The organism is Bradyrhizobium sp. Gha, from assembly GCF_900113735.1.
Taxonomy (GTDB): Bacteria; Pseudomonadota; Alphaproteobacteria; order Rhizobiales; family Xanthobacteraceae; genus Bradyrhizobium.
The window spans coordinates 112345-170015 of record NZ_FOQM01000009.1; the positions used below are offsets into that span (position 1 = coordinate 112345).

The 57671-nt window shown below is 60.3% G+C and carries 47 protein-coding genes and 3 pseudogenes (2 of these 50 only partly in view); 29 read left to right on the top strand and 21 right to left on the bottom strand.

The window, feature by feature from the left end; all coding sequences use genetic code 11:
• Both BM222_RS14550 and BM222_RS14555 read right to left on the bottom strand, forming a co-directional pair.
• A protein-coding gene (locus BM222_RS14550) for a CHAD domain-containing protein (protein WP_092228914.1) crosses the window boundary here: on the bottom strand, window positions 1–844 show its 5' portion. Its footprint begins 131 nt before the window's first position; 844 of the gene's 975 nt are visible here — the first part of the coding sequence; it begins with the start codon at window positions 842–844; the stop codon falls past the left edge of the window.
• Between the two features lie 25 nt (window positions 845–869).
• Window positions 870–2393 carry a bifunctional aminoglycoside phosphotransferase/ATP-binding protein gene (locus BM222_RS14555; protein ID WP_092228978.1) on the bottom strand — a complete coding sequence of 508 codons (1524 nt, stop codon included), beginning with the start codon at window positions 2391–2393 and terminating at the stop codon, window positions 870–872.
• A 189-nt stretch (window positions 2394–2582) separates the two neighbouring features.
• Here BM222_RS14555 and BM222_RS14560 point away from each other — a divergent pair, with 189 nt between their 5' ends.
• From BM222_RS14560 to BM222_RS14570, 3 genes are all read left to right on the top strand, one after another.
• Window positions 2583–3422, top strand: coding sequence for a universal stress protein (locus BM222_RS14560; RefSeq protein ID WP_092228915.1), 840 nt, complete (start codon window positions 2583–2585; stop codon window positions 3420–3422).
• A gap of 66 nt (window positions 3423–3488) precedes the next feature.
• Window positions 3489–6179 carry a bifunctional acetate--CoA ligase family protein/GNAT family N-acetyltransferase gene (locus tag BM222_RS14565; RefSeq protein WP_092228916.1) on the top strand — a complete coding sequence of 897 codons (2691 nt, stop codon included), beginning with the start codon at window positions 3489–3491 and terminating at the stop codon, window positions 6177–6179.
• A gap of 331 nt (window positions 6180–6510) precedes the next feature.
• Entirely contained in the window at window positions 6511–7239 is a 729-nt protein-coding gene (locus BM222_RS14570; RefSeq protein ID WP_092228917.1) for a Crp/Fnr family transcriptional regulator, read from the top strand.
• 99 nt (window positions 7240–7338) lie between these two features.
• Here BM222_RS14570 and BM222_RS14575 read toward each other — a convergent pair whose 3' ends face one another.
• The 4 genes from BM222_RS14575 to BM222_RS14590 form a co-directional block, all read right to left on the bottom strand.
• Window positions 7339–8628: a TRAP transporter large permease gene (locus BM222_RS14575; RefSeq protein WP_092228918.1), complete on the bottom strand. Its 1290-nt coding sequence runs from the start codon at window positions 8626–8628 to the stop codon at window positions 7339–7341.
• Between the two features lie 16 nt (window positions 8629–8644).
• Entirely contained in the window at window positions 8645–9160 is a 516-nt protein-coding gene (locus BM222_RS14580) for a TRAP transporter small permease (protein WP_092228919.1), read from the bottom strand.
• Between the two features lie 88 nt (window positions 9161–9248).
• Complete coding sequence (locus BM222_RS14585; protein ID WP_092228979.1) at window positions 9249–10241, bottom strand: TRAP transporter substrate-binding protein; 993 nt, start codon at window positions 10239–10241, stop codon at window positions 9249–9251.
• Between the two features lie 62 nt (window positions 10242–10303).
• Window positions 10304–11044: a GntR family transcriptional regulator gene (locus BM222_RS14590; RefSeq protein WP_502690891.1), complete on the bottom strand. Its 741-nt coding sequence runs from the start codon at window positions 11042–11044 to the stop codon at window positions 10304–10306.
• A gap of 369 nt (window positions 11045–11413) precedes the next feature.
• Between BM222_RS14590 and BM222_RS14595 the strand changes: the two genes are divergently transcribed.
• Window positions 11414–12220 carry an SDR family NAD(P)-dependent oxidoreductase gene (locus BM222_RS14595; protein ID WP_092228920.1) on the top strand — a complete coding sequence of 269 codons (807 nt, stop codon included), beginning with the start codon at window positions 11414–11416 and terminating at the stop codon, window positions 12218–12220.
• A gap of 80 nt (window positions 12221–12300) precedes the next feature.
• Here BM222_RS14595 and BM222_RS14600 read toward each other — a convergent pair.
• A pseudogene (locus BM222_RS14600) lies at window positions 12301–12806 on the bottom strand (xanthine dehydrogenase family protein molybdopterin-binding subunit); the annotation flags it as partial.
• Window positions 12785–13173, bottom strand: a pseudogene (locus BM222_RS14605) (tripartite tricarboxylate transporter substrate-binding protein); the annotation flags it as partial. The pseudogenes BM222_RS14605 and BM222_RS14600, both read right to left, overlap by 22 nt.
• Before the next feature lie 138 nt (window positions 13174–13311).
• Here BM222_RS14605 and BM222_RS14610 point away from each other — a divergent pair.
• Window positions 13312–15402 (top strand): molybdopterin oxidoreductase family protein, encoded by a 2091-nt coding sequence (locus BM222_RS14610; protein ID WP_092228921.1) that lies wholly within the window; start codon window positions 13312–13314, stop codon window positions 15400–15402.
• 111 nt (window positions 15403–15513) lie between these two features.
• Window positions 15514–16296, top strand: coding sequence for an enoyl-CoA hydratase/isomerase family protein (locus tag BM222_RS14615; RefSeq protein ID WP_092228981.1), 783 nt, complete (start codon window positions 15514–15516; stop codon window positions 16294–16296).
• 192 nt (window positions 16297–16488) lie between these two features.
• On the opposite strand, the gene BM222_RS14620 is transcribed toward BM222_RS14615, so the two are convergent.
• Together BM222_RS14620 and BM222_RS14625 are read right to left on the bottom strand one after the other, a co-directional pair.
• A complete protein-coding gene (locus BM222_RS14620; protein WP_092228922.1) occupies window positions 16489–16917 on the bottom strand; it encodes a GlcG/HbpS family heme-binding protein in 429 nt (142 codons plus the stop codon).
• Entirely contained in the window at window positions 16910–19918 is a 3009-nt protein-coding gene (locus tag BM222_RS14625) for an FAD-binding and (Fe-S)-binding domain-containing protein (protein WP_177243222.1), read from the bottom strand. The genes BM222_RS14620 and BM222_RS14625 overlap by 8 nt, the downstream gene beginning before the upstream one ends.
• Before the next feature lie 204 nt (window positions 19919–20122).
• Here BM222_RS14625 and BM222_RS14630 point away from each other — a divergent pair, with 204 nt between their 5' ends.
• The 5 genes from BM222_RS14630 to BM222_RS14650 all read left to right on the top strand — a co-directional run bounded on the left by BM222_RS14630 (window position 20123) and on the right by BM222_RS14650 (window position 25492).
• Window positions 20123–21316, top strand: a complete 1194-nt coding sequence (locus BM222_RS14630; protein ID WP_092228923.1) for a pyridoxal-phosphate-dependent aminotransferase family protein — start codon at window positions 20123–20125, stop codon at window positions 21314–21316.
• A 31-nt stretch (window positions 21317–21347) separates the two neighbouring features.
• The gene (locus tag BM222_RS14635) at window positions 21348–22142 is read left to right on the top strand and encodes an enoyl-CoA hydratase/isomerase family protein (protein WP_092228924.1); all 795 of its coding nucleotides are present in this window, start codon (window positions 21348–21350) and stop codon (window positions 22140–22142) included.
• Window positions 22143–22355: 213 nt separating this feature from the next.
• The gene (locus BM222_RS14640) at window positions 22356–23330 is read left to right on the top strand and encodes a Bug family tripartite tricarboxylate transporter substrate binding protein (protein ID WP_177243223.1); all 975 of its coding nucleotides are present in this window, start codon (window positions 22356–22358) and stop codon (window positions 23328–23330) included.
• Window positions 23331–23408: 78 nt separating this feature from the next.
• Window positions 23409–23951, top strand: coding sequence for a tripartite tricarboxylate transporter TctB family protein (locus BM222_RS14645; RefSeq protein ID WP_092228926.1), 543 nt, complete (start codon window positions 23409–23411; stop codon window positions 23949–23951).
• Between the two features lie 11 nt (window positions 23952–23962).
• Entirely contained in the window at window positions 23963–25492 is a 1530-nt protein-coding gene (locus tag BM222_RS14650) for a tripartite tricarboxylate transporter permease (RefSeq protein ID WP_092228927.1), read from the top strand.
• A 64-nt stretch (window positions 25493–25556) separates the two neighbouring features.
• Here BM222_RS14650 and BM222_RS14655 read toward each other — a convergent pair whose 3' ends face one another.
• Together BM222_RS14655 and BM222_RS40010 are read right to left on the bottom strand one after the other, a co-directional pair.
• Window positions 25557–25802 (bottom strand): Rossmann-fold NAD(P)-binding domain-containing protein, encoded by a 246-nt coding sequence (locus tag BM222_RS14655; protein ID WP_244547131.1) that lies wholly within the window; start codon window positions 25800–25802, stop codon window positions 25557–25559.
• An 872-nt stretch (window positions 25803–26674) separates the two neighbouring features.
• Window positions 26675–26887: a hypothetical protein gene (locus tag BM222_RS40010; RefSeq protein WP_143105960.1), complete on the bottom strand. Its 213-nt coding sequence runs from the start codon at window positions 26885–26887 to the stop codon at window positions 26675–26677.
• A gap of 228 nt (window positions 26888–27115) precedes the next feature.
• On the opposite strand from BM222_RS40010, the gene BM222_RS14665 reads away from it, so the two are divergent.
• Entirely contained in the window at window positions 27116–27319 is a 204-nt protein-coding gene (locus BM222_RS14665; protein ID WP_092228929.1) for a cold-shock protein, read from the top strand.
• A gap of 269 nt (window positions 27320–27588) precedes the next feature.
• On the opposite strand, the pseudogene BM222_RS42080 reads toward BM222_RS14665, so the two are convergent.
• Both BM222_RS42080 and BM222_RS41060 read right to left on the bottom strand, forming a co-directional pair.
• Window positions 27589–27770: pseudogene (locus tag BM222_RS42080) on the bottom strand (hypothetical protein); the annotation flags it as partial.
• Between the two features lie 140 nt (window positions 27771–27910).
• Window positions 27911–28054, bottom strand: coding sequence for a hypothetical protein (locus BM222_RS41060; RefSeq protein ID WP_177243208.1), 144 nt, complete (start codon window positions 28052–28054; stop codon window positions 27911–27913).
• Window positions 28055–29375: 1321 nt separating this feature from the next.
• Between BM222_RS41060 and BM222_RS14680 the strand changes: the two genes are divergently transcribed.
• Window positions 29376–29573, top strand: a complete 198-nt coding sequence (locus BM222_RS14680; protein WP_092228930.1) for a hypothetical protein — start codon at window positions 29376–29378, stop codon at window positions 29571–29573.
• Window positions 29574–30210: 637 nt separating this feature from the next.
• On the opposite strand, the gene BM222_RS14690 is transcribed toward BM222_RS14680, so the two are convergent.
• A complete protein-coding gene (locus BM222_RS14690) occupies window positions 30211–31212 on the bottom strand; it encodes an acyltransferase family protein (protein WP_092228932.1) in 1002 nt (333 codons plus the stop codon).
• A gap of 165 nt (window positions 31213–31377) precedes the next feature.
• Here BM222_RS14690 and BM222_RS14695 point away from each other — a divergent pair, with 165 nt between their 5' ends.
• Window positions 31378–31662 carry a hypothetical protein gene (locus BM222_RS14695; RefSeq protein WP_143105961.1) on the top strand — a complete coding sequence of 95 codons (285 nt, stop codon included), beginning with the start codon at window positions 31378–31380 and terminating at the stop codon, window positions 31660–31662.
• A gap of 298 nt (window positions 31663–31960) precedes the next feature.
• On the opposite strand, the gene BM222_RS14700 is transcribed toward BM222_RS14695, so the two are convergent.
• The 3 genes from BM222_RS14700 to BM222_RS14710 form a co-directional block, all read right to left on the bottom strand.
• Complete coding sequence (locus BM222_RS14700) at window positions 31961–32644, bottom strand: class I SAM-dependent methyltransferase (protein WP_092228934.1); 684 nt, start codon at window positions 32642–32644, stop codon at window positions 31961–31963.
• Between the two features lie 6 nt (window positions 32645–32650).
• Complete coding sequence (locus tag BM222_RS14705; RefSeq protein WP_092228935.1) at window positions 32651–33652, bottom strand: glycosyltransferase family 2 protein; 1002 nt, start codon at window positions 33650–33652, stop codon at window positions 32651–32653.
• A gap of 220 nt (window positions 33653–33872) precedes the next feature.
• Window positions 33873–35066, bottom strand: coding sequence for a CaiB/BaiF CoA transferase family protein (locus BM222_RS14710; protein WP_092228936.1), 1194 nt, complete (start codon window positions 35064–35066; stop codon window positions 33873–33875).
• Between the two features lie 381 nt (window positions 35067–35447).
• Here BM222_RS14710 and BM222_RS14715 point away from each other — a divergent pair, with 381 nt between their 5' ends.
• A complete protein-coding gene (locus tag BM222_RS14715; protein WP_092228937.1) occupies window positions 35448–37661 on the top strand; it encodes an NF038122 family metalloprotease in 2214 nt (737 codons plus the stop codon).
• Between the two features lies 1 nt (window position 37662).
• Here BM222_RS14715 and BM222_RS14720 read toward each other — a convergent pair whose 3' ends face one another.
• Window positions 37663–38814 carry an acyltransferase family protein gene (locus BM222_RS14720; RefSeq protein WP_177243224.1) on the bottom strand — a complete coding sequence of 384 codons (1152 nt, stop codon included), beginning with the start codon at window positions 38812–38814 and terminating at the stop codon, window positions 37663–37665.
• Window positions 38815–40951: 2137 nt separating this feature from the next.
• On the opposite strand from BM222_RS14720, the gene BM222_RS14725 reads away from it, so the two are divergent.
• From BM222_RS14725 to BM222_RS14785, 13 genes are all read left to right on the top strand, one after another.
• Window positions 40952–42409, top strand: a complete 1458-nt coding sequence (locus tag BM222_RS14725; protein ID WP_143105962.1) for an oligosaccharide flippase family protein — start codon at window positions 40952–40954, stop codon at window positions 42407–42409.
• Window positions 42406–43023 carry an imidazole glycerol phosphate synthase subunit HisH gene (gene hisH, locus BM222_RS14730; RefSeq protein WP_092228940.1) on the top strand — a complete coding sequence of 206 codons (618 nt, stop codon included), beginning with the start codon at window positions 42406–42408 and terminating at the stop codon, window positions 43021–43023. Before BM222_RS14725 ends, hisH begins: the two co-directional genes overlap by 4 nt.
• Window positions 43020–43790: a HisA/HisF-related TIM barrel protein gene (locus tag BM222_RS14735; RefSeq protein WP_092228941.1), complete on the top strand. Its 771-nt coding sequence runs from the start codon at window positions 43020–43022 to the stop codon at window positions 43788–43790. The genes hisH and BM222_RS14735 overlap by 4 nt, the downstream gene beginning before the upstream one ends.
• Window positions 43790–44920: an N-acetyl sugar amidotransferase gene (locus BM222_RS14740; RefSeq protein WP_092228942.1), complete on the top strand. Its 1131-nt coding sequence runs from the start codon at window positions 43790–43792 to the stop codon at window positions 44918–44920. Before BM222_RS14735 ends, BM222_RS14740 begins: the two co-directional genes overlap by 1 nt.
• Entirely contained in the window at window positions 44917–46290 is a 1374-nt protein-coding gene (locus BM222_RS14745; RefSeq protein ID WP_092228943.1) for a hypothetical protein, read from the top strand. The genes BM222_RS14740 and BM222_RS14745 overlap by 4 nt, the downstream gene beginning before the upstream one ends.
• A 38-nt stretch (window positions 46291–46328) precedes the next feature.
• A complete protein-coding gene (locus tag BM222_RS14750; RefSeq protein ID WP_092228983.1) occupies window positions 46329–46877 on the top strand; it encodes an acyltransferase in 549 nt (182 codons plus the stop codon).
• Window positions 46874–47944 (top strand): glycosyltransferase family protein, encoded by a 1071-nt coding sequence (locus tag BM222_RS14755; protein WP_092228944.1) that lies wholly within the window; start codon window positions 46874–46876, stop codon window positions 47942–47944. Before BM222_RS14750 ends, BM222_RS14755 begins: the two co-directional genes overlap by 4 nt.
• Before the next feature lie 22 nt (window positions 47945–47966).
• On the top strand, window positions 47967–48809 hold the full coding sequence (locus tag BM222_RS14760; RefSeq protein ID WP_092228945.1) for a class I SAM-dependent methyltransferase: 843 nt from the start codon (window positions 47967–47969) through the stop codon (window positions 48807–48809).
• Between the two features lie 396 nt (window positions 48810–49205).
• Window positions 49206–50267 carry a Gfo/Idh/MocA family protein gene (locus BM222_RS14765; RefSeq protein WP_092228946.1) on the top strand — a complete coding sequence of 354 codons (1062 nt, stop codon included), beginning with the start codon at window positions 49206–49208 and terminating at the stop codon, window positions 50265–50267.
• 14 nt (window positions 50268–50281) lie between these two features.
• Complete coding sequence (locus BM222_RS14770) at window positions 50282–50734, top strand: acyltransferase (RefSeq protein WP_092228984.1); 453 nt, start codon at window positions 50282–50284, stop codon at window positions 50732–50734.
• 12 nt (window positions 50735–50746) lie between these two features.
• The gene (locus BM222_RS14775) at window positions 50747–51844 is read left to right on the top strand and encodes a DegT/DnrJ/EryC1/StrS family aminotransferase (protein ID WP_092228947.1); all 1098 of its coding nucleotides are present in this window, start codon (window positions 50747–50749) and stop codon (window positions 51842–51844) included.
• A 50-nt stretch (window positions 51845–51894) separates the two neighbouring features.
• Complete coding sequence (locus BM222_RS14780) at window positions 51895–52824, top strand: NAD-dependent epimerase/dehydratase family protein (protein ID WP_092228948.1); 930 nt, start codon at window positions 51895–51897, stop codon at window positions 52822–52824.
• Entirely contained in the window at window positions 52821–54005 is a 1185-nt protein-coding gene (locus BM222_RS14785; RefSeq protein WP_244547133.1) for a glycosyltransferase family 4 protein, read from the top strand. The genes BM222_RS14780 and BM222_RS14785 overlap by 4 nt, the downstream gene beginning before the upstream one ends.
• Before the next feature lie 735 nt (window positions 54006–54740).
• Here BM222_RS14785 and BM222_RS14790 read toward each other — a convergent pair.
• Both BM222_RS14790 and BM222_RS14795 read right to left on the bottom strand, forming a co-directional pair.
• Complete coding sequence (locus tag BM222_RS14790) at window positions 54741–55844, bottom strand: glycosyltransferase family 4 protein (RefSeq protein WP_177243225.1); 1104 nt, start codon at window positions 55842–55844, stop codon at window positions 54741–54743.
• A gap of 109 nt (window positions 55845–55953) precedes the next feature.
• Window positions 55954–56496 (bottom strand): D-glycero-alpha-D-manno-heptose-1,7-bisphosphate 7-phosphatase, encoded by a 543-nt coding sequence (locus BM222_RS14795; protein ID WP_092228951.1) that lies wholly within the window; start codon window positions 56494–56496, stop codon window positions 55954–55956.
• Window positions 56497–56724: 228 nt separating this feature from the next.
• Here BM222_RS14795 and gmd point away from each other — a divergent pair, with 228 nt between their 5' ends.
• On the top strand, window positions 56725–57671 hold the 5' portion of the coding sequence (gene gmd / locus BM222_RS14800; RefSeq protein WP_092228952.1) for a GDP-mannose 4,6-dehydratase. The gene runs 124 nt beyond the window's last position; only the first 947 of its 1071 coding nucleotides appear in the window; the start codon lies at window positions 56725–56727; its stop codon lies off the right edge, out of view.

Sequence of the window (57671 nt, forward strand, 5' to 3'; positions counted from 1 at the left end):
CAGCCTCCGGAACGGCCGTGTTCAGCGAGGCGGCCAGCGTCTGACCGCGCGCATCGTCGTTCAGCCGTCCAAGGGACTTTTGTGCCCTGCGCAATTGCTTGAGGATCGATTTTTGTTTCGTCCGCGACTTGTCGGCGAACAAATCCTCCAGCGACTCGATGGAATAGGTCAGCCGCTTGTTGAGAATCCGCAACTTGTGCCGTTTCTCGACGTCGAGCTTGTGCAGCTTCCGGGCCCTTCTGAGCAGCGTCCTTTCCCATTCCCTCAATTGCTCCGTCGCGTGCTCGGCGAGTGGACAGCGGCGCAGTCTGGTGGCCTCCTTGCTACGCCTTGTCGACCAGGGGCCGCTCTCGATCCAGCTCGAGGTCTGTTCGACCAGGTGGCGATAGCGCGCCGATTGCAGTGCGCGGGCCAGCAGGCGATGGCTTTCGGCGCGTTTCTCGTCCCAGTGCTGCAGTTCGGCAATCACGGCGAGTTCGTCACCGGGTTCGGCCACCACGCGTTCAATCGCGACATCGAGATCCCGCACCATGCCGAGCTGGCCGTTTAGCCATTTCAGCTCGGCCCAGAGTTTGGGGCGCAGCGCATCTTCGACCATTGGGGAAAAGAAGCGGATCGCCGTCCGCAGATGGGTCAGCGCGATGCGGATCTGATGCAGCGCTTCAGGATCGCCTCGGCAGGTGCCCGCATGCTGGGCGAGTACGGCGGCGAGGTGGCGGCGGGCGATGATTCGGAAGGCGGTGTCGCAGGCCATGCCGGGGCTGAGGCGGCCGGGCAGCGTATTGCGGCTCGCCGCCGAACTGGCACGGGCGGTCGCCGTCGAACTTGTCGTAGGTCGCCCCATCCTTTCCCGCGCCAATCAGATTGCCTTACCTGCCCTTGGCGACCGCGTCACGGCAGCGCTGAAGCGTCTGCGCTTGTGAACCGGATGCATCGATGGTCGCCCAACCGATATGGCCGATATTATAGCGCTCTTGCAACGCGGCAACCTCTTGCGTGGCATCCGATGCGTCGCCGCTGCGGCTGCCGATTCGGGCCTGCCGGGTTGCCAGATCGGCGACCAGGAACAGGCCGGTGAGAGGCACGTTGCAGTCCCGGGCGAGGGCGGCGAAGGCATCCCGCTCAAAATCACGAGCGAACACACCGTCGGCAACAGCCGAATGGCCCTGGGCCAGCACGCGCCGGGCGCGTTCGGCCAAAGTCGCGTAGACCCTCTCGGCAAGCTCGGGCGTGTATGCAGTCGGCGGCAACCGCTCTGTGTCGGGGACCCCGAACAACTGCTTGCGAATGACGTCGCTGCGCAACACGACGGCGCCTGGCTCTGGTGCTAGGGTCGGCGCGAGCGCCTGTGCCAAGACCGTCTTGCCGCTGCCCGACAGGCCGCCCACCGCGACAAGATGGGGACGCGGAGGTTGGATCAGCGCCCGGGCAAGGTCGAAATAGCGACGCGCCTGGTCAAGAATGCCGACATCTTCGGAATGCGTCGGCTTCAGCCGTGCCAAGGTCACCTGGGCGCGAACGGCCGCGCGAATGGACATGAAAAGTGGCAGCGCGCGGAGCGCATCGAGATTGTCGACTGGCGTCGCGGCGAGGTATCGGTTGAGCATGATGTTTGCGGCCAGCGGCTGATCATGGCGCAACAGATCCATCAGTGTAAAAGCGAGGTCGTACAGCACGTCGACCGTCGCCATCTCTGCGTCGAACTCGATGGCATCGAACAGCACGGGCTGCTGCTCGATCAACACGATATTCGCAAGATGCAAATCGCCATGGCAACGGCGCACGAAACCCCGGCGGGCGCGCTCTTCAAGCCAGGATCGAACGCGCAGAAACCTCGCATTCGAGGCTTGCCCAAGCTGCTCGATCTCCGCAGCCGGGAATTGATTGCCCTTTCTCAGGCCGTTGCTGTTGCCGTCGATCAGGGCGGGGATCGAGGCAACCCATCTCTTGCTGTTGGTGGCTATCGCTGCCGCATGTGAAACCACGATCGCGTCGGCGATGGCCGATGCAAGGTCCGCGTCGAACCGTCCCGCCTTGGCCAGATGATCGAGCGTCCGGGTCTCATCGAAACGCGACATATCGACTGCATATTCGATTGGCCGGCCGCTGCCATCGACCTTCACCGACCCGTCGGGTTCTTCCGTGATGGCGACGACGCGACGATAGATCTGCGGCGCGTGTGGCCGGTTGATCCTGACTTCCTCCTCGCAGGCCGCCTTGCGTTTATCGAGCGTCGAATAGTCAAGAAATGGATACTTGACCGCCCGCTTGATCTTCAGCGCGCGCGTCCCGTCGAGGAAGACCGAAGCCGCGTGCGTGTCGATCCGCTTCACGCCAGCGTGCCCGGTCAGAGCCGCGAAGATCCGTTCCTGGGTCGGAGTGCTGTCCGTCATCCGTGCCGGCATGTTGCAGATGGTAGGGCCAAGCGGTCCGGCCGCAAACCAGGGTAACCTCTAAGTCGGGACTGCGACTTGACTTCCATCAAAAGCTGTCGTGGGCTGGCGAGGCGGAGTTTTCCCGGCTTGAGGAGGATCAAGGGTCCGGACCGAAGATGACCTATTCTGGTCGGCAAGGAGAATCCGATGCCCATCAAGGACGTCTTTCTACCACTCATTGGCGAGCCGCGTGCGCCCACGCTAGCCGCAATCGAGAAGTGCGTCGCAGTTGCCGCCGACCTCGGCGCCCGGATCACGGGGCTCGCGCTCGAGGACGATGCTTTCGTGCTGCCGAACGTCGTATTCCCTGATGAGCCGGAGTCCGCTGAACGCAGCCATATGCGCAAGGTGGGAGGCATGCAGCAGCTCCTGGACGCATTCACCAGTGCGGCCTCACGTGCCGGCATCCGCGCCCAGAGCCGATCAGGCAGCGCGCCGGCGGACCGGATCGCATCGACCTTAGCCGAGCATGCGCGCTTTAGTGACCTTAGTTTGATTCCCGTGAAGCCGCACGACAGCGGAACCGAAAACATCGTTGAAACGTTCCTGTTCCAATCCGGCCGGCCGCTGCTGCTCTGCCCGGAGCAGCATGTGGAGGCGCTGCGACCGGAATTCGAGAATGTCGTGATTGCGTGGGACCATTCGGCGCGCGCCGCGCGCGCGGTGGGCGATGCGTTGCCGATCCTGCAAGCTGCCGCCGTAGTGCACGTGATCACGGTGGCAGAAGATAAAGACGAAGCGATTGTGCAATCCGGCACCAGTGTCGTCCACCATCTCAGGGAACACGGGGTCTATGCATCCTTCGAAACCGTGCAGGACAGCGGGAGTTCGATCGGCCAGGTGCTGGGGAGCTGGGCGCAGTCCCATGCCGTCGACGCCATCGTCATGGGCGCCTATCATCATTCGCGTCTGAACGAGACTGTCTGGGGCGGCGTGACCAAAACCGTCATCGGCCAGCCACCATGCTGGGTAATGATGTCGCACTAGGTGCGCTTCAACTCATATCCCGGTTAGCTTCTGTCGGACCCGTTGCCCGATCGGACTGGTGTGATCATGTCGACTTACCGCCTGAAGAACCTGCTGTCGCCCCGGTCGGTCGCGCTGGTGGGCGCGAGTTCCCGTCCAGTTTCCGTTGGACGCGCGGTCCTTGAGAACATTCGCAAGGCGGAATTCAAGGGGCAGTTCGGCTTGGTGAACCCGCGCCATGCCGAGATCGACGGTATCGCGGCAGTGAGCAGCCTGGACAAACTTCCGTTTGTCCCCGAACTGGTCGTCATTACCGCGCCGGCGCGTCAGATACCTGAAATCATCGACCAGGCCGGCCATCGCGGTTCAGCCGGGGCTCTGATCCTTTCGTCGGGACTTGGCCATGGACCGGGGGCGCTCCAGGAAAGCGCCGTGGCGGCCGCCCGGAAATACGGAATGCGGCTTATTGGCCCGAATTGCCTCGGCATCATGATGCCCGGCGCAAGCCTCAATGCGAGTTTCGCCGCACACATGCCGGGGGCAGGAAATCTAGCTCTGATCTCACAATCGGGTGCGATCGCGGCCGGCATGGTGGATTGGGCCGCGCAGCGTGGCGTGGGTTTCTCCGGCATCGTCACGATCGGTGATCAGATCGACGTCGACATCGCTGATTTGCTCGACCATTTCGCGATGGACCACAAGACGCGTGCCATTCTGCTGTACATCGAGGCCATCAGGGACGCGCGAAAGTTCATGTCGGCAGCGCGCGCCGCGGCGCGCGTGAAACCCGTCGTCGTGGTGAAGTCGGGTCGCATGGTGCAGGGCGCGAAGGCGGCTGCCACGCATACGGGCGCGCTCGCAGGCACCGACGCCGTCTATGATGCAGCTTTCCGTCGCGCTGGTGTCCTTCGGGTATCCGATCTGCGCGAACTGTTTGATTGCGCCGAGACGCTCGGCAGGATCGGGGCACCGGCGGGAAAACGACTCGCGATTCTGACCAATGGCGGTGGCATCGGCGTCCTGGCGGTCGACCGGCTGGTCGACCTCGGCGGAATTCCCGCGCCGATGATGCCAGATACGCGCGAGAAGCTCGCTGCGGTGCTGCCACCGACCTGGTCCGGCACCAATCCCATCGATATCGTCGGCGACGCAGATGCATCGCGCTATGCTGCCGCGCTGGAGGTCCTGCTGGACGATCCTGGCAATGATGCGATCCTCGTGCTCAATGTGCAGACCGCGATCGCATCGGCTGCCGCGATCGCAGCGATCGTGACCGAGCTCGTCGTCAAATATCGCGAGAAGCACCGCAGTTGGGCCAAGCCCGTGCTTGCTGCCTGGGTCGGCGCCGATCAGGACATCATCGCGACGCTATCTGCCGCAGGCATTCCGAACTATCCGACCGAAGATGACGCGGTGCGTGGCTTCATGCATATGGTCCGGCATCGCGAGGTGGTCGACGAGCTGAGCCAGGTTCCGCCGGCGATGCCGGACAGGTTCGTGCCTGATGTGGCGGCTGCAAAGGAGATCGTCGCAATGGCTATCGCCGACGGCCGCAAATGGCTCGAGCCCGTCGAGATCAAGCATCTGCTTGCATGCTATGACATCGCAATGGTGCCGACCTATGCGGCTGATGATGTCGAGCAGGCGGTCGTCTACGCGGACGAGATCTTCGCGCAAGGCGCCACCGTCGTGCTCAAGATCATGTCGCGCGATATCGTGCACAAGTCCGATGTCGGCGGTGTCGTTCTCAATCTGACCTCGCAGGCTGCGGTGCGCGCAGCCGCTGCCGACATACTGGCGCGGGTGAGAAAGTTACGGCCCGAAGCCCTGATTGACGGCATCATCGTGCAAACGATGGTCGTCAAAGCGAAGGCGCGCGAGCTGATCCTGGGCCTCGCCGACGATCCGACCTTCGGCACGGTCGTGGTGTTCGGCCGCGGCGGCACGGCGGTCGAGATCATCAACGACAAGGCCCTGGCGCTGCCGCCGCTCGATTTACAGCTCGCCCGTGACCTGATCGAGCGTACACGTGTGTCCCGGTTGTTGCCCGCGTACCGGGATGTGCCGGCGGTCAAGCAGGACGCGGTCGCACTGGTGCTGGTCAAGCTGGCGCAGATGGCAGCCGACATCCCTGAGATCCGCGAGTTCGACATCAATCCGATGCTGGCCGACGAAACCGGCGTGACCGCCGTCGATGCCCGCGCCGCGGTGGGGCCGCCGCAGCGAAAATTTGCGGGCTCAGGCCCGGCCAATTTCGCTGTCCGCGCCTATCCGTCGCAATGGGAGCGCCGGCTCGCGCTCAAGGACGGCTGGCGCATTTTCGTGCGGCCCCTGCGCCCCGAAGACGAACCGACGATCCACGAATTCCTACGTCATGTCACGCCTGAGGATCTCCGCCTGCGCTTCTTCGCGCCGATGAAGGAGTTTACCCATGAGTTCATCGCGCGCCTGACCCAGCTCGATTATGCGCGCGCCATGGCTTTCATCGCCTTCGATGAACAGGACGAGATGGTCGGCGTGGTGCGACTCCATTCGGATTCGGTCTACGATCGCGGCGAATACGCGATCCTGCTGCGGTCCGACCTCAAGGGCAGAGGGCTCGGCTGGGCCCTGATGCAGCTGATCATCGACTATGCGAAGTCGGAAGGGCTCAAGACGATCTCGGGCGACGTGCTCAAGGAGAACGTCGTGATGCTGGAGATGTGCCGGCAGCTAGGTTTCGAGATCAAGCCGGATCCGAGCGAGCCTGATATCTGCGACGTCCGCCTGAAGCTCTGATCCGCCCAGTTGCGGGGCGTTTCGGACGCGTTTGCCGCGGAGCGGGGCGGGTATGTCGGCAAATATTGATCTGGCTCAACAGGCGTTACCCAGCGCCGACCGGGCTGATTCTTGCCGCTCCGGCGTGCCCATGCGCCTTTTTTGAGTTGCCATCCCTGCAACTCTGCATCGGCTGAAACGCATCGGCGCACCCTGCAGGTGCGGCTCCGGGGCGCAATCGCGGCATTTTGGCAGCTTTCGTCTCAAGCTCTGTCCGTGCTTTCCGGTTGAAAAGCCCGCTGACGTTGACTACGCAGGAACTCCAGTGCCTCGCAGTCTTAGGAGTCCCGGCGTGCCTCAGGACAAGACCGGCGACCCCCGGCAGTTGTCGGGTAACAAACTGTCGGTCCTGCGCAAGCATCCGATCTTCGCAGATCTGGATCCGGAAGCGCTCGATCAGCTGTGCCGCTACGCCAAGCACACCACCGTCAAGCGTGGTGCGACCATCGCCGCCAAGGGCGATCCCGGCAACAATCTGTTCGCGGTGATCACGGGAACGGTGAAGATCTCCACTTCATCGCCTGACGGGCGGAACGCTATTCTCAATCTGATCGGTCCGGGCGAAATCTTCGGCGAGATCGCCGTACTCGACGGTGCGCCGCGGTCGGCGGATGCAACCGCCAACACCAACTGCGAGCTCTACATCATCGACCGCCGCGACTTCCTGCCGTTCGTGAAGAGCCAGCCGGCGCTCGCGATGAAATTCATCGAACTGCTCTGCGCGCGGCTGCGCTGGACCAGCCAGCAGGTCGAACAGGTGATCTTGCAGAATCTGCCGGGCCGGCTCGCAAGCGCGCTGCTTGGTCTCACCGAGGAACGCAAGCTCGATTCCGGCAGCGGCACGCTCGCGATCACCCAGCAGGAGATCAGCGAGATGGTTGGGATGACGCGCGAGAGCATCAACAAGCAATTGCGCGCCTGGGCCGGACGAGGCTGGGTACGCCTCGAGCATGGCGCCATCGTCGTGCTCGACATGGATGCGCTGCGTGAGCTTGCCGAAAGCGGCCTCGACGGCGAGTGAGAGCCTAGCCGTCGAGATTGTGCAGCTTCTCGAGATGGCAAGAGCCGACGTGCCGCCCCGGCCTTGTGCCCCTCGAACCGCTGGCCGACGCGGCCTCATTCAGTGCAGGATGTGACGCGGCAGCCAGAGCGAAATCTCCGGCAGAAAGGTGACGAGCATCAGCACGAACAGCATGACGCCGTAGAACGGCCAGATCTTGCGCATGACCTCTTCGAGCGAGACCTTGCCGACGGCGCAGCCGACGAACAGGATCGCACCGACCGGCGGATGGCACAGGCCGATGCCGAGGTTGAGCAGCATGATCATGCCGAAGTGCACCGGATCGACGCCGAAATTCTGCATCACCGGAAGGAGGATCGGCGTGGCGATCAGGATCGACGGCGCCATGTCGAGCAGCGTGCCGAGCAGCAGCAGCAAGACGTTGAGCAGCAACAGGATGACGTATTTGTTGCTGGAGATCGACAGGAAGAACGCCGTCATTTTCGCCGGCATCTGCGTCAGCGCCATGATGTAGCCGACGGCGGAGGCGCAGGCGATCAGCGTCATCACCATCGCAACGGTGCGCAAGGTCCGGTGCAGCAGCACCGGCAGATCCCGCCATTTGTAGTCGCGATAGACGAACATGGTGACGAAGAAGGCCCAGATGCAGGCGACCGCGCCGGCTTCGATCGCGGTGAAAATGCCGCCCAGAATGCCGCCGAGGATGATGACAAGCGTGATCAGGCCCCAGGCCGCGTCGATCGTGATCTTGACGGCTTCCTTGGCCGGCACGGTACGGCCTTGCGGGTGACCTTCGCGATAGGCGATCACCAGGCACAGCATGATCAGTGAGAATCCGATCAACAGCCCGGGGAAGACGCCCGCCATGAACAGCGCGCTGATCGAGATGGTGCCGCCGGTGGCGAGCGAATAGAGCACGGCGTTGTGGCTCGGCGGGACCAGCAGTGCCTGAACCGAGGAGGAGATGGTGAGGTTGGTCGCAAACACCCGCGGATAGCCGTTCTTCTCCATCTGAGGGATCATCACCGAGCCGATCGCCGAGGTGTCGGCAACGGCAGAGCCGGAGATGCCGCTGAGGAAGGTCGTCGCCAGCACGTTGACGATCGAGAGGCCGCCGCGCAGTCGCGTCAAGCCAACCAGAACGTCGGCAAAGGCGACAAGCCGCCGCGCCATGCCGCCTTCGGCCATGATGGCGCCGGCGAGCACGAAGAACGGAATCGTCAGCATCGCTACCTTGCTGACGCCGTCCGAGATCTTCAGCATCAAGGCTTCAAGTGGAATGCCGACCGACAATGCGCCGGCGATCGCCGCCATTGCCAGCGAATAGGCGATTGGCATGCCGATCAGGAAGCAGACGATCATCGTGCCGAGGAGGATGAAGATGTCCATTGCGATAACTCCCGGCTCACTCGAAGGGGGCGGTTTCGGAGTGCTTGCCGATCGGATCGGGCGGCACGCCGAGGAAAATTCGCTCGATCACGAAGAGCAGAAGGCAGAGGCCGCCGATCGGAATCGGCAGATAGGTGACGCCGACCGACAGCGAGGGGAAATCAGGGATCGTGTTGTACCAGGTGACTTGGACCAGACGCTCGCCCCAGATCACCATGAACAGGGCGATCAGCGCCATCAGCAGCTGCACCAGGATGTCGGTTGCCTTTTGCAGCGGCGGAGGCAGCTTCTTGGCAAAATAGCCGACGCTCATATGCAGGTTGAGCCGGTAGCCGGCGGCTGCGCCGATAAAGGTCAGCACGATCGTCAGCAGAACCGCCGTCGGCTCCGGCCATGAAGCCGCACTGTTGAGCACGTAGCGCGTGAACACCGCCCACGGGATCACCGCGGAGATTGCGACCAGCGCGGTGCAGCCGACGATCACGCATAACAGGTAGAGATAGTCCATCGCTCGGCGAAACAGTGCGGCCATCCGCGTTTCCTGCTCTGTCAGTGGTTCGGATTGTCGAGGCCGAAGCGCGATGGGTGATTGTCGCGCTTTGGCTTTGGTTCGAGAACGTTCAGAGCGTCTGGATGCGCTGGATCATGGCCTGGTATTTCGGGCCATACTTGTCCCACACCGGCTTGACCGCATCCTGGAATGGCTTCTTGTCGGCGATTTCCACGATCTCGCAGCCGGCGGCCTTGGCCTTCTCCATCGCCGTCGTTTCGTACTTCTTCCAGAGCTCGCGCTCCTCGAGCTGCGCCTCGCGGGCGAACTTCTTGATCAGCGCCTGGTCGTCGGCGGACAGCGCGGTCCAGGACCGCTTGGAGAAGCAGAGGATCTCGGGGATGATCAGGTGCTCCGTCAGCGAGTAGTATTTCGCCACGGTGTAGTGGTTGCTGAACACGTAGCTCGGCGGGTTGTTCTCAGCGCCGTCGATCACGCCGGTCTGCAGCGAGGAGAATACCTGGTCGTATCCCATCGCGATGCCGTTGCCGCCAAGCGCATTGACCATGTCGATGAAGATCGGGTTGCCGATCACGCGAAGCTTCAGGCCGTGAACGTCGGCGACCGATTTGATGGGGTGCTTGGTGTTGTAGAAGCTGCGTGCACCGGAATCCATCCAGCACAGGCCGACCAGATTGGCGTTGGGGCTTGCGGTAATCTTGTCGAGCAACTCCTGGCCGACCTCGCCGTCCATCATCTTCCAGGATTGCGCCACGTTCTTGAACAGGAACGGCATGTTGACGACGTTGATGTCGTCGACGATCGGACCGACGGCGCCGGCGCTGACGCGCAGCATCTGGATCGCGCCGATCTGGGTCTGCTCGATCGTCTCCTTCTCGGCGCCAAGTTGCGCGGAGGGATAGGTCTGGATCGAGAGGCGGCCCTGGGTTGCCTCGGCGAGCTTCTTGCCCATGTTCTCGACGGCGGCGACCGTTGGGTAGCCAACCGGCTGCACGTCGGCGGCCTTGAAGACGGCCTTGGTCTGGGCGTGGCCCGACGAGATCGGAGCCAGCGTGGCAGCTCCCAGTCCGGCGCTCAATTTGATGAAATCACGGCGTAGCATGGTCGTCTCCCTCATTAGTTCTTGGTTCTTTCGATGTGTGTCGTTATTGACCGGAAAGCCGGTCACTCCGTGCTGGCGAAAAACTCCGGATTGGTATGTTGCGTCTCCGAGATGTCGCGAAGCAGCCGGTCGAGATGGCGCTCCATCGCAATCCCGGCACGTTGCGGATCGTGCGCCTCGATCGCCGCGAGGATCGGTTCATGCTCTGCGATGACCTGCGTCATGCGTCCGGCGACCGGCAGCGTCAGTTGGCGATAACGATCGACATGCATCTTTACATGCAGGATCAGCGTCCAGATTCCGGGATGTCTGGCGACATCGGCGATGGTGGCGTGGAACAGCTCATCGGCCTGATGAAACGCGGTGCGGTCTCCAGCTTCATCGGCCTCACGCTGGCGTTCCACGATCGACCGCAATTGCAGGATCTGACTCGTCGTGGCGCGTTCGGCCGCGAGGCGCGCGGTGGTCTCTTCCAGCGCCTTGCGGATGATGATGGCCTCGGGCAGGGCGGCGAGCGGGATGCGGGACACGAAGATGCCGGACTGCGGAAAAACGTCCAGCAGGCCCTCGTCGGAAAGCTTGAGAATCGCTTCGCGCACCGGCGTGCGGCTGACGCCGAAGCTGAGCGCGATCTCGGATTCCGAGATCACCTCGCCGGGCCTGCGACGCATCGAGACCAACTCGCCGCGCAGTTCGTTATAGATACGCGACGAAGCCGTCGCTCGCTGCGGTGGCTTACCGCGGCGAGGACCGGTCATGGCTGAAGCCGCGGCTTCGGTTTTCTTCGTCGAGCGGGCGGGCATGCGTGCTCCGCAATTGATATATTAGTATATGAACTGATTTGCGAGAAGATCAACTAGGAGATTAGAAGGGGGTGTCTCTGTTGCTCTGCAGCAAGCGGCAGCGGTTCTCCCACCGAAAGCCGAGCGCGAGATTGCTCTGGCATGATGACGGATATTTCCGCGCTCAAGAGCCCCTCCCTGGATCCATCTCCCCATTGGCCTTCCTAAGGGCGCGCCGAGCAAGGAGTCCAAGTTGAAGCGAGTATCGATCGATGCCGTTTTTGGATTGATGGGGGGCGACTACCGGGGATGCGAACGTTGTATTTGAACCTCTCGTGTCCGGGCCGCTTGGTTCGCACGACCTGACCGCAACAGGAAAAGGATGTAGTCGTGACTGATTATCGCAAGCTCTTCGATCTCACCGGCAAGACGGCCGTGGTGCTCGGCGCCGCATCGGGCATCGGCAAATCGTCCGCCGAGGCGCTGGCCGGACTTGGTGCGCAGGTCGTTTGCGCCGACCGCGCGCTTGACGCCGCGGAGGCGACGGCTGCGGGGATTCGCGAGAAGGGCGGCTGGGCCGAGGCCGCCGGGTGCGACGCTGCTAGCGCCGCCGACGTCAACGCGCTCGCCAAAACGGTGATGCAGAAATTTCCGCGGCTCGACATCGCCGTGACGACGCCCGGGCTCAACATCCGCAAGACCATTCTCGACTACACCGAGGAGGACCTCGATCGCGTCCTGAACCTCAACGTCAAGGGCACCGTCTGGTTCTTCCAGGCCTTCGGCCGCATCATGGTCGAGCAAAAGGGCGGCAGCATCATCGCGTGCTCCTCGGTGCGCGCGGTGACCATCGAGCCGGGCCTCGGTGTCTACGGCTCGACCAAGGCCGCGATCGGTCTTCTGGTGAAGGGCTTTGCCTCCGAGGTCGGGCATGCCGGCGTGCGCGTCAACGCGGTCGCGCCGAGCATCGTGGAGACCGCGCTGACCAGCCCGTTCAAGCAGCGGCCCGACATCTACAATCTCTATGCGGGGCACACCGTGTTCAATCGTTGGAGCAGTGCCGACGAGGTCGCGACAGCCGTCGCCTATCTCGCTTCGGACGGAGCGAGCTATGTCAGCGGCAGCACGCTGTTCGTCGATGGCGGCTGGACCGGGGTCGACGGCCCGCCGACCGGTCTCACGCAGCTGCACAAATGAGGTTTGCATCTAGCTTGCAAAGCCGACGCGCTGGCGCAGCTCCCTCCGATCTGCGCCGGTCAGCAGTGCGATCAGCGCCAGGCCGGGAGAGCGTAGGCGTGCGCGATATAGGGGCGGGTGTATTGCCGGCGGAGCGTGCGGGTCGCCATTCCCGCAGCCGCCGTCTTGGTGTCTATGACAGTGGTCTCGACGGGCTGGCTCTTCAGGAAGCCCGCAAGATCGTTTTCATCAGGCAGCGGCTCGCCGGCGGACCATGTCGCTCCCTTGCGCAAGGTCTTCAGCGCGGCTTCCGCCGCGGCTTCGCCGTCGGCGATGACGCCGGCAAAGCCACCGTCGCGCACGATCGTGACCAGCCCGGAAACGGCGCGTACGGCCGCTTCGTCGAGCGCGATCAGCCTGGCGGCTGAAATCCCGGGCCTCAGGACGCGTCCATGCAACAGCTTCGGCAACGCGCAATCATGGATGAACCGCTCCCGCGCGAACACCTTGTCGGGAATGTCGACGCGCTGGACCGAATGTCCGGCGACGGCGCGTTTGGCATGGCCTTGGCCACGGTGCCCGCAACGGCATCGTGGTCGAGCGATACTGCCGTCCGGTGGTCGCGAGCGCACGGACCTGGTCTCGCCGATATTGGGCGCCATCGCCGGCAGCGCGTCGATCATCATCTGCACCTGGCCTCCGATCACGCCGCTGCGCGCCTCGCCGCTGTTGCGGTAGGGCACATGAACGACATCGATGCCGGCCATGGCTTTGAACAGCTCGCCGGCCATGTGGTACGGAGTGCCCTGACCTGAGGACGCGTAGTTCAATTTGCCCGGCTGCGCCTTGGCGAGCGCGATGAATTCCTGGAGCGTCTTCGCCGGGACTTGCGGATTCACCACGATGACGAGGTCGGAGTAGTTCGCCGGCGCGATCGGCGCGAGGTCGCGCATCAAGTCGTATTGGCGCTGCTCGACCGATTTCGGTGTGGCTGCGGGGCATTTCGCGGGCGCGGCAAGGAACATGACGCGCGTGCGGTTTGAGCATTTTGCATGGGCGTTGCCGGATAAATGCCCTCGGCTCCCAGGTATTTTGATGTTACGAAATCGGACATGAACCAGCACGCCAAGATCGAGATTCGCCACTCCACCTGTCCGCACGATTGCCCATCGGCCTGCGCGCTCGATGTCGAGGTGATCGAAGGCCGCAGCATCGGCCGCGTCCGTGGTTCGAAAAAGCAGACCTATACGGCCGGCGTGGTCTGCGCCAAGGTCGCGCGCTATGCCGAGCGCATCCATCATCCTGAACGGGTGATGTATCCGATGCGCCGCACCGGGCCGAAGGGCTCGGGCCAATTTGCGCGCATCAGCTGGGACGACGCGCTCGACGAGATCGCCGATCGCTTCAACCAGGCCGAGCGCGAGTTCGGCGCGGAATCGATCTGGCCTTACTATTACGCCGGCACGATGGGGCTGGTGATGCGTGACGGTCTCAACCGTCTCACGCATGTGAAAAAATACTCGCGCTTCTACCAGACCATCTGCGCCAATGTCGGCCGCATCGGCTTTGCCGTCGGCACCGGCAAGATCGCCGGCGTCGATCCGCGCGAGATGGCGCTGTCCGATCTCGTCGTGATCTGGGGCACCAATCCCGTCAACACCCAGGTCAACGTGATGACGCATGCCGCGCGGGCCCGCAAGGAGCGCGGCGCGAAAATCGCGGCGGTCGACATCTACGACAACGAAACCATGAAGCAGGCCGACATCAAGATCCTGCTGCGGCCCGGCACCGACGGAGCGTTCGCCTGCGGCGTCATGCATGTTCTCTTCCGCGACGGCTATGCCGATCGTGCCTACATGGACAAGTACACCGACTGCCCCGCCGAACTCGAGGCGCATCTGACGACACGCAATCCCGAATGGGCGTCGGGAATCTGCGGCGTACCGGTGGCGGAGATCGAGGCCTTTGCCAAGGCGGTCGGCGAGACCAAGCGGACCTTTTTCCGCCTCGGCTATGGCTTCACGCGTTCGCGCAATGGCGCGATGCAGATGCACGCCGCGAACTGCATTCCCGCCGTGACCGGCGCCTGGCAATACGAAGGCGGCGGCGCGTTCTTCAACAATTACGCGCTTTGGCACTTCAACGAATCCGTCATCGAAGGCCACGACGCGCTCGACAGGTCGGTTCGCGCTCTCGACCAATCGCAGGTCGGCCGCATCCTCACCGGTGATGCCGAGGCCCTGCTCGGCAAGGGCCCGGTCAAGGCGATGCTGATCCAGAACACCAACCCGATGACGGTGGCGCCGGAGCAGGCGCTGGTGCGCCAGGGCTTTGCGCGCGAGGATCTGTTCGTCGCCGTGCACGAGCAGTTCATGACCGAGACGGCTGAGATGGCCGACATCGTGCTGCCGGCGACCATGTTCATGGAACATGACGATCTCTATTACGGCGGCGGCCACCAGCATATCTCGGTCGGTCCCAAGCTGATCGATCCGCCCGGCGAATGCCGCTCCAATCATCAGCTGTTGCAGGCGCTGGCGCCGCGGCTTGGCGCCAAGCATCCCGGCTTCGCGCTGACGGCGCGCGAGTTGATCGACACGACGTTGAAGCTGAGCGATCACGGCGACATCGCCGGTCTCGAAGCCGACATCTGGCGCGACCTGCAGCCGGACTTCCGCACTTCGCATTATCTCGATGGCTTTGGTCATCCCGACAAGAAATTCCACTTCAGGGCAGATTGGGCGCATCCGCCGTTCGGCCAGACCATGGGCGATTTCGACAAGATGCCTGGCCTGCCGGATCATTGGGACGTGATCGAGCACACCGATCCGGCTCATCCATTCCGGCTTGCGACCAGCCCGTCGCGCAGCTTCCTCAACACCACCTTCAACGAGACCCCGTCCTCGCAGGCGCGCGAGGGCAGAGCGAGCGTGATGATCCATCCGCTCGATGCCGCCGCACTCGACATCGCCGATGGCGACGCCGTGACGCTCGGCAATAGCAGAGGGGAGGCCACGCTGCTTGCCGTGCTGTTCGACGGCGTGCGGCGCGGCGTGCTGATCGCGGAATCCGTGCATCCCAACAAGAATCACATCGGCGGCCGCGGCATCAACATGCTGACCGGTGCGGACACCATTGCGCCGATCGGTGGCGCTGCGTTCCACGACAACAAGGTCTGGGTCAGGAAAGCGGCTGCGGCCTGATCCGCAGATTTGCGTCGAGGCGCTAAAGCGCCGCTGCGCTTCAGATTGCCCTTGCACCTCGCTCCGGAGCTGCCGCAAATGGCTGCAGACCCGGAGCAAGGATCAAGCGTCATGACCGACACCACAGCCGTCATCACCGAAAAGCGCGGGCAGGCGTTCTGGATCACCATCAACCGGCCGGAGAAGCGCAACGCGCTCAACGGCGACGTCATCGCCGGCATCGCACGCGGCTATCGCGACGCCCATGAGGACGAGGACGTCCGTGTCATCGTGCTGACCGGCGCGGGCGACAAGGCGTTTTGCGCCGGCGCCGACTTGCAGAATTCCGGTGCGGCTTTCGCGATGGATCATTCCAGGCCAAATGTCGACTATGCCGATCTGTTGCGCCTGTCGCAGAACGCGACCAAGCCCGCGATTGCGCGCGTGGGCGGCGTCTGCATGGCCGGCGGCATGGGGCTTCTTTGCATGACCGACATGGCGGTTGCAGCCGATCATGTGATCTTCGGCCTGCCGGAGGTGAAAGTCGGCGTGTTTCCGATGCAGGTGTTGAGCCTGTTGCAGGAGATCGCACCGCGACGCCTGATCAATGAATGGGCGCTGACCGGCGAGCCGTTCGACGCGAGGGCCGCAAAGGATGCGGGCCTTTTGAATTACGTCGTGCCCACGGCCGAGCTCGACGCCAAGGTCGACTGGCTGATCGCGCGTATCGTCGACAAATCGCCGACCGCGATCCGCCGCGGCAAATACGCCATGCGCGCCATCGCCGCGATGTCGTTCGACGAGAGCATCGCCTACACCGAAAGCCAGATCGCACTGCTCGCGATGACCGAGGATGCCAGGGAGGGCCTGAAGGCGTTCAGCGAGAAGCGCAAGCCGGTGTGGACGGGGAGGTGAGGGGCGGCGCTGTCGTTAAAACCCAAAACAACCCCATGCACAGTAGAGATGGGGGTGAAACGCTTGAAGAGATTTCGGTGTTACCGAAAATTGCTTGCTCCGTCGGGCAAAACAGCTGTATAAGGGCAGAATCGGGTTTCTCGCCTGACGCCATTCGCCGGCGCGGGCAAGCGGTGCGTCCCGGACGCCGAGCTACCCCGCGTTGGCTTTCAGGCCTGCCGCCTGGATGCCGGCGAGCGCGCACGCCTCGTCATTGTCGGACGTATCACCCGACACGCCCACCGCGCCGAGCAGTGTCGTGTCGTCCATGATCAGCACCCCGCCGGGGACCGGCACCAGCGCGCCCTTGGCGATGGTGTTCACGGCGTCGATGAAATAGGCCTGCTCCTGCGCCCGCTGGTACAGCGCCCGCGAGCCCATGCCCATGGCGAGGGCGCCATAGGCCTTGCCGTGCGCGATCTCGGCCCGCAACAGGCTGGTGCCGTCCTGCGCGGCGGCGATCTTGAGCACGCCCCGCGCGTCCAGGATCGAGACGACCAGCGGCTTCAGCTTCAGCTCGGTCGACTTTGCGAAAGCGGCGTCGAGGATTTTTCGGGCGGTGTCGAGGGTGAGGTCAGCCATGGCTGGGGTCCTTTGCAGCTGGAGACGTTGAATTGGTTTTGGCGCGATCGAGGCTCATCGCCAGCACGCGCGCGACGTGCAGCGCCTCGCGTTGAGCGCCATCCCGGATCTGGTGCCGGCAGGACGTGCCATCGGCAACGACCAACGTGGTCTGGTCGGCGCGGCGCACGGCAGGCAGCAGCGACAGCTCGGCCATCGCGATCGAGGCGTCATATGTGTCGGCGCCATAACCGAACGCGCCGGCCATGCCGCAGCAGCTCGATTCGATGGTCTCGACCGCAAGGCCGGGGACGAGCCGCAGCACCTGCTCGACCGGCCTGAAGGCGCCGAAGGATTTTTGATGACAGTGGCCGTGCACGACGGCGTTGTCGGCGATCGCGCCAAGCGGCAATTGCAGCTGCCCGGCTTCGGCCTCGCGCACCAGAAACTCCTCGAAAGTGAGTGCATGCGCGCCGACCGCCCTGGCGTCGTTGTCCTTGCGCAGCGACGCCAGCTCGTCGCGCAGCGTCAGCAGGCAGCTCGGCTCAAGGCCGACGATCGGCACGCCGCGTGCGGCGAAGGGCGCGAAGGTGGCGACGAGACGGTCGAGCTCGGAGCTGGCTTCATCGACGAGACCAGCGGAGAGGAACGTGCGGCCGCAGCAGAGCGGGCGGTTTCCACGCGCAGGCTTTGGCATGTGCACGCGATAGCCGCCTGCGACGAGCACCCGCAGAGCGGCGTCGAGGTTTTCCCGCTCATAGATCCGATTGAAGGTGTCGGCGAACAGGACGAGCTCGCGCCCATCCACGGGTCCGACCGCTTCCGCAGGCGGCGCGAACAGATCGCTGCGGAAGGCAGGCAAGGCGCGGCGCGCGCTGATGCCCGCGAAACGCTCGAACAGCTTTCGCAGCAGCGGGCTGTGGTTGCGCAGATTCGCGAGTGGCGCGAAGCGCGCGGCCAGCCCGGCATAGCGCGGAAGGTAGCCGACGAGGCGATCCCGCAGCGTCAGGCCGTGCGACGCGACCCGCGCCGCCAGCACCTCGATCTTCATCTTGGCCATGTCGACGCCAACAGGGCATTCGTGGCGGCAGGCCTTGCAGGAGACGCAGAGCTTCAGCGTCTCCATCATCCCATCGGAGGACAGCGCGTCAGGGCCGAGCTGGCCTGATATCGCGAGCCGCAAGGTGTTGGCGCGCCCTCGGGTGACATCCTTCTCGTTGCGCGTGGCGCGATAGGAGGGGCACATCACGCCGCCCTCGAGCTTGCGGCAGGCGCCGTTGTTGTTGCACATCTCGACCGCGCCCTGGAAGCCGCCGCCGGCGCCGGGCCAGCCAGACCAGTCGAGCTTCGTCTTCAGCTCGCCAACGCGATAGTCTGGCTTGAAGCGGAACAGCGAGCGATCGTCCATTTTGGGCGCATCGACGATCTTGCCGGGGTTGAGCACGCCATCGGGATCGAAGCGCCTCTTTATCTCCCGAAAGTCAGCGACAAGCCGCTCACCGAACATGCTCTCGTGGAATTCCGAGCGCACCAGGCCGTCGCCATGCTCGCCGGAATGCGATCCCTTGTATTCGCGCACCAATGCAAACGCCTCCTCGGCGATCGCGCGCATCGCCTTGACGTCTTTTTCCAGCTTGAGATTAAGTACCGGGCGCACATGCAGGCAGCCTTCGGAGGCGTGCGCATACATCGTGCCGCTGGTGCCGTGTTTCGCAAACACCTCATTCAGTCGCGCCGTGTAGTCGGCAAGATGCGGCAGCGGCACCGCGCAGTCCTCGACGAAGGAGACCGGCTTGCCCTCCTGCTTCATCGACATCATCACGTTGAGGCCGGCGGCGCGGAAATCGGCGATGCCGCTCTGCAACGCGGGTTCGGTGAGCTCGACCACGCCGCCCCATTTGCGGATGTCGTTGGTCCAGCCGAACCCGAGGTCGCCCATGAGCTCGCCGAGCTGCTTCAGGCGTACCAGATTGTCGGCCTGATCCTCCTCGGCGAACTCGACGACCAGCACGGCGTCGGGATCGCCCTTGATCGCGGCGGAGATGATCGGCTTGAACATCGCAATGTCGCGGCCGAGCGCTATCATGGTGCGGTCGACCAGCTCGACCGCGATCGGCTTCAGCTTGACCAGGTGCTGGGCCGCATCCATCGCCTCGTAAAAGCTGCCGAAATGGCAGACGCCGAGCGCCTTGTTGCGGATCACGGGCCAAAGCTTCAGCTCGACCTTGGTGGTGAAGGCGAGGGTGCCTTCGGAGCCGACCAGCAGATGCGCCATGTTGTTGCGCGCGTTGCGAGGGGTGAGCGCATCGAGATTGTAGCCGCCGACCCGGCGCTGGACTTTTGGAAAGCGCGCCGCGATCTCGTCGGCCTCGCGCGCGCCGAGATCGAGCATGTCGCGAAACAGCGCGCGCGTGCTCTCCCCGGCGTCGACATCCGAGAGATCGCGCGAGACCTCGCCAAAACGGCTCAGCGTGCCGTCGGCGAGCGCGGCCTCCAGAGACAGCGTGTTGTCGCGCATGGTGCCGTAGCGCAGGCTGCGGCCGCCGCAGGAATTGTTGCCGGCCATGCCGCCGATGGTGGCACGGGAGGCGGTGGAGACATCGACCGGAAACCACAGGCCGTGCTTTTTGAGCTGGCGGTTGAGGTCGTCGAGCACGATGCCCGGCTCGACTACGCAGGTGCGGCCGGCGACGTCGAGCGACAGGATCTTGTTGAGGTGCTTCGAGAGGTCGACCACGAGGCCGTCATTGACGGTCTGGCCGCATTGCGAGGTGCCGCCGCCGCGCGGGGTGACCTTCACGCCCTCATCGCGGGCGATTGCCAGCGCCCGCAGCGCTTCGTCCATGGTTTTGGGGACGACCACGCCCGTGGGCATGATCTGGTAGAACGAGGCGTCCGTGGCATAGCGGCCGCGGCTGAAGCCGTCGAACAGGAGGTCGCCGGTGGTTTCGCGGGCCAGACGCGCCGCCAGGCCGTCCTTTGGGGCCGATTTCAGTGATTTTCCGGCCACTTCCGCCGCCATGATCCGCTCTCGTCTGTTTGCCAGCCCGTCTTGCCTAGGGTGGCCGCCCTTGGCAAGGCGGGCCCTGCTTCTTGTGCATTGACGGCCTCGCGCGGGCGAGGGACAAGCCCGGCGAATAGTGATATGCGAGCGGCGCGCCGGAACCCGTGGATCGGGCCGCCAGACGCGAAGCCAAGACAGACTTCAAGACCGGGAAGGACGCCTATGACCGTGCACACTGGAAGGCATTTTCTCCAGATTCCAGGACCGACCAACGTGCCCGACCGCGTGCTGCGGGCAATGGACATGCCGACGCTGGACCATCGCGGCGCGGAGTTCGCCGAGCTCGGTTTCGCCGCGCTGGCCGCGATGCAGCGGGTGTTCCGCACCAAGCAGCCCGTGATCATCTTCCCGTCGTCCGGGACCGGCGCCTGGGAAGCGGCGATGGTCAACGTGCTCAAGCCCGGCGACAAGGTGTTGATGTGCGAGACCGGCCAGTTCGCCGTGCTGTGGCGCGGCATCGCCGACAAGTTCAAGCTCGACGTCGACTTCATCCCGAGCGACTGGCGCCATGGCGCCGACCTCGCCGAGATCGAGAAGCGCCTCGCCGCCGACAAGCCGCACGCGATCAAGGCGGTCTGCGTCGTCCATAACGAGACCTCGACCGGCTGCGTGACGCCGCCGCTGGAGGTGCGCAAGCTGCTCGACCGCGTCAAGCATCCGGCGCTGTTGATGGTCGATACCATCTCCGGCCTCGGCTCGATGGAGTACGAGCACGACGCCTGGGGCATCGACGTCTCGGTCGCGGGCTCGCAGAAAGGCCTGATGCTGCCGCCGGGCCTCGGCTTCAACGCCGTCTCGGAGAAGGCGCTCGCCGCTGCCAAAGCCAACGAGGGCATGCGCTCCTATTGGGACTGGCAGGAGGTCATCAGCTTCAACAAGCTCGGGACTTTCCCCTATACGCCCGCCACCAATCTGCTGATGGGCCTGCGTGAAGCCGTCAAGATGCTCGAGGAAGAAGGGCTCGAGAACGTCTGGTCCCGCCACAAGCGGCACAGCGCGGCGACCCGTGCGGCGGTGAAGGTCTGGGGCCTGGAGACGCAGTGCGCCGATCCCGCCGCGCATTCGCCGGCGTTGACCGGCGTGCGCGTGCCTGATGGACACGACGCCGACGCCTTCCGCAAGGTGGTGCTCGAGAACTTCGACATGTCGCTCGGCACCGGCCTGAACAAGGTCAAGGGCAAGGTGTTCCGCATCGGCCATATCGGCCATTTCAACGATCTGATGCTGATGGGCACACTCGCCGGTATCGAGATGGGCCTGGATCTCGCAAAGATTCCGCACCGGAGCGGCGGCGTGCTGGCAGCGATGGACGTCCTGAAGGGGCGCGACGCAACGCCGATGACGCAGGTGGCCTGATCTATCTGACTGAAGAAGAAATGAGCGCGCGATGAACGCACCGACCGCCAACGAAGACCTGCTCTACTCCGTCACGGACGGCATCGCGCGGATCACCTTCAACCGTCCCCAGGCGCGCAACGCCATGACCTTCGCCATGTATGACCGCATGGCGGAGATCTGCCAGGAGATCAACGCCGACCGCGCGATCAAGGCGCTGATCCTCACCGGCGCCGGCGACAAGGCGTTTGCCTCCGGCACCGACATTTCGCAGTTTCGCGCCTTCAAGACGGCGCAGGATGCGCTTGATTACGAGGCACGCATCGATCGCGTGCTTGGCACGCTCGAGCAGTGCCGCGTACCCGTGATCGCAGCCATCGCCGGTGCCTGCACCGGCGGCGGCGCCGGCATCGCTGCCTGTTGCGACCTGCGCATCGGCACCGAGACCACGCGCATGGGTTTCCCGATCGCTCGGACGCTCGGTAACTGTCTGTCGATGTCGAACATCAGCCGCGTCGTCGCGCTGGTCGGACCTGCCCGCACCAAGGATCTGATCTTCAGGGCGCGTCTCGTCGAAGCGCAGGAAGCCCTGTCGCTTGGCCTGCTTACCGAAATCGTGCCCGATGTCGAGACGCTGCAGCGCCGCGCCGATGAGACTGCGAAGCTCGTTGCGAGCCACGCGCCGCTGACACTGGAGACGACCAAGGAAGCCGTGCGCCGTATCCGTCCGACGCTGTCGCGCGAACAGGGCGAGGACCTGATCCTCAAGGCCTATATGAGCGAAGATTTCCGCGAGGGCATGGACGCGTTCCTCAACAAGCGCACGCCGAACTGGAAGGGTCGCTAGCGCGGGCATCGCGGCTTCTGCGCACTCGCGTGTTTTTGCAGGGCCGCCGCAGTTGCAACCAATCTCATTCCAAAGTCATAAGCGGTGCGTCGCCGGGCGGCTTGAACTGGCCGAAGTTCGCCAGCACAATGCAGTTCGACTTTCGCTTCCGCAAGCGCCAATCCGAACAAGAACATAGACAATAATCTGGAGAAGACACGCGTGGGACATGGAATGAAGGCCGTAATGACAGTGGCGGCTGCGCTTTGGGTTGCGCCGGCACTTGCCGGCTGGGAACCGACCAAACCCGTCGAGATCGTGGTGGCGGCGGGTGCGGGGGGCGCTTCCGACCAGATGGCGCGAATGATGCAGGCCGCGATTCAGAAGAACAATCTGATGAAGCAGCCCATGGTGGTCTCGCTCAAGGGCGGTGCGTCCGGCGCTGAAGCGCTGATGTACATGAAGTCGAGCGAGGGCGATCCGAACAAGGTACTGCTCGCCTATTCGTTGATCTACATGCTGCCGCTCTCGGCCAAGATTCCGTTCAACTGGCGCGAGCTGACCCCGGTCTCGGTGATCGCGCTCGACCAGTTCGTGCTGTGGGACAACAGCGCCGGCCCGAAGACGGTGAAGGAATTCGTCGATGCCGCGAAAGCGGCGAGCTCGCCGTTCAAGATGGGCGGCACCGGCTCCAAGCGCGAGGATCACGTGCTGACCGTCTTTCTCGAGCAGAAGACCGGCGCGAAATTCTCCTATCTGCCCTACAAGTCCGGCGGCGAGGCCGCGACCCAGCTGGTCGGCAACCACACCGAATCCAACGTCAACAACCCGAGCGAAAATCTGGAAGTCTGGCGCGCCGGCCAGGTGCGTCCGCTCTGCGTGTTCGACAAGGAGCGCATCTCCTACACAGCCAAGGTGACGGACACGCAGTCCTGGGCGGACATTCCGACCTGCAAGGAAGAGGGGGTCGACGTCCAGTATCTGATGCTGCGCGCGATGTTCCTGCCCGGCAAGGTCACGCCGGAGCAGCGGGCCTTCTATGTCGAGCTGTTCCACAAGGTGACGCAGACGGCCGAGTACAAGGACTACATGGAAAAGCAGGCGCTGAAGCCGATCTTCCTCACCGGCAAGGACATGGTGCAATTCCTCGAGGAGGACGACGCCACCAACAAGTCGCTGATGACGGAAGCCGGTTTCGTCGCGAAGTAACTGCTCCTTCTTTCTTCTCCCTCTCCCCGTTCTTACGGGGAGAGGGGGGAATTGGCCGCACTCCGTCCCTGACAAAGCATGTCCCAAACCGATCTTGAAATCGTCGTCGACGATCCGGCCGCGCCCGAAGAAAATTCTCCATCCGTCGCGAGCTCGGGCACGATCGAAATCATCGCCTGTGTCCTGCTGCTCGCGCTCGCCGCCATCCTCGGCTACGATAATTGGCGCACCGGTGCGTCCTGGGATTCGACCGGGCCCGAGCCCGGCTATTTCCCGTTCTATCTCTCCCTCATTCTCGGCGGTGGCAGCCTCTACGGCCTGATCGCCGCGTTCCTCGCCCGCCGCGGCCCAAGCGAGACCTTCGTCACGCGCGCGCAGGCGCGCCGCGTGATGGCGGTATTCGTGCCGACGCTGCTGTTCTGCCTGGTGACGCAGTTCCTGGGCCTTTATGTCGCGAGCTTCCTGCTGATTGCGGGCTTCATGCGCCTCGTCGGCAAGATCGCGATGTGGAAATCGCTGCTCACTGCTTTCCTGTTCACGGCGATCATGTTCGTCACCTTCGACATCGCCTTCGATGTCATCATGCCGAAAGGGCCGCTCGAAGCGGCGTTCGGCTACTAGGCGGACCCGCGATGGAAGCTTTCGGTCTCCTGCTTCATGGCTTTGCCGTCCTGCTGACGTGGAAGACGCTCATGCTGATGATGGTCGGGCTGGTGCTCGGCATCTTCGTCGGCGTCCTGCCCGGGCTCGGCGGCCCCAACGGCGTCGCCATTCTGCTGCCGCTCACCTTCACGATGGATCCGACCTCGGCGATCGTGATGTTGTCCTGCATCTATTGGGGCGCGCTGTTCGGCGGCGCCATCACCTCGATCCTGTTCAACATCCCGGGCGAGGCCTGGTCGGTCGCCACCACGTTCGACGGCTATCCGATGGCGCAGCAGGGCAGGGCGGCGGAGGCGCTGACGGCGGCGTTCACCTCCTCCTTCATCGGCTCGCTGGTTGCGGTGCTTCTCATCACCTTCCTCGCGCCGATGATTTCGTCGTTTGCACTGAAGTTCGGCCCGCCCGAGTTCTTCGCGGTGTATCTTTTGACCTTCTGCTCCTTTGTCGGCCTCGGGCGCGAGGCCAAGCACAAGACCGTCATCTCGATGTCTCTCGGCCTTTTGCTCGCCGGCATCGGCATGGATACGGTCTCGGGCCAGCTGCGTATGACCTTCGGCTCGTCGGAGCTCTTGCGCGGCATCAACTTCCTCGTCGCCGTGATCGGCCTGTTCGGCATCAGCGAGATCCTGCTGACGATGGAGGAGCGGCTGGCACTGCGCGGCCACGCCGCCAGCATTTCGCTCCGCGTCGTGCTTGGTGTATGGAAGGACTTGCCAAGATACTGGGTGACGTTGCTGCGTTCCTCTATCATCGGCTGCTGGCTCGGCATTACCCCCGGCGGCGCGATCGCGGCGTCCTTCATGGGCTACAATCTGGCGAAACGCTTCGCCAAGGATCCCGAGAGCTTTGGCAAGGGCCGTATCGAGGGCGTGTTCGCACCCGAAACCGCGGCGCACGCCTCCGGCACTTCGGCGCTGTTGCCGATGCTGGCGCTCGGCATTCCCGGCTCCGGCACCGCTGCGATCCTGCTCGGCGGGTTGATGGTGTGGGGCCTCAATCCGGGGCCATTGCTGTTCGTCGAGCACAAGGATTTCGTCTGGGGCCTGATCGCCTCGATGTATCTCGGCAATGTCGTGGGACTCGTGCTGGTGTTGACGACGGTGCCGATCTTCGCCTCGATCCTGCGTGTGCCGTTCGCCGCAGTGGCGCCGATGATCGTGGTGTCCTGCGCGATCGGGGCCTATGCGATCCAGAACGCGATGTTCGACATCTGGCTGATGCTCGGCTTCGGTATCGTCGGCTACGTCTTCAAGAAGATCGGCATTCCCTTGGCACCGTTCACGCTTGCACTCGTGCTTGGCAACCGCGCCGAGGATGCGTTCCGCCTGTCGATGATCGGCTCCGGCGGTGATCTCAAGGTGTTCTGGTCAAACGGTCTCGTCGGCTCGATTACGACGCTGGCGATCGTCCTGTTATTCTGGCCGGCGATCGGCGGGCTGCTCGCCCGGATCGGATGGACGAAAGCGACGAAATCCGCGGGGGGGAAAAATATCTCTTAATATCAATGGTAGCGACATGGCGCTGTGCAGCAGCAGGATCGCTAAAGAGGAACGGCGAGCGCGATCAGGCCACCTCAAGCGAGTGCTTGAAATAAGCGATCGTCTCCTTGAGGTCATTCTCGAGCGCAACTTTCGGCTGCCATTCCAGCACCGCGTTCGTCTTGGCGAGGTCGGGCTGGCGCCGACGCGGGTCGTCCTGCGGCAGCGGCTTGAACACCAGCTTGGAGCGAGTCCGTGAGCTTAATGACTTTCTCGGCGAGCTCGCGGATGTGAACTCGGAATTGTTGCCGATCTTGATCGGGCCGGTCACGTCCTCGTCCGGCCGCGTCAAAGTCGATAGCCCAAATATAAGCAGCGAATCCGGCAATGACACCAACAATCAGTTGGACTATTCGTAAAGCAGGCAACGGTCTGCACGGTCTGCGTGGCGCTCTCCTTTCACAGTGCGACCAAACTGGAGCGATAGCTCAAGTCTACCGGTTGTGAGCAGATCCAAGTCTCCTTCAAGGCGAGCCGTCAAATCAGATGTAATCCCATGATGAAGCGGATGGCAAGGAAGGCGCCGGCAGCACGAGGGCCGTCGCACTGATTGCTAAGACGGCCGTCCAGGCCTCGTCCAAAATGGAGCCGCGCGCGCGAGCTACTGCGTCTCGTGAGTGTTGAAAAAGCGGAAAGGCTGCCGATCACCCTGGCGGGCCGACATGCTAAGCCATCATCAGCGATCGGCGCCCGCCGAGGGAAGGCCCGCCGAGGCTGGCGAGCGAGCCTTCCCCCAGTACAAGGCCACCTGCTGCCAGCGGCCCCGTCCCGGACGGGACCCTGGGGCCAATTCCTTACCAGTGTCTATACAAAGTTAGTCTGCGAGCTCCGCATCAGCAGAGCTTGCGGGTTAGCTCAAACTGATTATTTTGCAACCTGTTTTAGAACCGTCTATTAGGAGCCACAATTGCCAACATCGATTGAATCGATCGTTTCTGCTTATGTACGATTAGGAAACCGGCGAGCCCTGGAGAATATGCGAGACCTTCGGCGCAAGCTGCTGGAAACAGTACAAGCCACATCGAACATCGAGCCGGCTCAGGCGCGAGATGCTGTACTTGAGGACCTTCGGGCGATCGAGGAGGGACTGGAGAAACTTCGGCCGCCACCGGGCACAGTGCCTGAGAACGAATGGCGCTGAAATCAAACACGCGCATTTTGTAAAAGGTTTGTCTGTCGTTCCATCTGCAGTGTGAGCTGCTTGCGTTCGAGCTTGAGCGCGGCCTGCTGCTCCAGCGTGTTGTGACCGTCGCGCTCCAGAACACTGATCAGAAACGCTTGGTCTTCAATGTGCCGCTGCCGCTTCTTTATCTCTGTCATCAAGGCTTCGAGCTCACCCCGCAGATTTAAATCCACAACGGATACTCCTTAAAAAGTATCGGCCTAAAAAGGGGACATTATGGGCCTCGACAGCTTAAGCAAGGATTAGCTGAGCCATGCCGGTTCAGAGGAGGCCGATAACGCCGACGCACGCGCTGCGATTTGCGCAGACGCTACCGTGTCTGAGTGCCGGCTCTGCACCCAATCTTTCTTTCGTCCAAATTCGGGCACTAGTATTGCTTTTCAGAAAATGGAGAAGTTTAAGTGGCTATGGGTACGGTTAAGTGGTTCAATCCGACAAAGGGCTACGGGTTCATTCAACCCGACAACGGTGGCAAGGACGTATTCGTCCACATTTCAGCAGTTGAGAAAGCCGGTTTCACCTCTCTTGCCGAAGGGGCCAAAGTCAGCTTCGACGTCGTGAACCATCGCGGCAAAGAGTCAGCGGAAAATCTTCGGATTGGTTGATAGGGCGAATGCGCTCCGCCGGCTCAAATTACCAGTCGGCGGATGTTTGTTTGGCTCAATGGTTCAGTTCGTACCGGCGAATCTCGTTGAGGCGTGTCAGGCAATAATCCCGATACAGGTCTTCAATAAGTGCCCACATGACTGAAATCCCCGTTGTCGATGCAGACCAAGCTAGATCCGGTTTGTTTCCGGAGTGCTTCTTGGGTCATGAAAATGGCTTCGTAGGCCCGCCGGTTCACCCTGGCGGGCCTTTTTTTCGATCGCGCAGTTTAACGCAGATGTCCTAGGCCAATTCCGAGGTTGCGGGCCTTCTGCCTTAGTGCCCCCTCAGACCGCTTCATCAGCTTTGAAAGCTTTGCCACTCGTGTGCGGGCTTTGGAGGTGTTTTCAGAAGCTTGACGTCATCCTTCGTGTACTCTTTGCGCTTGCTCGTCGTCTTTTTTGCCGCTTGATGTTCTCCAACGTGATCATGCGCGGGGTTGGAGTGGTCATGCGAATGCGTCAAGCAGAGGTGGGCTCTCTTACCCATCAAAGTGACCCCTAGTTGCCTATCTGCGCTGAAGTGGGATGCCGGCTCCGATTTCGCTTCGATCAAGAACGAATTGCATCGATCACGTGAGCGATCAAAATCGCTGCGCCAGCCGCAATCACAATGACGAAAATCCAAGTAATGATCGCGTCCATTCTCTGACTGAACGCGCCGATCCATGCATAGTCAAAGCGATCGTTCCGCATCAGGCGGTTTCAGCTCCGGCTGAGGATTCGCGGCAACAAGTGCGCTCCGTGTCGGCCCTATCGGCCGAATGCCAAGAGGAGCAGTAGGCCGGAGGGGAGGCCGAAGCGGCGGCCCGGAAGCAGAAAAAGCCCCTCTTTCCGAATGTGCATGGCGGTCTGCGGCACCGCTGAGGCGAGCATTGACCCACTTGCCTCTGCGAGAACCTCGGTTGCCGGCCTGTGTTGTTCGACTAAGCGAACGGGAGGTTGTAGGATGAGCACCGAGACGACGTTCGTCTGCGATTGTTGCTTACGCGAAGCGGAAAATCATGTTGGTTGGGCTCATATCAGTAATTGGGCCCATGGGGATCGGCAGGTCATGCCGGACGAAGCCCGCGATCTATGCGAAATTTTCTGGAGCCCACTGCAGCAGTTGCTGAAGCAGCAGCTTGAGCAAATGCCCGCTAGGAAAGCTCTGCCAATGGAACGAAGGCTTCGCCTGCCCCCAGCTCCGCGTCAACATTCGCACCCTTTATCGTCTTGCTCGAAGTCTAAGCCGCATCGATGAGGATAAGTCGCTCTCTGCCGCCCGACCAGGTCAGCTCCCTGTTCCAGCGGGGTACGTTCGAAAGCGCAGATATGCACTCACACGCGAATTTACGAATCCGAGCCGACGGGCGAGTTCCTAATCGGAACAGTGCTGAAGCGAACAGCCTAATCGGAACAGTGCTGAATCGAACGGTAGGAATGCTGCAAGCTTGATAGCCTCGTTCTCGCTTGGTCCTTGCTAGCGTGAGGACCAGGCAACCTCCAGCGGCCCCGACCTCACCACTCCTCTCTACCAAAACCGGGGCCGTCCACGCCCTCATCGTCCCTCGCTGCCCGCGCGCAGGATGGCGTTGTTGGCCGCAAGCTGACAGACAATCCTCCCGGCGTGTGTCGAGCGGGTTGCCTTACGCCGTGCCTCGGAGCGGTCGAGCGAGCTGTACGTCTAGGCGCCTCGTGGCGTTGGCCTGGACGAAAGCCTCAAGCGCGGGTGAGCGCGATGTGATGCCCGCGGTGGCAATACACCAGAACGACGCGCAAACCCCTCACGCGCGTCTCGCCGAAGGTGATCTTCAGCGGCCGGCCGTCCGCGTGCGTTGGCGTGTGGCGTCGAGGGCGAGGCATGCCGCCATCGAAGCGCGGTCCCGGCGAGAGTCAACTTGTCGATTACTGGGGGGCTCCGTACGTCAGCGAGGTACTGCAAATCGTGGGTGTAGAACTCTATCGGGGCGCGTTCTATTTGGAACATTGCGGGTAGGCCAGACTTGCCGTCGATGATGGTGACGGGAGACAAATCATGTGGCAGCGCCAACACGACGTCGATGATTTCGCGCGGATGGAACGCATGTGCCGGGACATGGCGGTCGACAGCACGTTTCCCCTCGAGCGCGCCGGCTTACTGGAGATGGCGGAAAACTATCGCGCTGCCGGTGAGCAAGCGCGGTGGGAGACTGGCCCCACGGCCGGACCCAAAGGCGAAGCGTCCCGGCACTAGTTGGACGGGGTGGATTAGGCCACTGTCCAGACGTCTCCGGCCCGCGCATTAACGGCTTCACCGCCCGATTGACCGACGCGGCCTTTCTGTGCTGAACATTGCACCATGCGAAAACTCATATTTGCCGCCGTCGTACTTGCCGTATCTCTGTCGAACATTTCGTTCGAGTGGGGAAACGCGTACCTTGTCTGCCTGCTCGCCGTGATCGCTGGCTACGCAATCGACGCGGCATACGTAATAGCCTACCGCCGGCATGTCGCTTGGATAAGGCGTCAGGCGGCTGGTTAATTATCGTGGTGCGTGAGGCTCACTGAGCGTCGTGGGTGTGGAAAAGAAGCCTGCCGGTGCACGCTAGTGCTTGATTAGTGTATCAGAAATGAATACACGCTAGCGTTACTCTCCTTGTTCTGCGTTTTCTTAGCGCAGGTTACTTTTGCCGGAACGCATCTCCAACAGCTGAGACACTGCCGCAGGTCCGGCTACAGCATGCCAGACACGGGCGCGCGGCTTCAGTGCCGCGGTTGACGCTCGTTGATTGGTTTCGCGTCACGCTACCTCTAGTCAAACGCACAGTGCAGGACTACGCCATAGGTAAGCGGGTGCAATTTTTAGATTTGCAACCTCCCGATCTCTCATTTTAAGAGAAAGTCTCGGTTTGCGACGCAGGCGCCACAGAGAACTTTTTGAATCCTATGAACTTATGGGCGAGCGCGATGAACGGTCGCTCAATTGCAAAGCAGGTCACGAGCGACGCACTCAGACTAATGGCCACGAAGGTCGGGATGTGGCTCGGAAGATGCTGCTTCGTCTTCCAAATATAGTCGATAACAATGGGGTGTAGGAGATACGCCGAATAAGAGATCGCTCCGATACCTTGCATGATCGGCAACGAAGCGCGCGGCGGCCGTTGGAGCCAGTGGCAGATTAGCACACCCGTCGCGAGCGCCGCATATGTCCCCTGGAAGTAGCCACCGAAGTTGCGAGCCGTGATCGGGACCGCTACACAGATCGCGAGAACCGCGAGAGCCGAATTGAACGCGATATGGCTTGCAAGAAACTCTGGCACTTTCCGATTATCAACCAAAAGAGCGATAATCACCCCAATGAGAAACTGATGATAGTAGGCCAGGGTCAGCGACTCAGTGTGATTGAGCCGAGCGGCGATGCTTACGACCATTAGAATGAGAAAGAAAGTTACGGGGTAACCAGTTCTTCGCGCGATGAAGAGAAGCGCTGGGAACGTGATGTAAAACCAGAACTCGACAGCGAGGCTCCATAGAACGCCGACGCTGTATCCAAACCATACTCCAAAGTCTGAGGTGAACGTGAGAAGGCCCGGCATCTGCAGGAGAAATTTGTCTGCGTCGTCGCGATAGAGCCAGAGCCACACGATCAGGATCTGCGCTACATACATTGGGTAGATCCGCGCAGCTCGACGGACCCAAAACCTCACTACGTTCGGAATTGTCAGCATCCCATCGCGTAGGAGAATGCTACAGATCAGATAGCCGCTAATGACGAAGAACACGCTGACCCCGATAGCCCCTCCCGGAGCCGTCGATGGGCTCGCATGCCCCACCATCACGAACAAAACGGCAACGGCCCTCAGCCAGTCCAGATATTCGACGCGTTGTTCCATGCCCCGCCCTGCCGAGCAAAAGGATACCTCGCCAACTGAGGCGCGAGTAAGGTCACCGTGACTGACCGTCGCCCATTCTTGCGACGGGAACAACCCGAGCGGACGGCAGTTTGAAACCCGAGCGGACGGCAGTTTGAAATTGTAGTTTTAAAGGGAGGTATGGCCGTGAAGCGATATGTTTTGGCCCTGGCCGCATTGGTAGCGCTGACCGCGGGCGAGATCACTTCGGCGAAGGCCGTGGAATTTGATGTCGGCCCGGGCGGGGTTTACGTCGGTCGGCACCGCTATCGTGACTACGATCCGGACCGCTATTACGGTTCTTATAACCGATATGGTGGCGACAGTTGCGGTATGTGGCTTCACGAATGTGCGCGCTCGTACGGTAGGGGCACCCGTCTGTACGAAATCTGCCTGCAACGGCCCGCAGCAGTCGAAGCCTGCGGGCGCTAACAGCAGGCTCCGCTAACGTTGCCCGCGCTGCGATAAGACGCGAGTGTCTCGTTCGCCTTTACGGGCGGAACCCTGCGTGGCCGGAGTCCCCGTAAGGTGTTCTGGCGAACGGCTTGGTCGGCTCAATCGCGACGCTGACGATCGTGCTGCTGTTCTGGCCGGTGATAGAGGATTTGCTTGCGCGCTTCGGACGGACATAGCGGCCGAACGCATATCGCACTAGGAAGCAGCTCTATCCCTGAATGTTTAAACGGCATGCGCGTCCCGCACAATCGGCTGGTCATGCCGAAGAAATAGCTCAGGCGGTGCCAAAGGCGACATATTGGGCGCCGAGCGGAATGCGCCTCAAGGCGCCCTCGACGCGGCGTGCCGGCTCTGCCTCCCAGGGCAACAGTAGGAAATGATGCGCGCCGATCTCCCGCAGATCGCTGGCCGCCATCAATCTCCGCGCCTTGCGAGCGCTGAGCAAGACAGCGTCGCGATCGAATTCGCAGCGGGCAACGGCGAGGCGGGCAAGCGGATTGAGGGGGTTGTGCTCGATGATGCAGGCCAATCCCCCAGGGCGCACCACGCGCCGCATCTCATTGACGAAATGCGTCCATTGGGCAGGCGCGACGTGGTGCAGCACGCAAATCGCGGTTACGAGATCGAAGTTGCCGTCGTCGAAGGGAAAGTTCCTGCCGTCGAAGGTACGGTAGTCGCCGCCGGGATTGTCGGCGCGCGCTTGCTCGATGCTGGCCGATGAAACATCGAGACCTGTCAGGCTGCCGACGATGCCGCGCAGCAGCGGATGAAAGCTGCCGACGCCGCAACCGACGTCGAGCATTGCGGGTCTTGCCGATCCGAGTCGCCGCGCGATTAGTTCACGCAGGAGGTCGGCTTTGGGGCGCATGAAGAAACTGTGGGGTAGGCCCGAGAAGTCGATCGATGACTGGACGACGTCACGGTAGTTGCTGCGGTACTGGTCGAAAAGCTCGCTCATCTGGGCTCACTGTCGATACATGGCGTGAGCTGCGGCGTTCGCCGGCGCAGCCTGTGCGCGATCGAAGCCCAACCGCTTCTGCACGACGTAGAGCGGACGGTGTTTCACCTCGGCGTGAATGCGGCCTATGTAGAGTCCGACGATGCCCGTCATGAGCATGTTCAGTCCGCACAGGAGCGAGATGACGACGATGGTCGAGGACCAGCCGGCGACCAGGTGGCTGTCCTTGGTCACCCACAGCGCCAGCACCCAGCCGCCGTAAAGCAGCGCCAAGCAAGACACCACGAGCCCACACCAGATCGCCAGACGCAAGGGCACATCAGAAAAGCCGAGCGCTGCGGTCAACGCGAGACGCGTCATCTTGAGCAGCGGATATTTTGTTTCGCCGGCCGCGCGCTCAAGGCGATGGAAAGTCACTTCAGTCTGCCGGAAGCCGAGCCAGGCGATCATGCCGCGCACGAAGCGGTCCCGCTCCGGCATCTGACGCAGCGCGTCGAGCACCTTGCGATCGATGAGGCGGAAGTCACCGACGTCGGCCGGAATCCGAACCGAGGTCATGCGCCCGAGTATCCGGTAGAACAGGTGGGCCGTCGTGCGCTTGAACCGGCTTTCGCCAGCGCGCGACAGGCGCCGCGCATAGACGACTTCGTAACCTTCTTCCCATTTGGCGATCAGTTGCTCCACGACCTCAGGCGGGTCCTGCAGGTCGGCATCCATAACAACGATCGCGTGGCCCTGCGCCGCGTCCATGCCGGCGGTGATGGCGACCTGGTGGCCGAAATTGCGTGACAGCCCGATCAAACGGTAGCGCGGGTCGCGCTTGACGAGTGCTTCCAGCACGATGGGACCGCAATCGCTGCTGCCATCGTCCACAAAGATGACCTCCGTAGCCCCGATGAGCCGGGTCAGCAGCAGGTCGAGCCGGCGCAGCAAGACCGGTAGAACGGCCTCCTCATTGAAGACCGGGACAATGATGCTGTAGCTGACCTGCCGGGAATCGATCGCCATTGGGGTCCATTCCGTTTTGAATGGGCGGAAATCTAGAGCGCCGGTGGTTAAAACGGCCTTGCCCGAACAACTAGGAACGGCTCGAACCGAGGCTCTTTTTTCGTGATTGGTCGGGAAGGGAGGGGGCAATCAGGCTGATCCGGCCGGACCGGGCCCCGAAGCGGCAGGCATCCAAAATGACATCCACTGGGGAGGCTGCCCCTACCGTGAGCGCCCTAGTCTAGACGACGCCCGCCCGCCTTAGTCTTTCGATCTCGTCATCGTAAAAGCCGAACTCCCTCAGCACCTCGTCCGTCTGCTCGCCGAATTCCGGCGGGCGTGCCACCATCCGGCTCGGCGTGCGCGACAGCGTCACGGGCTGGCCCACCAGACGGATGTGCCGGTCCTCGTCATTGGGCACGTCCTGCGCGATGCCGAGATGCTTGACCTGCGCGTCCTCGAACATCTGGTCGATTGCGTAGATCGGGCCGCAGGGCACGCCGGCCTCGTTGAGCTCGCGCACCCAGGTCCCGGTCGACTTCGTCACCGTGCGTTTCTCGATCTCGGCGTTGAGCGCATCGCGGTTCCTGGAGCGAGCAGGGGCCGTCGCGTAGTCGGGATGATCGTAGAGTTCCGGCGCGCCGATCGCCTGCGCGCAGCGCTCCCAGATCCGTCCCCCCGTGGTGGCGATGTTGATGTAGCCGTCCGAGGTCTTGAACACGCCGGTCGGAATGCTGGTCGGATGGTTGTTGCCGGCCTGTTTGGCGACTTCCTTCTCCATCAGCCAGCGCGCTGCCTGGAAGTCGAGCATGAAGATCTGGGCCTGGAGCAGTGAGGTCTGCACCCACTGGCCCTTGCCGGAGACCTCGCGCTCGAGCAGCGCGGTGAGGATGCCGATGGCGCAGAACAGCCCCGCGGTGAGGTCGGCGACGGGGATGCCGACCCGCATCGGGCCTTGACCCGGCGCGCCGGTGATCGACATCAGTCCGCCCATGCCTTGCGCGATCTGATCGAAGCCCGGGCGCTTGTGATAGGGGCCGTCCTGGCCGAAACCGGAGATGCTGCCATAGACGATCCGCGGGTTGATCGCTGCGACGCTCTCATAATCGATGCCGAGCTTTTTTTTCACGTCGGGGCGGAAGTTCTCGACCACGACGTCGGCCTTGGCGGCGAGGCGCTTGAACACGGCAAGCCCGCGCTCGTCCTTCAGGTTCAGCGTCATCGCCCGCTTGTTGCGGTGCAAATTCTGGAAGTCCGCCCCGCGCCGCGGGCCGCCCGGTTGCTCGCCGCCGGAATCCTCGGCCAACGCGTCGATCTTGATCACCGTGGCGCCCCAGTCCGCGAGTTGCCGCACGCAGGTGGGCCCGGAGCGGACGCGGGTCAGATCGAGCACGGTGAAGCGCGACAGGGCTTCCGAGGCATGCGGAAAGGGCATCTTGAGTGGCTCCGGGAACAACTTGCCGCGCTACCATAGTGCCGAAACATCATGCGGCAAGCGCCGACTGACGCACCAATGCACCGACCTGGAGAAAATCTCGTGGAACGAACCTTGTGCTCGGGATCGCGCTCACATCCAGGTGCGTGTGGTTGTGGTGACGTCGTGCCAGCCATCGGCGAGCGCGGCCGCAATGTGGGCCGGGCCGTGAGCGCAGTGCCAGGCTGCACGAGGGAACTCGCGTCGCCGGTATGCTGTTTTGTCAACTGCTTTGCCCCAAGAAACGGAAAATTAACTTGGTCGCGTTGAACCTTGGGGTCTAATGGTGTGGTACTTTGGAGCATCTCCCTTCGGAGCTGAACTCTAGTCGAGAGATGGCCGTTGAGATCGGACTCTACCCTGAACGAAGATCTGGTCTCCGACGATCCATTTTACACGGTCGTTGGTAATAGCATCCAGGGAAGTTACATCCCGGCGGGTTCGGCAGGCTCGGGCTCTGGAGGGACGACCCCCGGCTCGGTCGTGTCGGTCACCACTGGCGGCATCACCATCAATCTCATTCTCGATGCGGCTGCGCAGGCTGCGCCGGCCAGCTTCAAGAATGGCCTGCAGCAGGCGGTCGCGATCCTGGCAGCCAACATTACCGACAAGATCACCGTTAACATCAATATCGACTACAGTGGCACAGGCGGCGGTGCAGCGGCTGGGCCCGACAACGGCCTCTACGAGAATTATTCGTGGGTCCACTCGCAGCTGGTGAACAACGCCAGCTCGGGCGACACCACGTTTAATAGCCTTCCGAGCGGGACAGCGATCCAGGGACAGTCGAACGTCGCGGCCTGGAATGCGCAGCTGAAGCTTTGGGGTGTCGTTGGTGCCAACGACACAACGACCGACGACGCCAGCGCGAATTTTTCCACCGACATCAATCCTAGCCTGCTGGTTGGCGTCGCCCTACATGAGCTGACGCACGCGATGGGGCGCGTGCCCTATGGTTCGGCGCCCGACGTCTTTGACCTATACCGGTTCACAAGCCCCGGCGTTCGCTTGTTTCAGGGAGGCGCAACAGCGCCAGCCGCGTATTTTTCATTGGACGGCGGTACTACCAAGATCGCCGATTACGGTCAGAGCTCGGACCCGAGCGACTTCCTGAACAGCGGCGTGCAGGGGCCGAATGATCCCTTCAACGAGTACTACACCGGCAGCACCACTCAAGGTCTGACATCTGTTGATCTGAAGCAGCTGGATGCGCTCGGATTTCACCTCACCATCAGCAATCCGGTCGTGATCGAGTCCTATGGTTTCACGACCCTTGTTGAGGCTGGCAGCAACTACTTCATGAACGCGACGACCGGCGGCGCGGGCCCGTCCGTCAAATACGGCGGTTCGGCATACGTAGCCGGGCAGTTCGGCGCTTGGTCTCCGATCGGAGCCGAAGCGATTTCGGGCGGCTACGAAGTGGCCTGGAAGAGCGGATCTCAGTTTACGATCTGGTATACGGATAGCGGCGGCAACTACACGTCAAACGCTGGTTCGCTCGCGTCGAACAGCACCAGTTTGGAAGCGTTTGAGACGAGCTTTCATCAGGATCTGAACGGCGATGGAACGATTGGAATTCCAGCAACGACGATCGAGTCATATGGCTCGACGAGCCTTGTTCAGGTTAGCAACAATTACTTCTTCAACCCCATAGGGGGAGGAACAGGACCAGAATTCAGCTACGGAGGATCTCCCGTCGCGCAAGGTCAGTTTGGCGCTTGGTCACCGGTCGGAGCGGAAGTGATTTCGGGTGGCTACGAAGTGGCTTGGAAGAGCGGATCTCAGTTCACAATTTGGTATACGGACAGCGGCGGCAACTACACGTCAAACGTTGGTTCGCTCGCGGCGAACAGCGCCAGCTTGGAAGCGTTTGAGACGAGCTTTCATCAGGATCTGAATGGCGATGGCACGATCGGAACTCCGGCAGAAACCGCGGGGACAACAACAATCGAATCATATGGCGCGACGAGCCTGGTTCAGGTTGGCAACACTTACTTCTTCAACCCCGTAGGGGGAGGAACAGGACCAGAATTCAGTTACGGAGGATCTCCCGTCGCGCAAGGTCAGTTTGGCGCTTGGTCACCGGTCGGAGCGGAAGCGATTTCGGGTGGCTACGAAGTGGCCTGGAAGAGCGGATCCCAGTTCACGATTTGGTATACGGATATCAGCGGAAAATACACGTCGAACGCTGGATCGCTCGCGGGCAACAGCACCAGTTTGGAGACCTTTGAGACGAGCTTTCATCAGGATTTGAATGGAGACGGCATCTTAGGAGTCGCAGCACAGGTCTCCGCACACTCAAATCTCAGTGTTGAACGGCAAGTTGTCTCCCCTCTTCCCGCGGGCGAGCAATTCCATTTTGGACAGGGCCAAGAAATTTTGCTCGCTCGGTCCAGCGCGCGCGATCTGGCTCAGTTCGATTGGACTGACGGTAGCCACTTGCATTCATTGCACGTCAACCCAGTTGAAGTCCTGCCAACCCACGATGCCCTGAGCACATGGTATGAACTCGCCCGTAGCATAACTGAGGACCACGGGCACCTGCTGTTCACGTAACCTAAGCGATTGCCCTTTTTTGATACGGCCCATAGCTAAATTGACGAGCCCAATTCAAAATGGGCTTTTCCACGAAATTGTAGGAAATCCAGCAGAGCACGATCGTGCATACGAAGGCGGCAGTGAGCAAACTTAGGTCCTCTAGAGTTTGCAGGCGTTCTCCTCGCCGCATCGCAATGAAGAACAGCCCAATCACCATTGGGTGGAATAGATATACAGAATAAGAGATCGTCCCGAAAAACCGGAGCGGTGCGCAGTGCAGTACTCGAAGCCTGCCGTGATCTCTGTTCAAGAGGATGACTATTATTGCAGTCCCATACAACAGGCCAAGATACAAGTGACCCCAATAATACATCGTGTCCGCGGGTTGCTTAGAATACAGGACGAGGAAGAACGGGATCGCCCCCACACAGAGAGTCAGAACTAATGTGATCAGAGGGCGTCGCTTATTCAACCACGCGAGACTTTGTTCTCGCCTAAATGCCATGGCGATCAGTCCTCCCAGACAAAGCTCATCAAGTCGTAGCAATGTGTTCACATAAGGAGCGAAATGATTGTCGGGATACTTCAGATGAAAATACGCACGCGCCGCAGCTGAGATTGCGCCGGTCGCCCAAAGAATGATCCTTAAGCGGGACACTGGTGTCAGATAGACGACAACGGGGAAAACTAGGTAAAATTGCTCTTCGATCGCAACTGACCAAGTAACGCTGGACGCGCTCGGTCCCCATTCATTGTGGAAGGACATATACCAATTTTGCAAGAAGAGAAGGTAGGTCACGGGACTTATATCTGCATTGAAATAAGTGTTTGCGGGAAGGCACAAAGTGAACCCCCAAAAGAATAGGAGCAGTATGAGATAGGGGGGCAATATTCTCGCTGCACGACGCAGGTAAAACGTCGCGAAGTAGCTCTCTTTCTCGCGTTTATCGACAAGAATTCCAATGATCAAAAAACCGGAGAGCACAAAGAACAAGTCAACGCCCGTGCGACCAAATATCAGAATGCTAGAGAGCCATGCGGATGCGCTGCCTAGGCTAGGTGAGATGACAGCTCCAATGAAATGCCAGAGAAGGACCATCAGCACTGCGACGCCTCTGATGCCAGTCAGCTCGACGATGTGCTGTTCAGAGGAAAGAATTGCGTTCCCCATGATTTCTCCCAAAAACCGTTTAGGCGCGGCTAGCGACATTCCGATCGGGTGATAGATCTAATCGCGGAATCTAGCCCAGCCGGGTTCAAGTTATAGAAAGTCGGTCGACCCAGATGAATAGCGCTCATCGTTGCGGATCTTCTAGTTTCGAAAATGAACGAGCTCGCTTTTGACGATATGAAGAAGCCGTTGCTCGGGGGCTTGTCGAATCGATCGATGCTAGCACAGCACAAATCATCGCACCGGATTGCGCGTTGCGGCGGTTCTTGATGGAGCGGGAGCTCATGTCAGACGTCCGCACCCAGCGTCGCAGCACTGAGCCGTGTAGATTCGAGCTCTCTTTGGTCGCCGATGTGATCGGCGCGTCCACACCCCAGCTCACCTGGCCCTCCTCGGTGAACGACCGACCATGAGGTTCTTTCCATTCTTGGGCTTAATGCAGCTCTCTCTCTTCGGAAAGGTCCAACCTGGGTTGCTCCGGTTGAGTCTTGGAAAGATAGGCGTTTGGCTTGGGCTATTGATGTCGATTAGGATTGCGCGCTGATCGTTTAAGTGTCGACGGCGAGGTTGCCGGTATGTCATGACCACCTACCATCGGTTCCGCTCCTCCAGGAGGAAGCGCCACGTTCGACTGAAGGGGCTTTCGCCTGTCCAATCGGTTGGTAGGTCTAGCGCCCACACATCATGGAGGAAGTCGAAGTTGGAACCCGCCACAACCCAGAGTCGGTCTGAGAATACAAGGGCTGAATGCGCCATCCGCGGTACCCACATTTTCGAGAGATAGGGGTACCACACTGCTCCATCCTTGGAGTACCAGATATCGTCTGATCCCGCCCGGGTCGATGGAACCAGTCCTCCCATACTCCATAAGGCGCCGCGAAACGACGCGCTGGCTGACCAGATGCGGCCAGGCCATTCTGCCATCGCTGTTTTCCTGGTCCAGGAACGACCGTCGGGGCTGCACCATACGTCTTGGTAAGCGGCGGCTTTCTTGCCCCAATAGCCCCCGCCCAGAATCCAAATCTGTCCTTCGTGAACAACCGCGTTGTGGAAGGCACGAGCTTGCCAAGGTGCGTTTTGAACGACCTGCGTCCACGTCGTCCCATTGTCAGTAACCCAGACGTCGTTGAAGTTTGGCTCCGTGCCCTCGTTTCTCGGATGCCGAGTGCCGCCGAGCAGCCAAAGCCTTCCCGAAAAAGATACGAGTGCGCCGCCTCCGCGTGGTGACCAATCTGCCTCTCCAGCTCGGGTCCAGCTTCGCCCATCTTGGGATGACCAAATTTCAGCGACTGGCGCAAAGGTGTCGCCGTCTTGATAGAAGCCGCCCATTCGCCAAAGCCGTCCTGCGAATGCAATGACCATCGATTGAACGGTAGGGCTCCATGGAGCTTGATCTAGCTCTTTAGTCCAGGTCAGACCTTCCGCGGAACTCCAGCAATCACTGAGCCCCTGTGGTGTTTTCGCTGGAGTACCTCCAATCAGCCAAATTCGGTTTTCATGAATGACCAAACCTGCGTTGTCCCTTGGCGCCCAGGGAGCATCCGAGGTCACTGCTTTCCAAGACGGGTCCGGCGCGGGGCGATAGGAGGCTATCCCTACGGCCCCGCTTATCAGCCCTCCGACGAGTATGAGGCGCCGGGTAGGTGGTCTAGGATTCATCACGCTGCTCCGTTGTTCTTTCTGTCTAGACCAAGAAAATCGTAGCACTTCAAGTAAATGGATTGTTCGATGGATGAACAAACCGACACTTCGCTTGCCTTGTGCAATTGGATGCTGTTAGAGGAAGGCTATCTTTCACGTCCCCTTTTCGTGTGACGGAACCATGTCTTCTACAACGCGGGGGTAAGAGTGGGCATGATGGGGCTGGGCCTACTTGACCGCGGACGTATGAACCGTGGTACGGATTTGCTGGGCTACGCTAGCTTCATGGGGGCTGCGCGGTCGAACATTCGCGGCAACTTTCCTAATCGCGCGGATACCAGGGCCTCACCAAAGAAAAGACCTCACGTTCTCTTCTATCGCGGGGGAGGAAAAGTGCGCTTACAATGTGCGCTTGGATCCGCGGCCGCTGCAGTCTCCGAGTGTGCATCGACATCAAATTGCATTCTCGCGCTGCCAACCTTCGCCGAGATCGCCATTGGTCAGCAGACTGCTGTCATTGATCCGGTTCGCACAATTGACTAATCCTCGGCGGTCGGTTCGCCTGGCGCAGTCCCTCGTGGCGTCGGGATTTGGTCCACTTGCGTCGCAGGCTTTCTCAATCGCGCTTGTTCCTGTTTTGTTTCGGATGTATGAGCCGTCTGATTTCGGTGTCTGGGCGGCCATCCAGGCCGTGGCGATAATCGTCGGCTCGCTGCTCTCGTTTCGCTTTGATCTGGCCCTGGTAATCGAGCGCGACTCCGAGGCGGCGAGTAGTCTCTTCCTAGCCACGATCGTTCTCGTGTGTGTCATGTCGCTCGTGCTGGGCGCCGTGACCGTTATATTCACGAGGTCCATTCAACAACTCGGAATCGGGCTGATGCCTGTAGCGCTGGGTTGGTGCTGGTTGTGGCTCGTGGGTCTTGCAGTCGTATTCCAGGCTTGGTTGATGCGGGAGGGGGCGTTTGCTCGAATCTCGACGGGTGTTGTGCTGAATGCGATCACGGCTAATCTCGTCCAGTTGGGAGGGGGCTTTAGCGGCGAGGGCGTGTGGCTGATCGTTGGCAGTGTTGTTGGGCAGGGAACTGCTACGCTTTTCTATGTTTGTAGCATTCAAAGGTCCGCTGAGCGGCCGGCCTGTTCGATGGATGTCAGGGGGATGATGTCTGCCTTGATGCGCAACAGGCGCTTCCCGCAGTTCTCGCTGCCCTTCACGGTTCTTTCCCTGCTACGCGAGCGAGCGCCTATCTTCATAATTGGAGCATTCAGCACGGCTTCGCTGGTCGGAGTCTACAGCCAAGCTTGGAGATTGACGCATCTTCCATCCGCATTCACCAGTGCCTCTCTTAGACCCGTGTTCTTTCACCGCGCAGCGACGCAAGGACTTGCCGCTCAAGGTGACGCGGTCGATCAGATCATGCGATGGCTGCTCATCGTGAGTAGCCCATGGATTGCCCTGCTCGTGTTCGGAGGAGACGAGCTCTTCATGCTCTTGCTCGGATCTCGATGGCAGGGCGCGGGATGGTTCTCCGCAATGCTCGTGGTGCCGGCATCTCTATTCATGATGACAAATTGGATGGACCGACTGCTTGATTCCATTGGCCGTCAGGATATCAATCTGAGGCTCGAGGCCGTTGCAGCAATCAGCTCTGTCGGTTCTCTTTGGGCGATGCTGGCTTCGGGCCGAACGTTGACCGAAGCCGTTGCCCTGCAAAGCGTGATGCTGACGTTGAGCTACCTTGCGTTTCTCTGGATCTGCTACGGTGCCGCGGGTTGGTCCCGCTCTGTATTATTGAGGTCGATTGCAATTTCCGGGGTTCTCGGAGCGGCAATCTATGTCATGCTTTCCATACTCGGGCAGCTGCTTGCGCCAGTGGCCGTGATTGCGTTGGGCGCCTTGTTGGGCGGCGCCATCACAGCCATAACCTTGTTGAGAGCTGGGAAGGAGTTGCGATGATCACCATTATCGACTACGGCGTCGGCAATCCCGGTGCTCTCGTCAATATGTTCGACTTTATTGGCTACGAGGCACGAATTACTAATCAGGCCTCGGACATCCTCGAAGCTAGTCACCTGCTGTTGCCCGGAGTCGGTGCGTTTGATGCGGCCATGCAGCGGTTACACAATTCAAATCTCATTCCGGCACTCGAGAAAGCTGCTTTTGGCCAAAGAACCCCATTGCTGGGAGTTTGTCTCGGTATGCAACTGCTCGGCCGCGGTAGCGAAGAGGGAGCTACCAAGGGACTCGGCTGGATCCCTGCCGATACTGTCCGAATGCGCCCCGACCCTGCAGTGAAGCTGAAGGTTCCGTTCATGGGATGGGCGGACATCGAAGCTGCGCCGAGCGCGAGGCTACTCGACAGTGGCAGCGAGCTTTGCTTCTACTTTACCCACAGCTATTGCATGGAATGCGACTATGCCAGCGATGTCGCTGCGACCTATCAGTACGGCCGCCCAGTTGTTTGCTCTGTGCAGCGCGATAATATTTATGGAGTGCAGTTCCATCCAGAAAAGAGCCACCGGTTTGGCATGAAGCTGCTAAGCAATTTCGTCGAGAGATCCGCAGTATGAGACCCCGCGTCATTCCGGTTCTCCTGCTTGATAGCCGCCGTCGACTTGTGAAGACGCGCCGTTTTGGTGAGCCCGTCTATGTCGGTGATCCATTCAACGTCATTCGTATCTTCAACGAAAAGGAAGTGGATGAGATCTGCTTGCTCGATATCAACGCAACGGCTGAAAAAAGGCGGCCAGACGTTGGTTTCATTCGCGAGCTCGCGAGTGAGTGCTTCATGCCCTTGAGTTACGGCGGCGGTGTTACATCTGTCGCGGACGCGACGCCTATATTCGCGGCGGGCGTTGAAAAGGTGGTCCTTGGTCGGGCGGGAGCGGACACGCGCGCGGTCCGGGCGCTTGCCAACGATTTTGGATCCCAAGCCGTCACGGTCTGTGTCGATTGCACGCGCGCGAATGGCACTTGGCGAGTCGCACGGGATCGTTGTCGTGTCGTTACCGATATCGATCCTGTCACCTTTGCAAAGGCCGCCGAAGATTCCGGTGCTGGTGAAATCTTGCTGCAAAATGTCGATCGAGACGGAGAGCGCGGCGGCTACGACCTTGCCCTCATCTCCCAAGTCTCCCGCGCCCTCGCGGTGCCGTGTGTTGCGTTGGGAGGCGCTGGTGAGCTGCAGCATCTAAGGGATGGTCTCACGGCAGGTGCCAGCGCTGTCGCTTCTGGAAGCGCGTTCGTTTTTGTTGGTCGCCTTCGAGCCGTCCTTATCACCTATCCTTCAAGCAGTGAGATACGGCGTCTGCACGCAACTCTGCAGAGGGGCGTCTGATGCTGCAGAAGAACCGAAGTTACCAAGTCTGTTCATACTGCGTGATGGATAACACAAATCCGGGAATCGCCTTCGACAGCAGCGGACAATGCAACTGCTGTCGCGACGCCATTGCACGCAAGCCTTACGAATGGTGGCCCAACGATGAGGGGCGAGGACGCTTAAACGCGATCGTCGACAACGTTCGAAACCAAATGAGCAACAGGCCGTATGATGCCATCATAGGGTTGAGCGGCGGGGTAGATAGCGCTTATGTGGCGCATCTGCTGGCAAGGGAATACGGTCTTCGCCTTTTAGCAGTGCATGTAGATGGTGGCTGGAATACACAAGCCGCTGTTCGAAACATCGAATTGGTGGTGAGGAGCTTAGACATTGATTTGCATACCGAGGTGATCGAGTGGGAGGAAATGCGTGACCTCCAGCTGGCATATCTCAGTGCCTCGGTTCTCAATCAAGATGCGCCTCAAGATCATGCATTCTTCTCCACCCTTTACAAGTTGGCCAAAAAGTACAATCAAAAGTATTTCTTTAGCGGAGTTAACTTCAGCAGTGAGAGCATTCACATCCCGGCAGGTGGTTATCCAGCGATGGATGCGCGCAACCTGAAGGCGATCCATCGTGCACATGGCGCAACTTCGCTTCGAACTTTTCCCGTCATGAGTTCGCTTCGGTATCTTTGGCTAGTAAAACTCCGAAGGCAGGTGCAAATAGTGAAGCCTCTCAATTATCTGCCCTACGACAAAGAGGCTGCAAAGCGCTTGTTAGTGCAGACTTACGGCTTCGTAGATTACGGCAGCAAGCATCAAGAAAGTCGATTTACGAAGTTCTACCAAGAGATCTACCTTCCGGCTCGCTACTCCTTCGATAAGCGCAGACTGCATTATTCAGCCCTAATAGTTGCGGGGCAAATAACCCGCGATCGTGCGATAAAAGAGCTAAGTGTTCCTTTGATAACCGAACAGCAGGCGATGAGAGATAAGCGCTTTGTAGCAAAGAAGCTCGGAATTGAATTCTTGGAGCTAGAACGCCTGATGGCATTGCCAGCGATTCCACACGAGCACTATGCAAACAACGCGGCCCTCTATAGGTTGAACCACGCTTTGCGGCGACTGGTCCCGAGGTTCTCATGATCATCTCATTAACCTACGTCGCGGCCGCTTTAGCGATCTATGGTGCAGCACTCTATCTAGTGTACCGATTGGAGCCTCGCATCACTGCGTCTTCGATCTTAATCTGCTTCCTATTTTTGATTTACGGTCCGCCTTATATCGCCTACATGCTGCTTCGCAGGCCCATCTCGGCAGTCGATTACCTGATTTCCACTTCTGTTGATTTCGACCAGGTGGTCATTGGTCAAAATGTGTCGATTGCGCTGATGTTCGTCTCTGTGATTGCGGGCATAGAGCTATCAAATATGTTGATGACTAGCTCGATCTCGAAGATGCAAGAACATCTTGGAGGGTGGAACGAGCAACCGCTTATGTCATCGTCAAAGAGGTCGTTGGGGCTATTCAGCGTAGTTCTCGCGCTCGCGATTTTCATGGGATGGACATCGTACCGGGAGGGTCACTTTCAGGTCCTGTCGGGATATCTCTCCGTACGAGGAGATGAATTTGCTAAGATCGCTTACCGCCAGCAGCACGGTGGGAGCCAAAGTTATCTTTACAATTGTATCGCAGCTTCCATCGCGCCGATGATGATAGTCTGGGCAGCTCTCGCAGGATGGGCGCAGCGATGGTGGCCACTGCTGGCGGCGGCCGCTTTGCTCGTTATGACGACTTTGTTAGCAAAGCTCGAGACGCTCAATAAGGCTCCTACTGCCTTGTTTCTCCTTCAACTCGGCTTCGTGGGGTATTTATTGTTTCGAAATAACCTGAACTGGCGCATAGCAGTCGGGGGTCTCGCGGTCACGATATTGATTTTCGTTCCGATATTTCAGCTAGCAATTCCGGGTATGAACGTGACTGAAGCGCTTGGATTCTTCTATTATCGGGCGTTCGATTACTCGAACGCGGCACTGTTGGAGTACTTTGGAGCGTTCCCTTGGAGGCTTCATCACATGTGGGGAGCCAATATCCGATGGCTAGCCACGCTATTGAATTGGCAATGGACCCCATCTTACGACGTGGTGGCGAAGCTGTGGAGGTCGGCCGAAGGGACGCATACGACCGCTATGTTTATTGCAGATGCATGGGTCGACTTTTCCTATGCGGGCGTAGTCATATACAGCGTAGTGGCAGGCGCGGTCTGTCGCGCTATAGATGCGGTGTTTCTCAGGGAGGGAAAGACAGCGGTCGCGGTAGCGGCTCTGGCCGCGGCGTTCATCGGAGTCTACAACTTGATGATCTCGGCGCTTCCTACTTCGATTCTGTCCGGCGGATTGGGACTGCCGTTGATTGTCGCGCTCCTGCTTGGAATCGACAAGCGGTTGAGGCCCGAGGAACATGACAAGGGAGCCGAGGCTGCGCCTATCGTCTTGGACACTGGGACGGGGAGCTAATGCTGACGACGTTGCCCATACGCATTCTTGATGTCTTAATGGGATGGAAGGCATGGAGGTCAGGGGCGGTTTCCGTCGGAAGCGGAACCTCGTTGGTTTGGCGCCGGCTTCGTCGTGTTCATGGCAATCGATTGAGAGTTGGGGAAGGCTCTATTGTCCACGCGAATATCATTTTTGAAAGCCGGGGGGGCGACGTTTCAATTGGTGATCGGACATATGTTGGCCTATCGACTGTCATTTGCTTTCAGCAGATTTCCATCGGAAATGACGTCCTCGTATCTTGGGGCGCAACGATCGTTGACCACGATTCGCACAGCCTTGATTGGAATCTGCGTCGGGACGACGTGCGCGAATGGTCGCGCAATCGGAAGGACTGGACTCACGTGCCCAGCGCGCCAGTGGTAATTGCCGATAGGGCTTGGGTAGGATTTAATGTCACAATATTGAAGGGGGTGACTATCGGCGAAGGTGCTGTTGTTGCTGCGTGTTCCGTTGTGACGCGAGATGTTCCACCTCGTGCCCTCGTTGCGGGAAATCCGGCTCGGCTAATTCGGATGCTGAGTAACGGTGACGAACTAGCGCAATGAGGATTTTCCAGAACAACGGGCTCTCGCGCGGATTCCGAAGCTACCGCACCAGGCCCCGCCGCAACACATTCCGCCAGCAGATTCTGGATTTCCTGGGTACTCGATTCGCTGCCTTGCATATTCTGTCTCCCGTACTGGATGGCGACGCACGAGCGTTCTATACAAACGGTGATGATCAGCGATTACAGACAGCCTGGGCGGTAGAGCAGGGTCTCCAAACGAGCAATTTGACGAAAATACTTCTTGCCCAGATCGAGCACCACAATACCGAGGTCTTCTACAATCTCGATCCAATGCTATATGCCTCCGATTTCGTAAAAAGGCTGCCGGGCTGTGTCAGGCACACCATATGCTGGCGTGCAGCACCTTCGGGCAATGTAGATTTGAGTGAATACGACCTTGTCGTCTGCAATTTTCCCTCGATACTGCAGGATTGGGAGAGAAAGGGATGTCGAGTAGCGTATTTCGCGCCAGCATATGATCCTTCAATGAGCGAATATGCGGGTAGGACCACCAAACCACTAGACTTGATATTCGCTGGAGGTTTTTCGCGCCATCACATCGCGAGATCGGCGATATTGGGTGTGGCGGCTGGCCTTCAGGGCGTACAGTCGAGTTTCCATCTCGAGCAGGGGCGGCTGACGCGGGTTGCGAATGCGTTTCCGTTCATACCTTTGCTGAGCAACTTCGCGTACCCGCGTCAAGTCGCAGAGCGGGCTCTGAAGCCTCTCTACGGGCGAGAAATGTACTCGGCATTCGCGAGCGCGAAAATCGTCCTGAACGGGGCGGTCGATATGGCTGGAGCCGACCGGGGAAATATGCGTTGCTTTGAAGCAACTGGTTGCGGTTCGGTCTTGCTGACGGACGCCGGCAATTACCCCGAAGGGTTCGTTGATGGAGAAACGATGCTGACCTATTCCGCGCCCAGTGAGATCGCATCGCTGGTTCATCGACTGCTGGCCGATCCATCCTGGGCATCGTCGATCGGGGAGGCTGGACACCGCATGGTGAAGAGTCTGTACAGCAAGGCAAGACAATGGAATCGTTTCAAGGAGCTAGTGGGGTGAAATTGGCTATGGTCTCGCACTCATGAATGCTGCATTGAAAGGCACCTGGGAAGACGCCGTGTGCTGGCTCCGCAAACAACCGGAGCAACGGCAGCTCGTCCTGGACGCCTTCTATGACGATCCGCTCATCGCAGCAGCCGAGAGGTACTTCCATTCTTCCGAATGGGAAGAGATATTACGTCTCTTGTCCAACAGGTCGGGCAGGGCGCTGGATGTTGGCGCGGGCCGGGGAATAGCGAGCTATGCCTTGGCTCGCAGTGGATTCGAAGTTACTGCGCTCGAGCCTGACCCGAGCGCAATTGTCGGGGCTGGCGCAATCCGCGATCTCGTGGCGGAAAGCGGGCTCGGCATCGACGTCGTGGAACAATTCTCGGAGCAACTACCCTTCGACGAAGCAACTTTTGATGTTGTTTTCGCACGCGCTGTACTTCACCACACTCGTGACCTTGAGAACGCATGCAGCGAGATGTATCGAGTGCTCAAGCCAGATGGTTTGCTCATAGCTGCAAGAGAACACGTGATCACTAAGGATGCGGACCTGCCTAGGTTTCTTGCGCTACATCCGCTCCACCATCTATATGGGGGAGAACATGCGTTTCGGTTGGATCGATATCTGGCCGCGCTAAGGCAAGCGGGGTTCCGCTTTACTGAGGTGCTTTTGCCGCTTAAGAACCCCATTAATCTCTACCCTTACACGATCGATCGCATTCGCGAAGAGGTCATCACAAGATGCTCGCGCAGACTTCCTATTGCATCAATCTTGCGGGCTGTGACTCCACGAATGCTAATTAAACTAGCTTTATCGGTTGCTACCCGTTTCGACAATCGACCAGGGCGACTGTACACTTTTGTCGCCTATAAGTAGGCGCTCGACTTTGCTTGTTCGCCTAGAGGGACACTGCGCGCGGTCGACGGTCTGTGAGTGCTGCAGCGTGGCGCTGTTGACCCACCGCGCTAAAACGAGCTGTTGAGGTCGACAAAAGAGTCCATGAAGCCACCGATCCCAGGTGCGGCGGGCTTGGATTTCGCGTTAGAGCCAAAGAATGAGGCGCTGCAATTTGGGAACTGAGGATCTTCGGCGCTCAGAAATGATGCGCGGTCCGCTGTCGGATTAGCGATTCCGAGATAGCTGTCTGGAAAGCCAAGTTCGAGCGGAACGAGATGGATCAGCTTTTTAGGCCTAGGACTTGATTTAAAAGGGGTATCTCGAATATAGACGACCCTACGTTCGACCAGCGGGCGCAACGGAAGGGATCGCTGAATGATCAGGTTTGGCCTGCTCGGATGCGGGCGTATCGCCAAGCGTCACTCGGAGCTGTTGGGAAGTGGTCAAATTGAGGGAGCACGCCTCGTTGCGGTCTGCGATGTAGTTAAGGCTCGCGCCGATGCTGTCGCCACGAAGTTTGCAGTCCCGGCGTACGACGATTTGAACGAGTTTCTCGCGCGCAGCGACATGGATGCCGTCGCGGTCCTGACGCCGAGCGGCATGCATCCCGAGCACGCCATTGCCTGTTCGCGCGCCGGCAAGCACGTCGTCGTCGAAAAGCCGATGGCACTTCGATTGCAGGACGCCGATGACATGATCCGCGCCTGCGACGAAGCCGGCGTGAAGCTGTTTGTCGTCAAGCAGAACCGCTTCAACGTTCCGGTAGTCAAGGCGCGCGAGGCGCTGGACGCCGGCAGGTTTGGCCGGCTCGTCCTCGGCACTGTGCGGGTGCGCTGGTGTCGAGACCAGAGCTATTACGATCAGGATGCCTGGCGGGGCACCTGGGCCTATGACGGCGGCGTGCTAACCAACCAGGCCAGCCACCATATCGATATGCTGGAATGGTTTTTCGGAGACGTGGTAAGCGTTCATGCCCGCGCAGCTACCGCCTTGGTGAAGGTCGAGACTGAAGACACTGCGGTCGCGACACTAAAATTCCGCAACGGCGCCCTCGGTATCATCGAGGCGACAACGGCCGTTCGGCCAAAGGATCTCGAAGGCTCTCTTTCGATCCTTGGCGAGAAGGGCACGGTCGAGATCGCGGGGTTCGCGGTCAACCAGATCAGGCACTGGAATTTCGTGGACGAGTTGCCGAGCGACAAGGTCGTCGTCGAGAAGTTCTCGGTCAATCCGCCGAATGTCTACGGCTTCGGCCACCAGGCCTATTATCAGCACGTCGTCGACTGCCTGTTGCATCAGAGCGCTGCATTGGTCGACGGCCTGCAGGGCCGTAAGAGTCTCGAATTGATCTCCGCCCTCTACGAGTCGATAGAGACTGGGCAGGAAGTCGCGCTTCGTTTCGAGCCGCGACGGAGCAAGCTCGGTGTGATCTCGTGAGCGGCAAGCCGCAGATGCACCAGGTTGCGGTGCGCGACGTCAAGTTCGGTGAGCGTGTCAAGGTGGTTGAGCCCTGCAATCTTTACGGCTGTGAGATCGCGGACGACTGCTTCGTCGGCCCGTTCACCGAGATACAGACCGGAGTAACCGTCGGCCCGCGAACCCGTGTGCAGTCGCATGCCTTCATCTGCGAACTGGTATCGATCGGCCACGATTGTTTCGTCGGACACGGTGTGATGTTCATCAACGATACCTTTTCCATCGGTGGGCCGGCACGCGGGCGCCGTGAATTGTGGCGCGCGACGAAGATTGGCAATCGCGTTTCGATCGGCTCGAACGCCACCATCATGCCGGTTTCCATCGCCGACGACGTCGTGATCGGAGCGGGCTCCGTGGTCACGAAAGACATCATCGAGCCCGGCAGCTACGCCGGAAATCCCGCCCGCCGCCTCAAGGCCAAAACCTAGGGAATAGCATCCATGCCGGTACCTTACGCGGATCTCGGGCTCCAGTATCAGTCGATCAAGGATGAGATCGATGGCGCAATTGCTGCAGTCATCCGCGATAGCGCCTTCATCCGGGGGCACTATGTCGATTCCTTCGAGCGGCAGTTTGCGGCTGCGGCGAACGTCAAGCACTGCGTATCCTGCGCGAACGGCACTGACGCACTCCACCTCGCGATGGCAGGGCTCAAGGTCAAGCCGGGTGATGAGGTCATCACGACCGCGCATTCCTGGATATCGACGTCGGCGATGATTACTCATGCTGGCGCGCAAGTCGTGTTCTGCGATACCGACGGCGTGACCTTCACGATTGACCCGGCGGCAATCGAAGCCGCGATCACGCCGCGGACGGTCGGAATCATTCCGGTGCATCTCTACGGTCAGCCGGCGGACATGGACGCGATCATGGCGATCGCGCACAAGCATGGGCTCTGGGTTGTCGAGGACTGCGCCCAGGCACATCTGGCCTGCTACAAGGACCGGATGGTCGGAACGTTCGGCGCGGCCGCGACCTATTCGTTCTACCCTGGCAAGAATCTCGGCGCTATGGGCGATGCTGGCGCTGTCGTCACCAACGACGCTGAACTTGCAGAATACATGACTATGGTGGCGCGCCATGGCGGCCTCATCAAACATCAGCACAACATCGAGGGCATTAACAGTCGGCTCGATGGGATGCAGGCAGCAATTCTTTCCGCGAAGCTGCCACATCTCGCTGCCTGGACGAAAGCGCGGCAACATGCGGCTGCGATCTACGATGCCAGCCTCAATCAGATAGAAGGAGTGGAGGTGCCGCAGGTCGCACTCGGCCGCAGCCACGTCTATCACCTCTACACGATCCGTCATCCGCGCCGCGATGCGCTAGCCGCTCATCTCAGTTCCAGGGGGGTACAGACTGCGATCAATTATCCGACCGCATTGCCATTTCTTCAGGCCTATAAGCGGTTCGATCATAGCGCGCATCAGTTTCCGAATGCATACCGTGATCAAAACAGTATTCTCTCGCTCCCAATGTATGCCGAGATCACTAGTGAACAGCAGGAAATAGTTGTCGATTGCATTCGCTCCTTCTAGTTGGGCATGCCTTTGTCAAGGCAGGACAAAGACGGGGGTGAGATATTGTTATGACTATCTGGATCACCGGTGCCAACGGCTTTATTGGAAGATATCTGACGCGCGAGCTGGCCGACCGAGGACTCGCTGTACATGGCCTTGGCCATGGGGCGATTGCAGAGCCCGACAAGCACTATCTCGGAATGCGCAATTGGTTGAACGGTGAGATCGAGCCTGCCAATCTCAATGCGTTGGCAGCGCAAGCGGGGTTACCAAAGGTCGTCTTCCATTTGGCCGGCGGATCCTCCGTTGGAGTGTCCATCGCGCAGCCCTACGAAGATTTTTCGCGCACGGTACTAACCGCGGCTCATCTGCTGGAGTGGCTGCGTACAACTGCGCCGGAGTGTCACGTTGTGGTCGTGTCTAGTGCGGCCGTCTATGGCTCCGCACTTGTGGAGCGCATTTCTGAAAGCGCAACGACCGCGCCCGTATCTCCCTATGGTCAGCATAAACTCATAGTCGAGCAGCTCAGTCGTAGCTATGCCAGCACATTCGGCTTGCAAAGCACAGTCGTGCGGCTCTTTTCGGTCTACGGCGCCAATTTGCGCAAGCAATTGCTTTGGGATATTTGCATGCGTTTGCGGGACGGGGCTGCCACGTTGACACTCGGGGGTACGGGGAGAGAACAGCGCGATTGGACAGAGGTCCGTGATGTGGCGAAGTTGTTAGCGCGCGTTGGGTGCAATCCGCCGGATCAAGCAGTCGAAATCATCAATGGAGGCTCGGGCATTGGAACGTCCGTTGCCGATGTAGCTCAATACGTCACGCATGCTTGGGGGGTAAATGTTCCGGTGGAATTTTCAGGTATAGCACGGCCGGGCGATCCTCTATGCCTGGTCGCAGATCCCAGTCGGCTGAACACATTATCCTTTGAATGGGAAATTGCCGTTCGAACGGGCATTGCCGAGTACGTCACTTGGTTCAAGGGGCAATTTCCTTGACTCGGCCGCCCCTCCGTGTCGGCTTCACTTTCATTCCCCGCAGGTTGCATGCAGGGGGGTTCAACTATCTCAAAAATCTGTTTGAGGCTCTTCACAGATATCAGCCCGGCCAACTCGAGCCGGTAACATTTGCGGGCCTGTCGGACGATGACAAGGACTTGGCGAGTTTTTTGCAGATTCCAAGCGTCGAAGTCGTAAAGCATAAGGCGTTCGAACGCGATCATTCTGGGTTGACCAGTGCGCTCATTGCCGGAATAGACCATGCGGCCGCTGCTGCCTTTGATGCGCAGAGAGTTGACGTCGTCTTCGAGCATGCTCGGTTTTTCGGTTGGCGCCTTCCATTGCCGACCGTCGCCTGGTTTCCGGATCTGCAGCACAAAAGCCTGCCTCAGCTGTTTTCCGTGACCGCGCGTTGGCGTCGTGAGCTTGGATTTCGTGCGCAGCTTGCCGCACGACGAACGATCGTTCTGAGCAGCGATAGTGCATTGAAGGACTGCAGGCGCTTCTATCCGGGCGCGACAAATCAGTTCTCGGTCGTCAGGTTCGCCAGTTACCCGACTAACGACCTTGTTGCAGCGGACCCTCGCGAGATTATCAGCCTTTATGACTTGCCGGAGCGATACTTTTATCTACCGAATCAGTTCTGGCGACATAAGAACCACCAATTGGTGCTCGATGCACTGGCGATTTTGGCTGAGCGGGGTATAAAAATTGTAGTTGCGGTATCAGGTGGGCCCGACGAGCCGCCCAGAACCTTCAACGGCATCATGCGAGAGGTTGAGGAGCGCGGGCTCAAGGAAAACTTTCGCTACTTGGGGATGATTCCTCTCGCGCACGTCTACGCGCTACTCAGGGCATGCCAGGCACTGATCAACCCCTCACGGTTTGAAGGCTGGAGTACGACCGTGGAAGAAGCGAAGTCGTTTGATGTACCCATGATCTTATCGGACCTGGACGTACATCGCGAACAGGCTGGTGGTGCGGCTGTGTACTTCAGCGTCGACGATGCCGCGGCTCTTGCCCGATGCCTTGCCGAAGCTATATCGAGAGACGAGGCCTTCCAGGTAAGGCAGCTGGGATCCTCGGTCGAACGGCGCGTTGCCAAGTTCGCCGAAGAGTTTGCGGATGCCATAAAGAGTGCTGCGGCAGCCGGTTCTTCAATCTCGCGACGTGTCAGGTAGCATCGGTCAGGGAGTTTCCGCACCCGATGTGTCACGATGCATCGTTGGTCTTCCGGGCGTTCTCGGTTTCACCCACGACTCTGCCACGGTCTTCGACGCGGTCAGGCTGCTGCGGGAAGACGAGGACATCCACTTCATCCTCTCGGGATGGGGCGTTGGCTGGGAAGGACCTCTGAGAACGTGTTAGCGTGCTCCGTCAGATACGCCGAGTAGGCGCGCCGAATTCCAAGTTCTCGCGAGGTCGTCGCGCGTCAGCCCGGGTTTGCGGGTCGGCTGACGTCGAGCAGTTTGCGCAGCGTGCCGTCGGGCCGCGAGATGTCGAAGTGATTTCGCCGCGGTAGCCTACGATTTCCATCGGCTGGATGCAGCTGGTCGAGAAGACTGGCAGCCCTGAGCCTGGCCAGGCGGTCACAAGCCGAGGCGGTTTGGGAAGACCGCACAATCTGGCTGTCTTGGCGGATCAGGGAGGTGGTTTCACCATTCGTGCCCTCGTTGACGATTTTGCAGGTCGCGCCTTGAGCGTCGGCTACCCCTCGGCGTCGACTTCTTACATGCCGACAAACTCAGCTTCAAAAAAGGTGGCGGCTGGGAAACGCCATCACCCGGGGTCGCGCGGCGGCGACCCCAAGGACAAAATATCAATGTCGCGTCGAAGCCGCATGCGACAGAACCCTACTAGCCAAGAAGTCTTCTCCACAAAAGAGCTTCTGCCCTCATGCTATTTTTGCTGGTTAGTCAACTAAAGTCATCCCGCAACAGTCGTATGATTTGCCGATAGCGAAGCAGTGAGGCGCGCCCACTATATTTCATTGCAGAAACAGCCGCCAAGCGGCCCCGGTCAACAGTTACGCTTCGATCGGCCGCCGCATGCAATATCGCTTGCGCAAGGGCAGTTGGATCCTCAGGGGATACGACCCAACCGATGTCCTCCTCGGTAACCGCAAGCCCGGCCTCGGAATTGACTTCCGTCCCGACGATCACGGCGCGCCCGACGGCAAGGAAATTGTAGAGGCGGCTCGGAATAGAGACCCCGGCAACATTGCGCCGGTAGGGAATGATCCAGGCATCGGCTGATGCGAGGAATTCGGCGAGCTGGTCCTCCGGCACGGGGTCCAGCAGGGTGACGTTCTTGAGGTTTTCCGAGGCTTGAAGGGTTTTCAGCTCGCCCCAGCCGATCCCCCACCCGGATAGCACGAAGTGAATGCTGGCGTCATGTCGCAGCAGCCGGGCGGCCTCGAACACAGTGCGAGGCGCGTGGGTGAAGCCAAGATTGCCGCACAGGCCAACGGCGAATTGCGCCGGGCCGGCCTTCCGCAAGGGATTGCCGGGATCCGGCTCGCGGAAGCCGATCGGAAGCAGCGTCCAGTTGGGGACGAAATGAATCTTCTCGGCGGTGACCCCGGGATAGCGCAACAGGAGGGGGGGCACATCGCGACCGATGACGAAGATTGCGTTGAGCGACCTGAACAGCCAGGCATTGGCAAGGCGCAGGGCGCGCGCGACGAGCGAACTCGGCTTGGCGATCCCGGCCACCTCGAGCGCTTCCGGATAGAGATCGTAGATGAGGAGCGCCGTTCTGGCGCCGCGCAGCCTTGCCGCCAGGGTGATAGCATAGGGCAGGGTGAACGGGCTCGTCACCGACATCACAACGTCATCCCGGCGCGCCCGCCGATAGACTGCCCAGAACATCCGTAGTGCCAGCATCGTGCTGGCGACGACACGCCGGCCGAGCGCGTGCTTGGGGGGCTTCCAGTTAGCAATCTCGATGACAGCAGGGGTGTCTTCAGCCGCCGGCAACTTGGCCGAGCCGGGCGTTCCCGACAGGACGATGGTCGACATGTCAAGGGCGATCGCGTTCGCAATCGCACCGAGATAGGTCGCCGTGGTGCTCGGGTCCGGCGGATAGAATTCCGTGGCTAGAATGAAGCTCGGAGTCTTGGCCACTATGTTATCCATTTGCCAGGAGCGGCAGGATGAAATCCCGCAGATTGCCGCCCGGAAAGAGGTGGCCCGGCAACCCGGCCGCACGCGCCGCTTCGATATCGGACGGCTTGTCGCCCACCAGGAAGCTCCGGCTTGCGTCGACGGGAAACTTGTCGAGGAGGTCCATGATCATGCCGGGCTGAGGCTTGCGCCGCTCGCTTGCACACCGGTAACGTTCGACCCGTCCATCCGGATGAAACGGGCAATATTCGAACGCATCGATCCGCGCACCATGCGCCGCCAGCTGGGTCGCCATCCAATCGTGCAGGGCATGGATATCGGTCTCCTGGTACAGCCCCCTCGCCACGCCCGACTGGTTGGTGACCACGAAGGCGAAATAGCCGGCATCATTGACCGCCTTCACGGCCTCGACCGCGCCGTCCATCCAGACGAACTTGCCAATCTCGAACAGATATTCGCTATCGACGTTCAGAACCCCGTCCCGATCGAAGAAAACGGCAGGGCGCAGCACCGGGTCGATCACTGTTCTCTCTGGGTCTCGGGACATTCCGGCTCGACAATCACGCTCCCTCGGGGGTAAACCGCCAGTGCAACCCCTTCGCTGAAGTGTGCTCAGTATCACGATTGTGTTCCAGGTCCAATCTATCGCCATGAGGGCACGCCTGGGGTTGACCCGCGAATGGCGATATGTCCAAGAAGACGCGAAGGAATGCGCCTGGCTGAGCGCTGAATTTGCGCCCATCCAATTCGAAATGCTGTGGGATTTAGGCTAGCCATGACCAAACGCATCGCTCTCATCACCGGTGTGACCGGCCAGGACGGCGCCTATCTCGCCGAATATCTGCTGTCGCTCGGCTATATCGTCCATGGCATCAAGCGACGCTCGTCGTCTTTCAACACCGGGCGCGTCGACCATCTCTACCAGGACCCGCATGTCGGTAACGTGCCGTTCCTGATGCATTACGGCGACATGACGGATTCGACCAATCTGATCCGTCTCGTGCAGCAGATCCGGCCGACTGAAATCTACAATCTCGCCGCGCAAAGCCACGTCGCCGTCAGCTTCGAGAGCCCGGAATATACCGCCAATGCGGACGCCATTGGCGTGCTGCGCCTCTTGGAAGCGATCCGCATCCTCGGTATGGAGAAGGAGACGCGGTTCTACCAGGCCTCGACCTCCGAGCTCTACGGTCTCGTGCAGGAGATCCCGCAGAAGGAGACCACGCCGTTCTACCCGCGCTCGCCTTACGGCGTGGCCAAACTCTACGGCTACTGGATCACGGTCAATTACCGCGAGGCCTATGGCATGTTTGCCTCGAACGGCATCCTGTTCAACCATGAGAGCCCGATCCGCGGCGAGACCTTCGTCACTCGCAAGATTACCCGCGCCGTCGCGCGCATCGAGGTCGGCTTGGAGGAGACCCTCTACCTCGGCAATCTCGAGGCCAAGCGCGACTGGGGCCATGCCAAGGACTACGTCGAGGGCATGCATATGATCCTCCAGGCCGACAAACCTGACGATTTCGTGCTCGCCACCGGTGAGATGCGCTCAGTGCGCGAAATGGTGGAGCTGTCCTTTGCGCAAGTCGGCCGCCGCGTCGAATGGCGCGGCGCAGGCGTCGACGAGACCGGGGTCGATGCCATCAGCGGCAAGGTCGTGGTGAAGATCGATCCGACCTATTTCCGCCCCACCGAGGTCGATCTCCTCATTGGCGATTCCAG

Excerpts from the sequence above, each read along its gene's own strand:
- BM222_RS14555 (WP_092228978.1), bottom strand. The coding sequence starts at position 2,393 with ATGACGGACAGCACTCCGACCCAGGAACGGATCTTCGCGGCTCTGACC.
- BM222_RS14560 (WP_092228915.1), top strand. The coding sequence starts at position 2,583 with ATGCCCATCAAGGACGTCTTTCTACCACTCATTGGCGAGCCGCGTGCG.
- BM222_RS14565 (WP_092228916.1), top strand. The coding sequence starts at position 3,489 with ATGTCGACTTACCGCCTGAAGAACCTGCTGTCGCCCCGGTCGGTCGCG.
- BM222_RS14575 (WP_092228918.1), bottom strand. The coding sequence starts at position 8,628 with ATGGACATCTTCATCCTCCTCGGCACGATGATCGTCTGCTTCCTGATC.
- BM222_RS14580 (WP_092228919.1), bottom strand. The coding sequence starts at position 9,160 with ATGGCCGCACTGTTTCGCCGAGCGATGGACTATCTCTACCTGTTATGC.
- BM222_RS14585 (WP_092228979.1), bottom strand. The coding sequence starts at position 10,241 with ATGCTACGCCGTGATTTCATCAAATTGAGCGCCGGACTGGGAGCTGCC.
- BM222_RS14590 (WP_502690891.1), bottom strand. The coding sequence starts at position 11,044 with ATGCCCGCCCGCTCGACGAAGAAAACCGAAGCCGCGGCTTCAGCCATG.
- BM222_RS14610 (WP_092228921.1), top strand. The coding sequence starts at position 13,312 with ATGAACCAGCACGCCAAGATCGAGATTCGCCACTCCACCTGTCCGCAC.
- BM222_RS14615 (WP_092228981.1), top strand. The coding sequence starts at position 15,514 with ATGACCGACACCACAGCCGTCATCACCGAAAAGCGCGGGCAGGCGTTC.
- BM222_RS14620 (WP_092228922.1), bottom strand. The coding sequence starts at position 16,917 with ATGGCTGACCTCACCCTCGACACCGCCCGAAAAATCCTCGACGCCGCT.
- BM222_RS14625 (WP_177243222.1), bottom strand. The coding sequence starts at position 19,918 with ATGGCGGCGGAAGTGGCCGGAAAATCACTGAAATCGGCCCCAAAGGAC.
- BM222_RS14630 (WP_092228923.1), top strand. The coding sequence starts at position 20,123 with ATGACCGTGCACACTGGAAGGCATTTTCTCCAGATTCCAGGACCGACC.
- BM222_RS14635 (WP_092228924.1), top strand. The coding sequence starts at position 21,348 with ATGAACGCACCGACCGCCAACGAAGACCTGCTCTACTCCGTCACGGAC.
- BM222_RS14640 (WP_177243223.1), top strand. The coding sequence starts at position 22,356 with ATGAAGGCCGTAATGACAGTGGCGGCTGCGCTTTGGGTTGCGCCGGCA.
- BM222_RS14645 (WP_092228926.1), top strand. The coding sequence starts at position 23,409 with ATGTCCCAAACCGATCTTGAAATCGTCGTCGACGATCCGGCCGCGCCC.
- BM222_RS14650 (WP_092228927.1), top strand. The coding sequence starts at position 23,963 with ATGGAAGCTTTCGGTCTCCTGCTTCATGGCTTTGCCGTCCTGCTGACG.
- BM222_RS41060 (WP_177243208.1), bottom strand. The coding sequence starts at position 28,054 with ATGCGGAACGATCGCTTTGACTATGCATGGATCGGCGCGTTCAGTCAG.
- BM222_RS14680 (WP_092228930.1), top strand. The coding sequence starts at position 29,376 with ATGTGGCAGCGCCAACACGACGTCGATGATTTCGCGCGGATGGAACGC.
- BM222_RS14690 (WP_092228932.1), bottom strand. The coding sequence starts at position 31,212 with ATGGAACAACGCGTCGAATATCTGGACTGGCTGAGGGCCGTTGCCGTT.
- BM222_RS14700 (WP_092228934.1), bottom strand. The coding sequence starts at position 32,644 with ATGAGCGAGCTTTTCGACCAGTACCGCAGCAACTACCGTGACGTCGTC.
- BM222_RS14705 (WP_092228935.1), bottom strand. The coding sequence starts at position 33,652 with ATGGCGATCGATTCCCGGCAGGTCAGCTACAGCATCATTGTCCCGGTC.
- BM222_RS14710 (WP_092228936.1), bottom strand. The coding sequence starts at position 35,066 with ATGCCCTTTCCGCATGCCTCGGAAGCCCTGTCGCGCTTCACCGTGCTC.
- BM222_RS14720 (WP_177243224.1), bottom strand. The coding sequence starts at position 38,814 with ATGGGGAACGCAATTCTTTCCTCTGAACAGCACATCGTCGAGCTGACT.
- hisH (WP_092228940.1), top strand. The coding sequence starts at position 42,406 with ATGATCACCATTATCGACTACGGCGTCGGCAATCCCGGTGCTCTCGTC.
- BM222_RS14735 (WP_092228941.1), top strand. The coding sequence starts at position 43,020 with ATGAGACCCCGCGTCATTCCGGTTCTCCTGCTTGATAGCCGCCGTCGA.
- BM222_RS14740 (WP_092228942.1), top strand. The coding sequence starts at position 43,790 with ATGCTGCAGAAGAACCGAAGTTACCAAGTCTGTTCATACTGCGTGATG.
- BM222_RS14745 (WP_092228943.1), top strand. The coding sequence starts at position 44,917 with ATGATCATCTCATTAACCTACGTCGCGGCCGCTTTAGCGATCTATGGT.
- BM222_RS14750 (WP_092228983.1), top strand. The coding sequence starts at position 46,329 with ATGGGATGGAAGGCATGGAGGTCAGGGGCGGTTTCCGTCGGAAGCGGA.
- BM222_RS14755 (WP_092228944.1), top strand. The coding sequence starts at position 46,874 with ATGAGGATTTTCCAGAACAACGGGCTCTCGCGCGGATTCCGAAGCTAC.
- BM222_RS14760 (WP_092228945.1), top strand. The coding sequence starts at position 47,967 with ATGAATGCTGCATTGAAAGGCACCTGGGAAGACGCCGTGTGCTGGCTC.
- BM222_RS14765 (WP_092228946.1), top strand. The coding sequence starts at position 49,206 with ATGATCAGGTTTGGCCTGCTCGGATGCGGGCGTATCGCCAAGCGTCAC.
- BM222_RS14770 (WP_092228984.1), top strand. The coding sequence starts at position 50,282 with ATGCACCAGGTTGCGGTGCGCGACGTCAAGTTCGGTGAGCGTGTCAAG.
- BM222_RS14775 (WP_092228947.1), top strand. The coding sequence starts at position 50,747 with ATGCCGGTACCTTACGCGGATCTCGGGCTCCAGTATCAGTCGATCAAG.
- BM222_RS14780 (WP_092228948.1), top strand. The coding sequence starts at position 51,895 with ATGACTATCTGGATCACCGGTGCCAACGGCTTTATTGGAAGATATCTG.
- BM222_RS14790 (WP_177243225.1), bottom strand. The coding sequence starts at position 55,844 with ATGTCGACCATCGTCCTGTCGGGAACGCCCGGCTCGGCCAAGTTGCCG.
- BM222_RS14795 (WP_092228951.1), bottom strand. The coding sequence starts at position 56,496 with ATGTCCCGAGACCCAGAGAGAACAGTGATCGACCCGGTGCTGCGCCCT.